At 71.5% G+C, this 57,671-nt stretch carries 46 protein-coding genes (2 of these 46 cut by a window edge); 25 read left to right on the top strand and 21 right to left on the bottom strand.

Translation table 11 applies throughout. The annotated features are described in order from the left end of the window. A protein-coding gene (locus tag ABZ434_RS08065; protein WP_359132974.1) for a hypothetical protein crosses the window boundary here: on the bottom strand, positions 1-378 show its 5' portion. Its footprint begins 408 nt before the window's first position; only the first 378 of its 786 coding nucleotides appear in the window; the start codon lies at positions 376-378; its stop codon lies beyond the left edge, outside the window. A gap of 163 nt (positions 379-541) precedes the next feature. After that, on the bottom strand, positions 542-2,263 hold the full coding sequence (locus ABZ434_RS08070) for a PucR family transcriptional regulator ligand-binding domain-containing protein (RefSeq protein WP_359132976.1): 1,722 nt from the start codon (positions 2,261-2,263) through the stop codon (positions 542-544). A gap of 256 nt (positions 2,264-2,519) precedes the next feature. Between ABZ434_RS08070 and ABZ434_RS08075 the strand changes: the two genes are divergently transcribed. The 6 genes from ABZ434_RS08075 to ABZ434_RS08100 all read left to right on the top strand — a co-directional run bounded on the left by ABZ434_RS08075 (position 2,520) and on the right by ABZ434_RS08100 (position 13,163). Next, entirely contained in the window at positions 2,520-3,410 is an 891-nt protein-coding gene (locus tag ABZ434_RS08075) for a xanthine dehydrogenase family protein subunit M (protein ID WP_359132978.1), read from the top strand. A gap of 2 nt (positions 3,411-3,412) precedes the next feature. Beyond that, positions 3,413-4,006, top strand: a complete 594-nt coding sequence (locus tag ABZ434_RS08080; protein ID WP_359132980.1) for a (2Fe-2S)-binding protein — start codon at positions 3,413-3,415, stop codon at positions 4,004-4,006. A 2-nt stretch (positions 4,007-4,008) separates the two neighbouring features. Continuing rightward, positions 4,009-6,393 carry a molybdopterin cofactor-binding domain-containing protein gene (locus ABZ434_RS08085; RefSeq protein WP_359132982.1) on the top strand — a complete coding sequence of 795 codons (2,385 nt, stop codon included), beginning with the start codon at positions 4,009-4,011 and terminating at the stop codon, positions 6,391-6,393. Between the two features lie 268 nt (positions 6,394-6,661). Continuing rightward, positions 6,662-8,119 (top strand): NCS2 family permease, encoded by a 1,458-nt coding sequence (locus tag ABZ434_RS08090; RefSeq protein WP_359132984.1) that lies wholly within the window; start codon positions 6,662-6,664, stop codon positions 8,117-8,119. Between the two features lie 34 nt (positions 8,120-8,153). Then, positions 8,154-9,305, top strand: coding sequence for an XdhC/CoxI family protein (locus tag ABZ434_RS08095; RefSeq protein ID WP_359132985.1), 1,152 nt, complete (start codon positions 8,154-8,156; stop codon positions 9,303-9,305). A gap of 105 nt (positions 9,306-9,410) precedes the next feature. Beyond that, positions 9,411-13,163 (top strand): S8 family serine peptidase, encoded by a 3,753-nt coding sequence (locus ABZ434_RS08100; RefSeq protein ID WP_359132986.1) that lies wholly within the window; start codon positions 9,411-9,413, stop codon positions 13,161-13,163. A gap of 192 nt (positions 13,164-13,355) precedes the next feature. Here the strand turns inward: ABZ434_RS08100 and ABZ434_RS08105 are convergent, their stop codons facing one another. Together ABZ434_RS08105 and ABZ434_RS08110 are read right to left on the bottom strand one after the other, a co-directional pair. Further along, positions 13,356-14,576, bottom strand: a complete 1,221-nt coding sequence (locus ABZ434_RS08105) for an MFS transporter (protein WP_359133263.1) — start codon at positions 14,574-14,576, stop codon at positions 13,356-13,358. Between the two features lie 220 nt (positions 14,577-14,796). Then, positions 14,797-15,837, bottom strand: coding sequence for a hypothetical protein (locus ABZ434_RS08110; protein WP_359132987.1), 1,041 nt, complete (start codon positions 15,835-15,837; stop codon positions 14,797-14,799). Positions 15,838-16,330: 493 nt separating this feature from the next. Between ABZ434_RS08110 and ABZ434_RS08115 the strand changes: the two genes are divergently transcribed. Then, complete coding sequence (locus tag ABZ434_RS08115) at positions 16,331-16,909, top strand: dihydrofolate reductase family protein (RefSeq protein ID WP_359132988.1); 579 nt, start codon at positions 16,331-16,333, stop codon at positions 16,907-16,909. Positions 16,910-17,092: 183 nt separating this feature from the next. Here ABZ434_RS08115 and ABZ434_RS08120 read toward each other — a convergent pair whose 3' ends face one another. The 3 genes from ABZ434_RS08120 to ABZ434_RS08130 all read right to left on the bottom strand — a co-directional run bounded on the left by ABZ434_RS08120 (position 17,093) and on the right by ABZ434_RS08130 (position 20,093). Then, entirely contained in the window at positions 17,093-18,646 is a 1,554-nt protein-coding gene (locus tag ABZ434_RS08120; RefSeq protein ID WP_359132989.1) for a peptidoglycan-binding protein, read from the bottom strand. A 209-nt stretch (positions 18,647-18,855) separates the two neighbouring features. Then, the gene (locus tag ABZ434_RS08125) at positions 18,856-19,584 is read right to left on the bottom strand and encodes a nitroreductase family protein (protein WP_359132990.1); all 729 of its coding nucleotides are present in this window, start codon (positions 19,582-19,584) and stop codon (positions 18,856-18,858) included. 47 nt (positions 19,585-19,631) lie between these two features. After that, complete coding sequence (locus ABZ434_RS08130) at positions 19,632-20,093, bottom strand: nitroreductase family deazaflavin-dependent oxidoreductase (RefSeq protein WP_359132991.1); 462 nt, start codon at positions 20,091-20,093, stop codon at positions 19,632-19,634. 215 nt (positions 20,094-20,308) lie between these two features. On the opposite strand from ABZ434_RS08130, the gene ABZ434_RS08135 reads away from it, so the two are divergent. From ABZ434_RS08135 to ABZ434_RS08145, 3 genes are read left to right on the top strand one after another with little or no spacing between them, the layout of a single operon-like run. After that, positions 20,309-20,542: an acyl carrier protein gene (locus ABZ434_RS08135; protein WP_359132992.1), complete on the top strand. Its 234-nt coding sequence runs from the start codon at positions 20,309-20,311 to the stop codon at positions 20,540-20,542. Beyond that, entirely contained in the window at positions 20,539-21,786 is a 1,248-nt protein-coding gene (locus ABZ434_RS08140; RefSeq protein WP_359132993.1) for a beta-ketoacyl-[acyl-carrier-protein] synthase family protein, read from the top strand. Before ABZ434_RS08135 ends, ABZ434_RS08140 begins: the two co-directional genes overlap by 4 nt. Positions 21,787-21,815: 29 nt before the next feature. Further along, positions 21,816-22,736 (top strand): alpha/beta fold hydrolase, encoded by a 921-nt coding sequence (locus ABZ434_RS08145; RefSeq protein WP_359132994.1) that lies wholly within the window; start codon positions 21,816-21,818, stop codon positions 22,734-22,736. Positions 22,737-22,758: 22 nt separating this feature from the next. Here ABZ434_RS08145 and ABZ434_RS08150 read toward each other — a convergent pair whose 3' ends face one another. Next, entirely contained in the window at positions 22,759-25,167 is a 2,409-nt protein-coding gene (locus ABZ434_RS08150) for an endonuclease/exonuclease/phosphatase family protein (protein ID WP_359132995.1), read from the bottom strand. Between the two features lie 560 nt (positions 25,168-25,727). Here ABZ434_RS08150 and ABZ434_RS08155 point away from each other — a divergent pair. The 8 genes from ABZ434_RS08155 (at position 25,728) to ABZ434_RS08190 (ending at position 36,865) form a co-directional block, all read left to right on the top strand. Further along, positions 25,728-26,996 (top strand): ROK family transcriptional regulator, encoded by a 1,269-nt coding sequence (locus tag ABZ434_RS08155; protein WP_359132996.1) that lies wholly within the window; start codon positions 25,728-25,730, stop codon positions 26,994-26,996. A gap of 319 nt (positions 26,997-27,315) precedes the next feature. Next, the gene (locus tag ABZ434_RS08160; RefSeq protein WP_359133266.1) at positions 27,316-27,837 is read left to right on the top strand and encodes a flavin reductase family protein; all 522 of its coding nucleotides are present in this window, start codon (positions 27,316-27,318) and stop codon (positions 27,835-27,837) included. Between the two features lie 46 nt (positions 27,838-27,883). Beyond that, the gene (locus ABZ434_RS08165; protein WP_359132998.1) at positions 27,884-28,951 is read left to right on the top strand and encodes an ABC transporter substrate-binding protein; all 1,068 of its coding nucleotides are present in this window, start codon (positions 27,884-27,886) and stop codon (positions 28,949-28,951) included. Then, positions 28,948-29,844, top strand: a complete 897-nt coding sequence (locus ABZ434_RS08170; protein WP_359132999.1) for an ABC transporter permease — start codon at positions 28,948-28,950, stop codon at positions 29,842-29,844. The genes ABZ434_RS08165 and ABZ434_RS08170 overlap by 4 nt, the downstream gene beginning before the upstream one ends. Continuing rightward, the gene (locus tag ABZ434_RS08175) at positions 29,820-30,629 is read left to right on the top strand and encodes an ABC transporter ATP-binding protein (RefSeq protein ID WP_359133001.1); all 810 of its coding nucleotides are present in this window, start codon (positions 29,820-29,822) and stop codon (positions 30,627-30,629) included. Before ABZ434_RS08170 ends, ABZ434_RS08175 begins: the two co-directional genes overlap by 25 nt. Further along, positions 30,613-31,998: an LLM class flavin-dependent oxidoreductase gene (locus tag ABZ434_RS08180; RefSeq protein ID WP_359133003.1), complete on the top strand. Its 1,386-nt coding sequence runs from the start codon at positions 30,613-30,615 to the stop codon at positions 31,996-31,998. The genes ABZ434_RS08175 and ABZ434_RS08180 overlap by 17 nt, the downstream gene beginning before the upstream one ends. Continuing rightward, positions 31,995-35,825, top strand: coding sequence for an ABC transporter ATP-binding protein (locus tag ABZ434_RS08185; RefSeq protein ID WP_359133005.1), 3,831 nt, complete (start codon positions 31,995-31,997; stop codon positions 35,823-35,825). The genes ABZ434_RS08180 and ABZ434_RS08185 overlap by 4 nt, the downstream gene beginning before the upstream one ends. Continuing rightward, positions 35,822-36,865, top strand: a complete 1,044-nt coding sequence (locus ABZ434_RS08190) for an aldo/keto reductase (protein WP_359133007.1) — start codon at positions 35,822-35,824, stop codon at positions 36,863-36,865. The genes ABZ434_RS08185 and ABZ434_RS08190 overlap by 4 nt, the downstream gene beginning before the upstream one ends. A gap of 45 nt (positions 36,866-36,910) precedes the next feature. Here ABZ434_RS08190 and ABZ434_RS08195 read toward each other — a convergent pair whose 3' ends face one another. The 3 genes from ABZ434_RS08195 to ABZ434_RS08205 all read right to left on the bottom strand — a co-directional run bounded on the left by ABZ434_RS08195 (position 36,911) and on the right by ABZ434_RS08205 (position 38,832). Further along, positions 36,911-37,279 (bottom strand): nuclear transport factor 2 family protein, encoded by a 369-nt coding sequence (locus ABZ434_RS08195; protein WP_359133009.1) that lies wholly within the window; start codon positions 37,277-37,279, stop codon positions 36,911-36,913. A gap of 125 nt (positions 37,280-37,404) precedes the next feature. Further along, positions 37,405-38,247: an alpha/beta hydrolase gene (locus ABZ434_RS08200; protein ID WP_359133010.1), complete on the bottom strand. Its 843-nt coding sequence runs from the start codon at positions 38,245-38,247 to the stop codon at positions 37,405-37,407. A gap of 132 nt (positions 38,248-38,379) precedes the next feature. Then, the gene (locus ABZ434_RS08205; RefSeq protein WP_359133012.1) at positions 38,380-38,832 is read right to left on the bottom strand and encodes a DUF5709 domain-containing protein; all 453 of its coding nucleotides are present in this window, start codon (positions 38,830-38,832) and stop codon (positions 38,380-38,382) included. A 264-nt stretch (positions 38,833-39,096) separates the two neighbouring features. Between ABZ434_RS08205 and ABZ434_RS08210 the strand changes: the two genes are divergently transcribed. The 3 genes from ABZ434_RS08210 to ABZ434_RS08220 all read left to right on the top strand — a co-directional run bounded on the left by ABZ434_RS08210 (position 39,097) and on the right by ABZ434_RS08220 (position 41,343). Then, on the top strand, positions 39,097-39,327 hold the full coding sequence (locus ABZ434_RS08210) for a DUF6296 family protein (protein ID WP_359133014.1): 231 nt from the start codon (positions 39,097-39,099) through the stop codon (positions 39,325-39,327). Between the two features lie 64 nt (positions 39,328-39,391). Beyond that, a complete protein-coding gene (locus ABZ434_RS08215; protein ID WP_359133016.1) occupies positions 39,392-40,657 on the top strand; it encodes a CaiB/BaiF CoA-transferase family protein in 1,266 nt (421 codons plus the stop codon). Between the two features lie 101 nt (positions 40,658-40,758). Next, entirely contained in the window at positions 40,759-41,343 is a 585-nt protein-coding gene (locus tag ABZ434_RS08220; RefSeq protein ID WP_359133018.1) for a TerD family protein, read from the top strand. Between the two features lie 62 nt (positions 41,344-41,405). Here the strand turns inward: ABZ434_RS08220 and ABZ434_RS08225 are convergent, their stop codons facing one another. Continuing rightward, a complete protein-coding gene (locus tag ABZ434_RS08225) occupies positions 41,406-42,284 on the bottom strand; it encodes a DMT family transporter (RefSeq protein WP_359133020.1) in 879 nt (292 codons plus the stop codon). Positions 42,285-42,416: 132 nt separating this feature from the next. Here ABZ434_RS08225 and ABZ434_RS08230 point away from each other — a divergent pair, with 132 nt between their 5' ends. Beyond that, positions 42,417-43,568 (top strand): winged helix DNA-binding domain-containing protein, encoded by a 1,152-nt coding sequence (locus tag ABZ434_RS08230; RefSeq protein WP_359133022.1) that lies wholly within the window; start codon positions 42,417-42,419, stop codon positions 43,566-43,568. A gap of 97 nt (positions 43,569-43,665) precedes the next feature. Here the strand turns inward: ABZ434_RS08230 and ABZ434_RS08235 are convergent, their stop codons facing one another. Next, positions 43,666-44,508 carry a LuxR C-terminal-related transcriptional regulator gene (locus ABZ434_RS08235; RefSeq protein ID WP_359133024.1) on the bottom strand — a complete coding sequence of 281 codons (843 nt, stop codon included), beginning with the start codon at positions 44,506-44,508 and terminating at the stop codon, positions 43,666-43,668. Positions 44,509-44,627: 119 nt separating this feature from the next. Here ABZ434_RS08235 and ABZ434_RS08240 point away from each other — a divergent pair, with 119 nt between their 5' ends. Together ABZ434_RS08240 and ABZ434_RS08245 are read left to right on the top strand one after the other, a co-directional pair. Further along, positions 44,628-46,304 carry an AMP-binding protein gene (locus ABZ434_RS08240; protein ID WP_359133026.1) on the top strand — a complete coding sequence of 559 codons (1,677 nt, stop codon included), beginning with the start codon at positions 44,628-44,630 and terminating at the stop codon, positions 46,302-46,304. Continuing rightward, positions 46,301-47,908, top strand: coding sequence for an AMP-binding protein (locus ABZ434_RS08245; protein ID WP_359133028.1), 1,608 nt, complete (start codon positions 46,301-46,303; stop codon positions 47,906-47,908). Before ABZ434_RS08240 ends, ABZ434_RS08245 begins: the two co-directional genes overlap by 4 nt. A 27-nt stretch (positions 47,909-47,935) precedes the next feature. On the opposite strand, the gene ABZ434_RS08250 is transcribed toward ABZ434_RS08245, so the two are convergent. From ABZ434_RS08250 to ABZ434_RS08260, 3 genes are all read right to left on the bottom strand, one after another. Continuing rightward, positions 47,936-48,118, bottom strand: coding sequence for a hypothetical protein (locus tag ABZ434_RS08250; RefSeq protein ID WP_359133268.1), 183 nt, complete (start codon positions 48,116-48,118; stop codon positions 47,936-47,938). A 193-nt stretch (positions 48,119-48,311) separates the two neighbouring features. Continuing rightward, complete coding sequence (locus ABZ434_RS08255; RefSeq protein ID WP_359133030.1) at positions 48,312-48,848, bottom strand: GNAT family N-acetyltransferase; 537 nt, start codon at positions 48,846-48,848, stop codon at positions 48,312-48,314. Between the two features lie 47 nt (positions 48,849-48,895). Then, positions 48,896-49,618, bottom strand: coding sequence for a hypothetical protein (locus tag ABZ434_RS08260; protein ID WP_359133031.1), 723 nt, complete (start codon positions 49,616-49,618; stop codon positions 48,896-48,898). Positions 49,619-49,915: 297 nt separating this feature from the next. On the opposite strand from ABZ434_RS08260, the gene gcl reads away from it, so the two are divergent. Continuing rightward, on the top strand, positions 49,916-51,691 hold the full coding sequence (gene gcl, locus ABZ434_RS08265) for a glyoxylate carboligase (RefSeq protein WP_359133033.1): 1,776 nt from the start codon (positions 49,916-49,918) through the stop codon (positions 51,689-51,691). A gap of 684 nt (positions 51,692-52,375) precedes the next feature. Here gcl and ABZ434_RS08270 read toward each other — a convergent pair. From ABZ434_RS08270 to ABZ434_RS08290, 5 genes are all read right to left on the bottom strand, one after another. Next, a complete protein-coding gene (locus tag ABZ434_RS08270; RefSeq protein WP_359133035.1) occupies positions 52,376-53,833 on the bottom strand; it encodes a catalase in 1,458 nt (485 codons plus the stop codon). Positions 53,834-54,109: 276 nt separating this feature from the next. After that, a complete protein-coding gene (locus ABZ434_RS08275) occupies positions 54,110-55,009 on the bottom strand; it encodes a 2-hydroxy-3-oxopropionate reductase (protein ID WP_359133037.1) in 900 nt (299 codons plus the stop codon). Positions 55,010-55,057: 48 nt separating this feature from the next. Beyond that, positions 55,058-55,897 (bottom strand): TIM barrel protein, encoded by an 840-nt coding sequence (locus ABZ434_RS08280; protein ID WP_359133039.1) that lies wholly within the window; start codon positions 55,895-55,897, stop codon positions 55,058-55,060. A 181-nt stretch (positions 55,898-56,078) separates the two neighbouring features. Then, positions 56,079-57,521, bottom strand: coding sequence for a cellulose binding domain-containing protein (locus ABZ434_RS08285; RefSeq protein ID WP_359133041.1), 1,443 nt, complete (start codon positions 57,519-57,521; stop codon positions 56,079-56,081). Between the two features lie 41 nt (positions 57,522-57,562). Continuing rightward, positions 57,563-57,671, bottom strand: the 3' portion of a protein-coding gene (locus ABZ434_RS08290; protein ID WP_359133043.1) for a beta-N-acetylhexosaminidase. 1,484 nt of this gene lie beyond the right edge of the window; only the last 109 of its 1,593 coding nucleotides appear in the window; the start codon falls outside the window, past its right edge; the stop codon is at positions 57,563-57,565.

The raw sequence follows: 57,671 nt of genomic DNA on the forward strand, positions 1-57,671 counted from the left end.
GCCCGGTGCGGCCGGGGCCAGAAGTGCCGCGGCGCGGCTCAGTGCCACCCGCGCCTCGTCCGCCCGGTCCCGTACGCCGAGCAGGGTGGAGGCATAGGCGAGATAGCCGCGCTCGCAGGCGGCAGCCCCCCGCTCGGAGTCGTCCTGGGCCATCGCTTCGGAGGTGCGCAGCGCGTCCTCCGCGTCGGTCCAGCCCTGCCCGGTGTAGAGACACCGCTCGGTCAGCAGCGCCGTGCGCTGGAGCGCGGCGGCCGGGTCGGTGGCGGCATCGTGTTCGAGCAGTGCCGCGGCGTCCGTCCAGCAGGCGCGTGACCGCAGCCGCCATACCGCTGTCTGGAGCGGCGGATCGTCATCTGCTGTCGTTCCGGAACCAGACATGGCGGTATCCGCCACATTGCCCTCCCCGAGCGCGCCATCGAGCTGTTGAGTCTGGCCGCATCACAGCACGGAATGGCACGCCGGGCCAAGAGGTCGAAGCAATGTCAGGTGAAACTTTTCACAATCGGCGGGACGCCGCGGGGGCCTCCGCGGCCCCCGGACGTCAGCTCATACGCAGGGCGAGGAAGAAATCGAGCTTGTCCTCGAGGCGCGAAAGGTCACGCCCCGTCAACTGCTCGATTCGCCCGACGCGGTAGCGCAGCGTGTTGACGTGGAGGTGCAGCCGGGCCGCGCAACGGGTCCATGAACCGTCGCAGTCCAGGAAGGCCTCCAAGGTCGGGATGAGTTCCGCGCGGTGACGCCGGTCGTAGTCGCGCAACGGGTCGAGCAGCCGTGCGGTGAACGCGCGACGCACGTCGTCGGGGACGAACGGCAGCAGCAGTACGTGCGAGGCCAGCTCGTGGTGGCCGGCCGCGCAGACCCGCCCCGGCCGGGCCGCCGCCACCCGGCGGGCGTGCCGGGCCTCCTCCAGGGCGCCACGCAGCCCTTCGGGGGAGTGAACCGAGGCGCTGACACCCAGTGTCAGCCGCCCGTCGTCGGCGAGGCCCGCGGAGAGCGGCGCGCGCACGGCGGCCAGCAGGGCGTCGGCGTGCAGCGCGGGGTCGTCCACCGGCGCCTCCCCGCCGTCCTCCTCCGCTTCCGGCGGAGCGGCGGCCGGAGCGGGCAGCGGTACGAGCGCGATGGCCTCGTCACCCGTGTGGGCGACCGCGATCCTGTCCGCGGAATCCGGGCCCGTCACGGCCGGATCGACCAGGATCTCCTCCAGCAGCGCCTGGGCGACCGGGCCGCCCGCGATCCCGGAACCGGCACCGCCGGGCGCGTCCGTCTCGTCCCACTCGACCCGGGCCACCACCACCTGCCAGTGCGGCGCGGTGCCGAGGCCCGGCAGCAGGACCGGGGCGGCCACCCGCAGCCTGGCGGCGATCTCGGCGGGCGGGGCGCCCGCCTGGACCAGCTCCAGAACCTCCTGGGCGAGTCTGCGGCGCACCGTACGGGCCGCGTCGCGCCGGTCCCGCTCCACCGCGATCAGCTGGGTGACGCCCTGGAGCAGATCGAGCCTGGCGGCCGGCCAGTCGCTCGCATCGGCCTCGACGGCCAGCAGCCAGTCGGAGAGCACCGACTCCCGCACATCGCGGGAGGCCGGCACGGCGCCCCGGCCGTTGTTGCGGATCGGGAAGAGCGAATACGTCGTCCCGTCGACGGTGCCCCGGTGCGGCGCGCGCCGGCCCGAGCGCACCGCGGCCAGATGCAGTCCGGCCAGCTCCGCGCCGGCCGGTCCGGACAGCGGCGCGCCCGCGCCCGCGATCTGCCGGCCGGTGGGTGAGAGCACCCAGGCGTGCAGGTCGAGGTCGGATCCGAGCAGATCGAGGACCACCTCGGGGCCGCCGCCCGCCGGACCCGAGGTCATCAGCCGACGGTGCCGGTCCACCACCGCCGCCAGGTCGCCGGCCCGCTCGCCGGACACCTGGCGGACCACATACTCGGTGATCGTTGCGAACGCGACGGTCTCATGGACGGCGAAGAGCGGCAGCCGGTGGCGGCGGCACGCCTCGATCAGATCGTCAGGGATGGCGCCGAGCTCCGCCTCGCCCGCCGCGAGCCCGGCGACCCCCGCCCCCGACAGGATCCGTACGAACGGCTCCGAGTCCTTGGCGTCCCGGTGCCAGGCCAGGCCGGTCAGCACCAGCTCGCCCCCCGTGAGGTAGCGGCTGGGGTCCCGCAGGTCGGTGGTCATCACGCCACGGACCGACCGGTCCAGCTCCTCGTCGCCGCCGAGCAGCCGCAGGCCCAGCGCGTCGGTCTCCAGCAGTGCGCGCAGCCGCATCTCGTCGCCGCCGATCTCTTTCGTTGGTGCGGGTGAAAACTGGGTATTGCGGTGAGGTCACCGATCCCCGCCATTCGTTCGAATCTACAAGACGAGAGCGGAGACCAGCCAACTCCTTCATGGTTTCGGTGACTGCACCAGGTGGAGCAGGGCTTGTGTACTGGGCCACACACCGCGTGAACAAGACATGAACAAGTCGAGGGCCGGCCGTCTCCAGCCCCAGCGAACAACCCGATTGAGAAGAAGAGAGCCACTCATGGACTTCCTTCGCCCCGCCAGCTGGGAGGAGGCGCTCGCCGCCAAGGCCGAGCACCCGACGGCTGTGCCCATTGCGGGTGGCACCGATGTGATGGTCGAGATCAACTTCGACCACCGGCGGCCCGAGTACCTCCTGGACCTGAACCGCATCGGTGAGCTGTCCGAGTGGGAGGTGGGCCAGGAGAGCGTGCGGCTCGGCGCCTCGGTCCCGTACAGCCACATCATGGAGCACCTGCGGACCGAGCTGCCGGGTCTGGCGCTCGCCTCGCACACCGTCGCCTCGCCGCAGATCCGCAACCGCGGCGGCGTCGGCGGCAACCTGGGCACCGCGTCGCCCGCCGGTGACGCACACCCGGCGCTGCTCGCCGCGGGCGCCGAGGTGGAGGCCGAGTCCGTCCGCGGAACCAGGCTGATCCCCATCGACGAGTTCTACACCGGCGTCAAGCGCAACGCCCTGGCGCCGGACGAGCTGATCCGGGCGGTCCACATCAAGAAGGCCGACGGGCCGCAGCAGTACTCCAAGGTCGGCACCCGCAACGCCATGGTCATCGCCGTCTGCGCCTTCGGCCTGGCCCTGCACCCGGAGACCCGCACGGTCCGCACCGGCATCGGATCCGCCGCCCCGACACCCGTACGGGCGAAGGAGGCCGAGGACTTCTTGAACGCCGCGCTCGAGGAGGGCGGGTTCTGGGACAGCCGGACCATCATCACGCCCTCCGTCGCCAAGCAGTTCGCCACGCTCGCAGCAGGCGCCTGCAACCCGATCGACGACGTGCGCGGCACCGCGAGCTATCGCCGGCACGCGGTCGGGATCATGGCCCGCCGGACCCTCGGCTGGACCTGGGAGACGTACCGCGGCAACGGCCGCAGCACCGAAGGAGCTGCCTGATCATGCGCGTCAATTTCACGGTCAACGGCCGCCGTCACGAGGCCGACGACGTCTGGGAGGGCGAGTCCCTCCTGTACGTCCTGCGTGAGCGGATGGGCCTGCCCGGCTCCAAGAACGCCTGCGAGCAGGGCGAGTGCGGATCCTGCACGGTCCGCCTGGACGGCGTGCCGGTCTGCTCCTGCCTGGTCGCCGCCGGCCAGGTGGAGGGCCGCGAGGTCGTCACCGTCGAAGGTCTCGCCGACTTCGCCGCCCACCGCTCCGAGGCCCACCCCGGCACCGGATGCGCCCCCGGCGCCTGCGGCACCACGGTCGACAAGGCCCGCCGATGGGAGGCCAAACCGTCCGGCGACGACACCCGTGACACCGGGGAACTCTCCCCGATCCAGCAGGCGTTCATCGACGCCGGAGCCGTCCAGTGCGGCTTCTGCACCCCCGGGCTGCTGGTCGCCGCCGACGAGCTCCTGGAGCGCACTCCGGAGCCGTCCGACGCGGACATCCGCGAGGCGCTCTCCGGCAACCTCTGCCGCTGCACCGGCTACGAGAAGATCCTCGACGCGGTCCGCCTCGCGGCCGCCCGCGCGGAAGAGGCGGTCTAGCCATGGGCGTCACCGGTTCCCCCACCAACATCAACCAGGGCACCCGCACCAAGGGCGGCATCGGCGAGTCCACGCTGCGCCCCGACGGGATCCTGAAGGTCACCGGCGAGTTCGCCTACTCATCGGACATGTGGCACGAGGACATGCTCTGGGGCCACACCCTGCGCTCCACCGTCGCGCACGCCGAGATCGTCTCGATCGACACCTCCGAGGCCCTCGCCACCTCCGGCGTCTACGCGGTGCTCACCTACGACGACCTGCCGACCGCCGTGAAGAACTACGGCCTGGAGATCCAGGACACCCCCGTCCTGGCCCACGGCCGGGTCCGTCACCACGGCGAGCCGGTGGCGCTCGTCGCTGCCGACCACCCGGAGACGGCCCGCCGCGCCGCGGCGAAGATCAGGATCGACTACCGCGAACTGCCGGTCGTCACCGACGAGGCCTCCGCGACCGCCGAGGACGCGCCCCTCATCCACGAGGGCCGCGACGACCACCACATCGGCCACGTACCGCACCCCAACATCGTCCACCGGCAGCCCATCGTCCGCGGCGACGCCGAGGCCGCCAAGGCCCGCGCCGACGTCGTGGTCAGCGGTGAGTACGTCTTCGGCATGCAGGACCAGGCCTTCCTCGGCCCCGAGTCCGGCCTCGCCGTGCCCGCCGAGGACGGCGGCGTCGACCTGTACGTCGCCACCCAGTGGCTGCACTCCGACCTCCGCCAGATCGCCCCCGTCCTCGGCCTGCCCGAGGACAAGGTCCGCATGACGCTCTCCGGCGTCGGAGGCGCCTTCGGCGGCCGCGAGGACCTGTCGATGCAGATCCACGCCTGCCTGCTGGCGCTGCGCACCGGCAAGCCGGTGAAGATCGTCTACAACCGCTTCGAGTCCTTCTTCGGGCACGTCCACCGCCACCCCGCCAAGCTCTGGTACGAGCACGGCGCCACCCGCGACGGCAAGCTCACCCACATGAAGTGCCGCATCGTGCTGGACGGCGGCGCCTACGCCTCCGCCTCCCCGGCCGTCGTCGGCAACGCCTCCTCGCTCGCCGTCGGCCCGTACGTCATCGACGACGTCGACATCGAGGCGATCGCCCTCTACACCAACAACCCGCCGTGCGGTGCGATGCGCGGCTTCGGCGCGGTCCAGGCCTGCTTCGCCTACGAGGCGCAGATGGACAAGGTCGCCGCCGAACTGGGCATGGACCCGGTCGAGTTCAGGCAGCTCAACGCCATGGAGCAGGGCACGCTGCTGCCGACCGGCCAACAGGTCGACTCGCCCGCCCCGGTCGCCGAACTGCTGCGCCGGGTCAAGGCCAGGCCGCTGCCGCCCGAGCGCCAGTGGGAGAGCGCCGGCGAGCACCCGGACGTCCGCGCCCTGCCCGGCGGACTCTCCAACACCACGCACGGCGAAGGCGTCGTACGCGGCATCGGCTACGCCGTCGGTCTGAAGAACGTCGGCTTCTCCGAGGGCTTCGACGACTACTCCACCGCCCGGGTGCGCATGGAGGTCATCGGCGGCGAACCCGTCGCGACCGTGCACACCGCCATGGCGGAGGTCGGGCAGGGCGGCGTCACCGTGCACGCCCAGATCGCCCGTACCGAACTGGGCGTCTCCCAGGTGACCATCCACCCGGCCGACACCCGGGTCGGATCAGCCGGCTCCACGTCGGCGTCCCGTCAGACGTACGTCACCGGCGGCGCCGTGAAGAACTCCTGCGAGGCCGTCCGGGAACAGGTCCTGGAGATCGGCCGCCGCAAGTTCGGTACGTACCACCCCGCCTGGGCCACCGCCGAACTCCTCCTGGAAGGCGGCAAGGTCGTCACCGACGGCGGCGAGGTGCTCGCCGACCTGGCCGATGTACTGGAGGACGAGGCCGTCGACGTCGAGCTGGAGTGGCGCCACCGGCCCACCGAGGCCTTCGACCTGCGGACCGGACAGGGCAACGGCCATGTCCAGTACTCCTTCGCCGCGCACCGCGCGGTCGTCGAGGTCGACACCGAACTCGGCCTGGTCAAGGTCATCGAACTGGCCTGCGCCCAGGACGTCGGCAAGGCGCTCAACCCGCTCTCCGTCCTCGGGCAGATCCAGGGCGGCACCCTCCAGGGCATGGGCATCGCGGTCATGGAGGAGATCATCGTCGACCCGAAGACCGCGAAGGTGCGCAACCCGTCCTTCACGGACTACCTGCTGCCCACCATCCTCGACACCCCGACCATCCCGGTCGATGTGCTCGAACTCGCCGACGAGCACGCCCCGTACGGGCTCCGCGGCATCGGTGAGGCCCCCACCCTCTCGTCGACCCCGGCCGTCCTCGCGGCGATCCGGAACGCGACGGGGCTGGAGCTCAACCGGACCCCGGTCCGCCCGGAGCACCTCACCGGCACCTGACCGGAGCTCCTCCACAGCTCTCCGGGCGGTGCGCGTGCGAAGGGAACGTCACACTTCCTCGGCGCGCGCCGTCCGGAGGAACCAAGTTCCGCACCGCTCGCGGCCCTTGACCCCCCTCACGCAGCATCAGCAGTACGCACCACTCCACCACGCATGAACAGTTCGTCTCGGGCCGTCCCCCGGGTCGTGCAGCCAGAGCATTCATCCCAAATCCCGTATCTCCATTCTTCATCGCGGGTGCCCCTGTGAACCTTGGGAGTCAGGCATCATGACCCAGCAGTCAGTGGAACCGAAGACCGGTGCGGAGGACGCGGGCCCGGGCTCGCGCGTCCCCGCCGGAAGATCGTGGCTCGACCGGTACTTCCACATATCCGAACGCGGATCGACCGTCGCGACCGAAGTGCGCGGCGGCGTCACGACCTTCATGGCCATGGCGTACATCCTGCTGCTCAACCCGCTCATCCTCGGCGGCAAGGACGTCGACGGGAACCTGCTCAGCCAGCCGGGACTGATCACCGCCACCGCACTCGCGGCCGCGGCGACCACCCTGCTGATGGGCTTCGTCGGCAAGGTCCCCCTCGCGCTCGCCGCGGGACTCAGCGTCTCCGGTGTCCTGTCCTCACAGGTCGCCCCGGAGATGACCTGGCCGCAGGCCATGGGCATGTGCGTGATGTACGGGCTGGTGATCTGCCTGCTGGTGGTCACCGGTCTGCGTGAGCTGATCATGAACGCGATCCCGCTTCCGCTGAAGCACGGCATCACCATGGGTATCGGGCTCTTCATCGCCCTGATCGGTCTCTACAAGGCCGGCTTCGTCGGCAAGGGCACCGCGACCCCGGTGACCCTCGGCCCGACCGGCGAACTCGCCGGCTGGCCCGTCCTCGTCTTCGCGGTGACCCTGCTGCTGATCTTCATGCTGCAGGCCCGCAACATCCCCGGTGCGATCCTCATCGGCATCGTGGTCGGCACGGTCGTCGCCGTGGTGATCAACAAGGTCGCCGACGTCGACCCGAAGATCTGGAGCAGCGGCCCGCCCGAGCTCAAGGGCTCCGCCGTCTCGTCACCCGACTTCTCCCTCTTCGGGGACGTCGAGTTCGGCGGCTGGGGCGACGTCGGCGCGATGACCGTCGGGTTCATCGTCTTCACCCTGGTGCTGGCCGGCTTCTTCGACGCGATGGCCACCATCATCGGTGTCGGTACGGAGGCGAAGCTGGCCGACGACAAGGGCCGGATGCCGGGCCTTTCCAAGGCGCTGTTCATCGACGGTGCGGGCGGTGCGATCGGCGGCGTCGCCGGCGGCTCGGGCCAGACGGTCTTCGTCGAGTCGGCGACCGGGGTCGGGGAGGGCGCCCGGACCGGGCTCGCCTCCGTCGTCACCGGTCTCTTCTTCGCCGCCTGCCTGTTCTTCACCCCGCTCACGGCGATCGTGCCGGCCGAGGTGGCGTCCGCCGCGCTGGTCGTCATCGGCGCCATGATGATGCAGAACGCCCGGCACGTGGACTGGAGCGACCGCTCCGTCGCCATCCCGGTCTTCCTGACCGTGGTCCTGATGCCGTTCACGTACACCATCACCACCGGTGTGGCCGCGGGCGTCATCAGTTACGTCGCCATCAAGGCGGCCCAGGGCCGGTCCCGTGAGGTCGGCGCCTTCATGTGGGGGCTGACGGTGATCTTCGTCGTCTACTTCGCCCTGCACCCGATCGAGAGCTGGCTCGGCGTCAGCTGACGCCGCCCGCCACCCATCCGCCAAGGAGACCGAGATGCTGGACATCGCCGAGGAACTCGACCGGTGGGCCGGGCAGGGACGCGACTTCGCCGTCGCCACCGTCGTGGCCGTCAGCGGCAGCGCGCCCCGCCGGCCGGGGGCCGCCCTGGCCGTCGACCGGGACGGCACGGCGATCGGCTCGGTCTCCGGCGGGTGTGTGGAGGGCGCGGTGTACGAGCTGTGCCGGCAGGCCCTCGACGACGGCACGACCGTACGGGAGCGGTTCGGCTACAGCGACGAGACCGCCTTCGCGGCCGGCCTGACCTGCGGTGGCGTCATCGACATCCTGGTGACACCGGTCCGGGCGGACGATCCCGCCCGTCCGGTGTTCGCCGCCGCTCTCGCCGCCGCCTCACGGGGGGAGGCGGCGGCGCTGGCCCGGATCACCGACGGGCCCGCCGAACTGCTCGGCCGGCCCCTGCTGGTCCATCCCGACGGCGGTCACGAGGGCCGGCTCGGCGGACATCCGGCACTGGACCGCACCGTGGTCGCGGAGACCCGGGCGATGCTGGACGCGGGCCGCACCGGCACCCTCTCCATCGGCGCGGACGGCTCGCAGTGCGGGCAGCCGCTCACCCTGCTCGTCGAGTCCAGTGTCCCGCCGCCCCGGATGATCGTGTTCGGCGCCATCGACTTCGCCTCCGCACTGGTGCGGGCCGGGAAGTTCCTCGGCTACCACGTCACGGTGTGCGACGCCCGGCCCGTCTTCGCCACGAAGGCACGTTTCCCGGATGCCGACGACCTGGTCGTCGACTGGCCGCACCGCTATCTGGCGACCACGGACGTCGACGCCCGTACGGTCCTGTGCGTCCTGACCCACGACGCAAAGTTCGACGTCCCGCTCCTGGAGGCCGCCCTGAAGCTGCCGGTCGCCTACGTGGGCGCGATGGGCTCGCGCCGCACCCATCTGGAGCGCAACGACCGGCTGCGCGAGGCCGGTGTCACCGAACTCGAACTCGCCAGGCTCCACTCACCGATCGGCCTCGATCTCGGCGCCCGTACGCCCGAGGAGACGGCCCTGTCGATCGCCGCCGAGATCGTCGCCGACCGGCGCGGCGGCACCGGGGTCCCGCTGACCGGAGCCCACACCCCGATCCATCACCACGGCTCGCCGGCACCGGCCGCGCGCATCGATTCCGTGGCCTGAACCACGCCCGCGGGCGCCGTCCTGGAACGGCGGTAAGCCGCCGCGGCGGCTTTCCGCCAGCCTTGGGCCATGACGAACCGGCGGTTTTACCGGTAGATCAGCTGCATGACATCCACACCCTCCACCGCCGGCGACCGGGCGAGACCCGCTCGCGCGCGGCGCAGAGCCCTCCTCATAGCGACCTCCGTCGCCCTGGTGAGCGGCGCGCTGCTGCCCGTCACGGGCTCCGCGTCCGCCGCGGCCGGACCCGCACCGGCCACCGACCGGAGCGCCCCGATCCACGAGTACGACATCACGCTGGTCACCGGCGACGTCGTCCACTACGCCGACGGTGCCGGCAAGCAGGACACCGTCACCGTGGACCGTCCCGAGGGCGCCGTGGGAGGGGTCCACGTCCAGCAGGCGGGGGACGACCTCTACGTGCTGCCCGACGAGGCCGGCAGCCTGATCGCCGCCGGCAAGCTGGACCGCCGCCTCTTCAACGTCACCGCCCTCGCGAAGATGGGCTACGACGACAAGAAGACCGGCGGCATCCCGCTGATCGCCACCTACCCGGCGAGCAAGGCCCGTTCGCTGCCCGCCGCCCCGCGCGGCAGCAAGGCCGTCCGGGCGCTGGAGTCCATCCACGGCGCGGCGCTCAAGGCCGAAAAGGACACCGCGCGCGCCTTCTGGGACGACATCGCGCGCACCTCCACGGCCCGTTCCCTGGACAACGGCATCGCGAAGCTGTGGCTCGACGGCCGCGTCGAGGCGGCACTCAAGGACTCCGTCCCGCAGATCAACGCCCCGCAGGCGTGGGCCGAGGGGTACGACGGCAAGGGCATCAAGGTCGCCGTCCTGGACACCGGCATCGACACCGACCACCCGGACGTCAAGGACCGCATCCTGGAGACCAGGAGCTTCGTCCCGGGCGAGGAGGTCGACGACAAGAACGGCCACGGCACGCACGTCGCGTCCACCATCGCCGGTTCCGGCGCCGCCTCCGACGGCGTCAACAAGGGCGTCGCCCCGGCGGCCGGCCTGCTCGTCGGCAAGGTGCTGAGCGACGGGGGCTCGGGCGCCGACTCCGGCATCATCGAGGCGATGGAGTGGGCGAAGGCGGAGGGCGCCGACGTCGTCTCCATGAGCCTCGGCTCCAGCATCCCCGACGACGGCAGCGACCCCATGTCCCAGGCCGTCAACGCCCTGTCGGCCGACGGCGGTCCGCTGTACGTGATCGCTGCGGGCAACGCCTACGGCGCCGGCACCATCGGTTCGCCCGGCTCCGCCGACAAGGCGCTCACCATCGCCGCCGTCGACAAGCAGGACAACCGCGCGGACTTCTCCTCCATGGGTCCGCTGACACGCTCCTACGGCCTCAAGCCGGACCTCTCCGCACCGGGCGTCGACATCAACGCGGCCGCGTCGCAGTCGGTCCCCGGCATGGAGGGCATGTACCAGTCGATGTCCGGTACGTCGATGGCGACCCCGCACGTCGCCGGCGCCGCCGCCATCGTGAAGGAGCGCCACCCCGACTGGACCGGCCAGCGCATCAAGGAAGCGCTGATGAGCTCGTCGAAGGTGCTGCCCGCCTACACCCCGTACGAGCAGGGCACCGGCCGGCTCGACGTGAAGGCCGCCGTCGACACGAAGATCGAGGCCACCGGATCCGTCGAGGTCGCGTCCTACGACTGGCCGCACAGCCCGTCCGACCCGGTCGCCGAGCGCACGATCACCTACCGCAACAGCGGCACGGAGGACGTGACCCTCGACCTGGCGACGGACAGCGACGCGGACGCGTACACGCTGTCGGTGAAGCAGCTGACCGTCCCGGCCGGTGCGACCGCCCAGGCCGTCCTCTCGCTCGACCCGTCGAAGGTCGTGAACAACACGACGTTCTCCGGTCAGGTCCTCGCGAAGGACGCCTCCGGCGCCGTCGTCGCGCACACCGGATTCGCGCTGAACAAGGAGCAGGAGCTCTACGACCTGACGCTGGAGCTGCGTGACCGCTCAGGCGGGCCGATGGACGGCATCGTCGTCCTCGCCGCCCTGGGCGACCCGAACCTGACTCCCGTCCAGGTGTCCGGGACGACCACGCTGCGGATGCCCCCGGGCAACTACACCGCCTGGTCCGCCGCCGACATCAAGGGTGACACCGCCGACTCGCAGGCCCTCGCCTTCCTGGCCGCCCCCGAGATCATCCTGGACAAGTCCACCACCGTCACCCTCGACGCCTCCAAGGCCCACAAGGTCGCCGTGAAGACGCCGAAGGAGACGGAGACCCGGCAGCTGCGCTACGACATGGCGCGCACCGCGCCGGACGGCACCGTCCAGCGTGACGCCTACCAGATCCCGCTGACGTACGACCAACTGTGGGCGAGCCCGACCGAGAAGGTCACCCAGGGCAGCTTCTCCTTCCTCACGCGCTGGCGCCGGGGCGAGAAGCAGATCGACCTGACGGCCCACGGGCGCGACGTCCCGGTGACCGCGCAGGGCGGTTCGGCCGTCGCCGAGGACAGCGACCGGCGCTACGGGAGCGTCTTCGCGGGCAACGGCGCCCCCGCCGACTACGAGGGCCTGGATGCCGAGGGCAAGGCCGTCGTGATCCGCAGCAGCGACGCGGTGGCCCCCGCCGACCGTGCCGCGGCCGCGATCGCCGCCGGTGCGAAGGCACTGTTCGTCGTCAATTCGGGCGACGGCGTGCTGATGGAGTCGTACGCCGACTACGGCACCACCCTGGCCGTCCCGGTCGCCTCCGTCCAGCGCCTCGCGGGAGAGGGCCTCGTGAAGGCCGCCCTGCGTGGCGAGACGGTGACCGTCGACCAGCGGAAGTACACGAGCTACGTGTACGACCTGGTCGACCGTCACGACGGCACGATCCCGGACCGCTCGCTCGCATTCGCCCCGTCCACCCGGCAGCTCGCGAAGGTGGAGAACACCTTCTACGGTCACCGGGACGCCGTCGGCGCGGGCTACCGCTACGACATCCCCGACTACGGCTACGGCATCGGCTTCCCCGAGTACGAGAAGTACCCCGCCACCCGCACCGAGTGGGTCAACCCACTGCCGGGCGACTCGTTCTGGTACGAAGACCACTCGGTGCTCAACGAGACGGGCACGGACACCTCGCTGGAGGAGCGCAGCACCGACCTGGACTACACGGCGGGCCGCACCTACCCCGCCGACTGGTTCGCACCGGTCGCCCGGCCGCGCCTGGGCACCGGCTACTGGGGCCCGTTCCGCACCACGTACGGCGACATGCAGTACAACATCACGCCGTGGACGGACGGGGGCGCCGGTCACTCGGGCGCCATGCCGGACAAGGAGTACGACACCGGAACGGCCGCTCTGTACCAGGGCGACACGCTGCTCGACCAGGTGCCGGGCCGCGCCGGGTACGCCGGGAACCTCGCCCCCGAGGAGCTGCCCTACCGCCTGGTGGTCGACGCCGCGCGCGACGCCGACGCCTGGAAGACGTCCGTCCGCACGCACACGGAATGGGGGTTCCTCTCGCGCGCACTCGACCCCGAGGGCCCGTACCAGGCGGACATCCCGCTGCTTCAGCTGGACTACGACGTCGACACGGACCTGGCCGGTGACGTGAAGGCCGGCGGGTGGACCGAGATCGGCCTGTCGTCCACCACGCAGGAGTGGCTGGAGGGCGCCGTGAAGGCGACGAAGGCCTCGCTGTCGGTCAGCTACGACGACGGGAAGACCTGGAACGCGGTGCAGCTGAAGAAGGACTCGGCCGGTTCCTGGACCGCCCGGTTCAAGACCCCGAAGAAGGGCGCCACCGCCGTCTCGCTCAAGGCGCACGCCGAGGGCGGCAGCGGTCTCGCGGTGGACCAGGAGATCATCCGGGCGTTCGGCCTGAAGTGATGTGCTGAGAGCCTTCCTGGAGGCGGCCACGCACCCGTTCGCAGGGTGCGTGGCCGCCTCCTTGGCATTCCCGGGACGCCTCCGCCGCTGAGGAGGCGCGCCGCACACGGACCTCGCCCCCGTCATCCCGTTGCTGGCGAGCGACGACGCCCGTGACATCACCGGCCACCTCGTTGGCGGCGGACGGCGCGATCAAGCTCCGCCGACGGCCTTCGGGGCCCCCGTCCCCGCCGTCCGGCGGCCGCGGGCCCCGGCGTGCGCGACCACCGCCGCGCACACCACCGCCGGGGCCGCCGCCAGCACGAAGCACAGGGCGAGCGGCAGCCGGTCCACGAGCAGGCCGATCACGGCCGTACCGCCCGAGGACCCGGCGTTGAACGCCGTATTGACCCAGGCGCCCGCCTGGGTGCGCCGGGCGGCGTCGACCGATTCATCGGCGATCAGGTACGCGGTCGTGAGCGCGGGGGCGACGAAGAGCCCGGCCACCGCTGCGACGGCGACCAGTACATACAGGTGCGGCGACACTCCGGCCACCATCAGTGCCGCGCCGAGCGCGGCGGCCGCGAGCGGCAGCCGCACCCGGCTCGGCGACCTCCACCGGACCGCCCCGTAGGCGAGGCCGCCGACGGCACTCCCGGCGGACAGGGCCGCCAGTACCCAGGACACCGCCGCCGGTTCCTGGAGGCGGTCGGTGAACGCCACCACCAGCAGATCGAGCGCCCCGAGACAGAGCCCCACGGCTGCCGTCAGCACGACCGCGTGCCGCAGCGCGACGATGCCGTACAACCGCGGCCGGCACGCGGCGGCCGCGTCGGCCGGGAGCGCGTGCGCGCCGTCCCGTACCCGGGGGACCGCGGGCGACGACACCAGCGCCAGTGCCCCCGTGGACACGAGCACCGCCCCGGCCAGGACACCGGCGGCCGGTTCGGCGACCGTCACCACGATCCCCACCAGCAACGGGCCCGTCACATAGAGCAGTTCCTCGGCGACGCCGTCCAGGCTGTAGGCGCGCTGCAGCAGCTCCCGGTCGGGAACGAGGCTGCTCCACAGCGTCCGCATGACCGGCCCCAGCGGCGGCGTGGCGGCACCCGCCGTCACGGCCAGCGCGCCCAGGACGAGAGGCGGGGCGCCCGGGTCCCAGGTGGCCGCGGCGAGCACGGCGAGCAGCGCCGCGTACAGCCCCGCCATGGGAGGCAGGGCCCGGCGCGGACCGTGCCGGTCGATCAACGCCGCACGGGCGGGGGAGAGAAGGACGCTCGCGGCCCCGAACAGGGCCATCGCGCCACCGGCCATGGCGTACGAGCCGGTGGCGTCCTTGATCGCCAGCAGGAGGGAGAGGGGGACGATTCCGTAGGAGAGCCGTCCCAGCAGAGCGGCACCGAAGGTGCGTGCGGCATGCGGGGTACGGAGCACGGTGGCGTACGAAGGCGCGCGCGAGGGCGCGGAAGAAGGCGTGAGCACGATGACGTTCCTCGTGAAGGCGGCGCGGGGACGCGGCGCTGCGGGCGTGCGGGGACACCGGAGTGCCGCACCCGGGACAGCGGGTGCGGTCGGCATGGGGCCCTACGCACGAGGAACGAACATGTGGGCAAATTAGCAGAGCGAGCGACGCGACGGCAGAGGGCCTCGCGTCCTACCCGGTGGTGTCCGGGTTGGACGCCAGCACGGCCTCCGTGGCCACGCCCAGCCGGGGCAGGAACCCGAGGACCTCGTCGCGCCGGTCCAGCAGGTCGGCGGTACACGTGATCCCGGTGAGTTCCGCCACGGCCGCCTCGAACGCGGGCAGCCGCGCGATGTGCAGCGCCGGGGCGTCCACGGCCAGCACCGCGTGGCAGCGGGCGAGCGTCGCGACGATCCAGAACACCGCCTCACGGTGCTCGCCCCGGTCGAGCAGTTCCAGGCTGCCGTCGACGGCGATGGGGCGCGCCTGCTCGGTGAGATCGCTGCTGAAGAAGAACGGGGTGCGCGCCACGGGGACCGTGGCGTCGAACGTCCGCGTCAGTTCGGCCACATGGTGCCGCACCTGCCGCTCGGAGACATCGGCGCAGCCGAGAAGTTCCAGCAGCTCGCGATAGAGGCCCGGCTGCCCGTAGGCGGTGAGTACGTCGCGCACGGCCCGGTAGCGCAGACGCACGGTGGGATTGCGCAGTGCGGCGACCAGCAGGACGTGGGTGGTGACCCCGGTGGGGAACATCCAGGCCGGCACCTGCTCGTGAAAGGGCGCGGAGACGTCGAGTGCGGCCAGACGGCCCGCGACACGCTGACGGGCGTCCAGGCACCGGCGGCGCACCCAGCCCCGCTCGGCGAAGCGGGGCGAGACGGCCGCGTGCAGCGCGCGCAGTCCGCCGGTGGGATCGTCGATGACCGTGTCACGACGGAAACTGCCTGCCAGGTGGTACGAGGAGAGCACCGCCTCCGGGTCGCGCAGCTCGGCCCACGGCACGTAGGTGATCTCCAACAGAGCTCCCTCGTGACGGAGTTTGCCGGGCTTGGCGGGGGGCTCGTCCTCCTCCGTGACGACCACGACGTCGACGTCGGACGAAGCCGGCAGCTCGGCGTCGTCGGGCCGGCCGACCGTCGAGCCGCTGAAGTACGCCCCTCGGTAGCCGGGGGCGGGACGGGCGTGGGCGGCCACCCAGCGGACCGCGGCGGTGCGTGCCGCACCGACTCTCACGCCGCCGGCCCGGGAGCTTGGGGGAGGGGCCACGCCCCTGCCGGGGTGCGCGGGGCGGCCTCGCCCGATGACGCGCCGGCAGAGGGTTCCACCGTGCCGGAAGAGATGCCGGGGGGCTCGGCGGTCTCTGGGTCCGTCAGTGCGGAGAGGACCGGGGGTTGCGCGGCGTCGTCCGCATCGAGTACCAGCACCAGGAGCTCCTCGCCGCCGGCTGTGCGTACCGTTTTGCAGGAATGGTAGGCGGCCGGGCCCGCACGGTGCAGCCCGTCCGCCCGCGCCGCCGTTCCCGTCCCGTTGTCCGTTGCCGTGCCCCCGTGCCGGCGCGGGGGAGCCGGGTGACCGCTCCTGTCCGCCCCCGGGCCCGGGAGGTTCGGAGATCCGACCCCCGGCGTGGATCACGCGGGGTGTTCCGGATACCGCTCGCGCGAACGCCTGCCGGGTATGGTCGAAATCGTCTCCGCAGGCCCGCCCCCATGCCGCCGTGAGGTTCGCAATGAGGAAGATCATCTACTCGATGTCCATGTCCCTCGACGGATTCATGGAGGGACCGGACCGGGACATCAGCTGGCACCGGGTCGACGAGGAACTGCACCGCTACTTCAACGAGCGGATCGCGGAGATGGGCGGATTCCTCGAAGGGCGGGTCGTCCATGAGCTGATGGCGGACTTCTGGCCCACCGCCGACCAGGATCCCGCCAACGCGGGGCCCATGGCCGAGTTCGCCGTCATCTGGCGGAACATGCCGAAGTACGTCTACTCCCGGACCCTGCAGAGGGCGGACTGGAACTCCACGGTCGTCCACGACGTCGTGCCCGAAGAGGTCATGGCGCTGAAGGCGCAGCCCGGCGGCGATCTGTCCCTCGGCGGCGCCGACCTCGCCGCGTCCTTCGCGGCGCTCGGACTGATCGACGAGTACTGGGTCTACGTCCATCCGGTCCTCATCGGCCGGGGGAAGCCCCTGTTCCCGTCGGCGGACACCATGACCGCGCTCCGGCTCGCGGGGACCCGGACCTTCGGCAACGGGGTCGTGGAACTGCGCTACGAGCGGGCCGGAACGCCATCGCGGGGCTGACCGCACCCGGGGTACGGCCCTCCTCCAGCGGGAGCGTGCCGGTGTGCACCTCCTCCACCGGCACGCTCCCGCCCGCCACCGGTCCAGGAACCGGCGGATGTCCCGACGCGGCACCGCGTCACCCATGTGCGAGTCCAGCAGCGACTTGCCCTCGCCGCGAAGGCCGGCGCCGGGGCCTCGGTGTCAGCGGCCCGCCTGGAGTGCCGTCCAGGTGCCCGGCCCCACGATCCCGTCCGCCGTCAGTCCCCGGCTCGTCTGGTAGCTCCGCACCGCCGTCGCCGTCCCCGGACCGAAGAGCCCGTCGACGCCGACCGTCGAGCCGAGCGCCGCGGTCAGGGAGCGCTGGAGCCGCTTCACTCCGTCGCCCGAGGCGCCCTCGGCGAGCGTGGACGTGGCGCCGGCGGAGAGCAGCGCGGTCCAGGTCCTGGCTCCCACCACGCCGTCGGCGTCCAGCCCGCGAGCCGACTGGAACGCCGTCACCGCGCTCTGTGTGGCCGGGCCGAAGCTGCCGTCCGCCTCGCCGGCCGGGTAGCCCTGCGCGTTCAACAGCGTCTGTGCGGCCTTGACCTGGGCGCCCGTCGATCCGCTGCGCTGTGTCGCGTACGCCGTGAAGCTCAGCCCGTCGGCGCCGGTGCCGCCGTCGTTGCTGCCGCCGACCAGTTCCATGTAGCGGTTCCAGTCCCAGTACGGTCCGGGGTCGGTGTGGTCGTTGCCCGGCACCTCGACGTGCCCCAGGATGTGGGCGCGGTCCTTCGGGATGCCGTACCTGTCGCACAGGTGCGCGCTCAGGGCGGCCGAGGAGCGGTACATCGAGTCCGTGAACCAGGACGGGTCGTCGATGAAGCCCTCGTGTTCGATGCCGAGCGCCGAGGCGTTGGCGCTCCGCGCGTGGTACGCGGTGTCGCTGTCGCGCACCATCTGGGTGATCTGGCCGTCCGACGAGCGCACCACGTAGTGGGCGCTCACCTCGGACACCGGGTCCTGGAACCAGCTGATCGAGCCGGCGTACGAGCCCTGCGTGACGTGGATGACCACCTTGTCGATCGCCGCCGAGCGGCCCGTGGCGAAGTTGTTCGGATCGGCCGGCACCCACAGCGCGGACGGGTAGTCGGCGCTCCGGGTGCTCGCGTCCGCGGTGGTGAGTGAACCTTTCTGCGGTGACACCGGGCGGCCCGTCACGGAGATGCGCTCGCCCTCGGGGGTGACGGCGTCGAGCCCGTCCGCCAGGAAGGTGTAGACCGTGTCGGCGTAGAGGGCTGCGGCCGGCCCCTCGGTGCCGCTGTACCGGGCGACGGCCGGGTACCAGGCGCCGAGGTCGTCGCGGTCCCGCGCGTCGAGCCCGAGCTTGTCCGCGTACCCGCGCAGCACGGCGGCGCCGCCCAGGATGTTTGCCGTGGTGTCGGTGCGGAGCTCGGACAGGGGCTTCCCGGTGAGACCGGCGGCCCGTTCCAGGGTCCGGCTCGCGGGGTTGCTGACCAGGTGCATGACGCCGTAGCCGTTCGCCTGGCTGGGGCGGCCGGAGTGGCCGTCGAGCCGGGTCTCGCCGTAACCGACGGCGGCGAGCAGATCGCGGGGTACGTCGAAGGTCTCGGCGGCCCGCTCGAACGCCCGGTTCATCGGGTGCCCGGTGTCCGTCGCGGCGAGGGCCGGGGTGCCGGTCGCGGCCAGGACGGTGGCGGTGAGGGCCGCCAGCAAGGAGGCGCGGGCCTTGGTGTGGGCGGCGGCGCGAGTGGGCATACCTGCTCCTGCTCTGTGGGGGAGAAGAACGGCCCCCGGGCCCGGGTGGGGTGGGCAGGGAGGCCGCGAAGCCCGCCCAGGCTATCGATCTGTTCAGGGCATGACAATCACTCCCCGCGTGTTCAACTCCCTTTCACTCCAATGGAGTTGTGGGCGGTGCCCTGCTGTCCGGGCCGCGCCAGGGGTGACGCGGTCCGAACGGCGGAGTCCTACCAGCGGTCGCGGTGGATGACGTCGGCCACCGGGCGGCGCCGGACGGGGCCGAAGTTGCCCATCGGCCATCCGACGGGAATCGCCGCGAAGGTCTCCATGTCGTCGGGGATGCCGAGAGCTGCCTTCCACTCCTGCTCCAGCATCAGGTGCCAGATGGTGACGTTCGCCGCGAGCCCCAGGGCCCGGGCGGCGAGCAGGACGTTCTGGACCCCCGGGTACACGCAGGAGCCCTCGGCGAGCGCCTGGAAACGAGTCTGTGTGGACATCATGTGCTCGACTCCGGCCGGACCGAGCGCCTCGGCGTACGCGGCCAGGCCCTCCGCCTCCATGCGCGGCTCCGGGAACCGGTAGCAGGGGATGATCAGCGCAGGTGTGTCGGCGAAGTGGTCGCGCTGGTACTCGATCGCCGCGACCATCCGGCCGTACGCCGCGTCGTCCATGCCCTTCGGCGCGTACTTCCCGGTCGTCGCCAGATACGCGTCCACGCACCGCTTCCACAGCGGCGCCAGACGTGCCATCACCTCACGGTCCGTCACCACGACGTACTCGTAACACTGCATGTTGCCGCCGCTGGGGCCCCAGACGGCGGCCTGTATGAGCTGCTCGATCGTCTCGTCCGGCACGGGCTCCGGCTTGAGGCGGCGCATCGCGCGCATCGTGGACATGGTGGAGAACAGGGCCTCGGCCTCGGCCGTCGCGGCTGCCTGACTGGTTTCGATCTTCATGATCGCGGAGTTTACGGGCGAAGCCCCGCCATGAGGAGGCCCGTTGGTCAGTCCGCGGCCGGAGCGGTCCTGCGCAGCCGGACCACCGGGATCTCGCGGTCGGTGCCGCGCCGGTACTGCGCGTACCGGGGGAACAGCTCCACCAGATGGGGCCAGACCCGTTCCCTCTCTTCGGCGGACAGCGTCTCGGCGACGGCCGGGAACCGCTCGGGGCCCACCCGGAGGTCGACGGCCGGGTTCGCCAGGAGGTTCAGGTACCAGAGCGGATGGCGGTCCGAACCGCCGTTCGACCCCACGATCAGGTAGTCGTCGCCGTCGCGTCCATACATCAGCACCGTGCGCCGCAGGGCGCCGCTGCGCCGCCCGACGTAGTCGAGCAGCAGGCAGGGGACACCGAGCTGCGTCGTGCCCTTGGTGCCGCCCGAGGACTCGTACAGCTCGGCCTGCCTCGCCACCCAGTTGGTCGGGCTGACCTGTGCGGGCGCCTCGTTGCCGTTCTCCACTGCCATGCCCGTCCTCCCTCTCGCCAGTATCGCAACCCCATCGTCGCACCCCGGCGGATTCGCACACCTGGACAGCCACCCTCCGCACGGGGGAACGCGGACCGGACCGGCCGCCCGCAGGGCGTATAAAAGATTGCTCCGGACCAGCCGGCGTCCCCCGACGGCACTCACACCTTCACGCGGCAAGGCGTCACCGCGTACGACAGCGGAGGAGTGCCCCCATGAGCACGGCAGACGAGATCAGCACCTTGCTGGTGGCGAACTTCGGAACCGACCCGGTGGCGATCCGCCCCGAGGCCTCGCTCCGTCAGCTCAGGCTGGATTCGCTGGCCCTGGAGGAACTGCGGCTCCTCATCGAGGACCGGATGGGCGTCGATCTCGACGACGTCCAGCTGACCTCGCGCGACACCGTCGGCCAACTGGTCGACGCCGTACACCGCAAGGCCGCGGCATGACGGCCCCCTACCGTCCCGCGCCCTTCGCCGCCGCCGTCACCGGTATCGGCCTGGTCACCGCGGCCGGCGTCGGTGCCGCCGCCGCCTGGCGCGGGGTGTCCGAGGCCGCCGACGCGCCATCGGTCCTGCACCGGCCCGAACTGCACGACCTGCCCTGCGACTTCATGTACACCATCACCGGTCTCGACACGAGGGCCGTGCTCGGGGTCGCGACCCAGCGGCTCATGGACCGCTTCTCGCAGCTCGCCGTCATCGCCGCCCGTGAGGCCGTCGCGGACGCCGGACTCGACCCCTCGGTCTGGGACAGCGGCCGTGTCGCCGTCGTCATCGGCTCCGCCCACGGCGGACTGCCCTTCTACGACGAGCAGCACACCGCTCTCACCGAGCGGGGCGCCCGCCGGGTCTCGCCCAAACTGGCCCCTCTCACCGTCGTCAACGGCGCCGCCAGCAGTGTCGCCACCGACCTCGGCGCACACGGGCCGAGCCAGGCGGTCTCCACCGCCTGCTCCTCCGGCACCGTCGCCATCGGTACCGCCCACCAGATGCTGCGCACCGGCGCCTGCGACATCGTCGTGGCGGGCGGCGCGGAGTCCGTCTGCTCCCGGCTGCTGATCGCCAGCGCCTGCCGGCTGAAGGCCGTCTCCACGCGGCGCGAGGACCCCGAGGCGGCCTGCCGGCCCTTCGACAGCCACCGCGACGGCTTCGTCGTCGGCGAGGGCGCCGGCCTCCTCGTCCTGGAGCGCCCCGAACACGCGGCCGCCCGGGGCGCCACCGTCCGCGCCCACGTCGCCGGCTACGGGGCGTCCAGCGACGCGTACTCCGCCGTCGCCCCCGACCCCGACGGGCGCGGCATCGAACGGGCCCTGCGCACCGCCCTCGCGGACGCCGGGGTGGCCGCCGCCGACATCGGGCACGTCAACGCCCACGGCACCTCGACCGTGGCGAACGACCTGATCGAGGCGACGATGCTGCGCCGCGTCCTGGGCGACCACCCCCTCGTCACGTCCACGAAGGCGATGACCGGCCACACCCTGGGCGCCGCGGGCGGCATCGAGACCGCCCTGACCGTGCTCGCCCTCCAGCACCAACTGGTGCCTCCCACCGTCAATCTCGACGCCCCCGACCCGGACATCCCGATCGAGGTGGTGAGCAAGGAGGCCAGGGCGGGTGCCTTCGACGCCGCCGTCAAGACCTCGCTCGGCTTCGGCGGGCACAACGCCGCCCTGGTCCTCACCAGGGCCTGACCACGCACCGGACGTAAGGACCGATGACCATGCCCGACGAGATCATCCGGAACCTGTCGGTGCACGGGCTGCGCTACAGCTACCGCGTCCTGGCGCAGCCCTCGCCCCGCACGGAACCGGTCGTCGTCCTCGGCGGCGCGCTCCAGGGGATGTACGGCTGGCCGCAGATGGACGAGCATCTGGGCCCGCACGCCACCGTCGTCACCGCCGACCTGCCCGGCATGGGCAGCGCCGATCCGCTGCCGCCCGGCACCGGCGACGACCTCCTGCACACCGCCGTCACCGGCATCATCGACGATCTGGGTGTGGCCCGGGTCAACCTCTTCGGGTTCTCCTACGGCACGTCGATCGCGTTCGGCTGCGCCCGGCAGGATCCCGGCCGGATCGCGCGCCTGGTCCTCGGCGGCGTACCGGCGCACATCAGCGACGCCCAGCGGAGCCAGTGGAGCCGGGCGGTCGACCGGCTGGGAGAAGGTGACACGGAGGGGCTCGCCACCCTGACCGCCGAGGCGCTGATGTGCCTGGACCCGGAGCGCCGGGTCCACCGCAGGGAACTCGCGCGGCGCTATGTCCGGCGGTCGTTCGTGCACGCGCTCGCCGATTCCCCGCACGCGGCGCAGTCGCTGCGCAGGGCTCTGGGGCACCGGCCGGACTTCTCCGGCGGCTTGAGCGGGGTGCCCGCACTGGTCTTCGCGGGCGAGCACGACACCGTGACCTCCCCCGAACGCCAGCGCGCCTTCGCGGCGACGATCGAGGGCAGCCGCTTCCTGACGATCGGTGACTCCGACCACTGGGTCGTCCTGGAACGGCCCGACGACGTGGCGGACCTGGTCGCCCGCTTCTTCACCGACCGCCCGCTGGAGGCCGCGCCCGCCCTGCGGCCGCTCGCCTCGCTGCCGCGCCCGCGTGCGGGCGCGGCAGGTCCGGTCCTGCCGCGGCCGGGCGGATGAGCCGCCCGGCCGGGCCGCCGGATCAGCGCCGGCCGTCGACCTTGATCCGTACGATCTGGGGGTCGTGGTCGCTCGCCTGGTCGGCGAACTCCGCGTTGATGTGCACCACGTCGTAGTCGAACCGCCGGATGCCGGGGCTCGTCAGGATGTGGTCCAGCGTCTGCGAATTGCCCTCGTACACGTAGCTGTACTGCTCGTTCGCCGGCAGTGTGGTGATGAGTGGGTTGAGCGCCTTGCCGGCGGTCAGCGCTGACATCGTGGGTGAGAACGCGAAGTCGTTCAGGTCCCCGAGCGTGACGACCCGCGCCGACTTGTCGGCCGCCAGCAGGGACTTCACGAACGTGTTGACCTCCGCCGCCTGCTGGACCCGCTTCGTCTCCGAACTGCGCGACGGTTCCTGATAGCGGCCGTGCAGCGGCTGGTCGCCGCCCTTGGAGGCGAAGTGGTTGCCGATGACGAACACGGGCTTCCCGTGGAAGCGGAACTCGCCGACCAGCGGCTTGCGGCTGTCGTCCCATGCCGCGCTCGCCGGGTTGATCCGGCCGGGCGACACCGACAGGGTGACGCCCTTCCTCGTCCGCACCGCCGCCACCGCGGTCGTCGCGTCGCCGCCCGCCCGGTCCACGAAGGACACCCGGTGCGGGTTGAAGAGGAAGACGTTGCGGATGTTGCCGCCCGGCTCGCCGCCGTCCTGGCCGTCCTGCGGGGCGACGTAGCGCCAGGAGTAGCGCGGGCCGCCCGCCGCGACGATCGCGTCGGTGAAGCGCTTCAGCGTCGCCTCGGAGCCGACCGTGCCGTCGCTGACCGCGCCGTTGTCGTCCTGGATCTCCTCCAGCGAGACGATGTCGGGGGAGGAGAGGTTGACCGCGACGCCCTCGGCGAGTGTGTCGAACTTGGCCTGCTCGTCCAGCGCGTCCAGGTTCTCCACGTTGTACGTGGCGACGGCGAGTTCGCCGCCCTTCTGCCCGCGCGTGACCTCGCGCCGCAGGTGGTGGTCGGTGAGGGTGCCGAGCTCGGTCGCCTGGAGGTTGTAGCCGCCGAACGACGCGTAGTCGATCACGCCGGTGGTGGTGCCGGCCAGCACGTCGCCGACGTTTCCGACCGGGAAGGGGCGTGTGGTGTCGAGCGACATCACCTTGATCCGGCCGGTGTTCTGGTCGGTGTACGAGGAGTACAGCGTGCCGCCGCGCCGGGTCGGGTTCTGCTTCGGCTCGACGGTCACCCAGATCTCGTCGTACGCGGTCGTGGCGCCCGTGACCCGGGTGTCGGCGATCTGTACGCGGGTGCCCTCCAGCGACTCGTAGAGGTCGAGGGCGTACGTCGACGGCTCCAGCGGCAGCGCGTCGATCGAGCCGCCGCCCGCCGAGGGCACGTAAGCGGCGGGCACCGCGGCCGCGTCGAGTACCACCGGCGCCGGCAGCGCGTTGCCGGACGAGAGGACGGTGGTCCGGGGGGAGGTGATCTCGGTGATGGACTGCGTGGTGGCCGACGGGTAGTACTCGTCCACGGTGCCGCTGACCAGTACGGAGTCGCCCACCGCGACCGCCGGGGCGGTGGAGCCGGTGTAGACGAAGACGCCCTCGCCGGTGCGCGGGTCCGCGTCCGGCGCGGTGTCCTGGATCCAGAAGCCGCGGGAGCCCGTGGTGCGTACCGCCGTGACGACGCCGGGGACGCCGGTCACGGCCTTGCCGTCGAACGGGGAGACCCGGGTGGTGCCCTGGATGTCGTGCACGCGCACGGTGCCGGGCTCGGTCGGGTTGCCCGGGTCGCCGGGGCCCTCGCCGCCGCCCGCCGTCTCGCCTGCCGCGTTGACCGGGGTGGGGGCCGCGGCGGTCAGGTCCGCGGCGTTGTCGTCGGTGTCGGCGAGCGAGGCGGCGCGCGCCACGGAGGCGGTGGCGGAGGCGCCCGCCGCCGGGCCGCTTCCTTCCCGGACGACCGCGGAGCCGTAACCCACCAGGTCGACGACGCGGGTGTCGGCGGCACAGTCGGACGCCGTCTTGCAGGTCAGCGGCGTGGTGCCGGAGACCAGCGCGACGGTGCCGCTGGCGGCCGACATGGCGACGGTGCCGGTGACGTCCGGGGCGGGCAGGGCGACGGTGCCACCGGTGCCCGCGGCCTGGGCCACCAGATAGCGGCCGCCGGGTGCGACGGAACCCGTCAGCGCCGAGACCTGCCACGACGAGCCCGCGGACGGGGCGCCGGGCAGGTACTGGACGCTGAACCCGGACAGGTCGTACGCGGCGGAGCCGGAGTTGGCCAGCTCGACGAAATCACGGGTGAGCGTCGCGCCCGAGTTACCGCCGCCGCCGTACACCTCGGAGATCACGGCGGTCGAGGACGGTGCCGCGAAAGCGGCGGGCAGCGCGGTCGCCGAGAGGGTCACGGCGACCGCGCCGGCCAGCAGGACGGAACGGGATCTGGATATGCGCACGGAGACTGCCCCTCAGAGTGTGGTGAGGGAGCACAAGCTATGCGCGTAGAACCGGCGATGACAAGGCATCAGAGGTTAATTCCAGAAATCGTTCCCCCGCCCGGCCGGGTGCCTGCCGCCGGGCCCGTCCGACGCCATCGCCCTGCCCGCCTCCGGACCGGTTGTTCACGCGCCTGCCGTACGCCCGCCATGCCGTGGCAACGCGGGGGCAACAGCCGCCCTGCGCACGGGTGTCCAGGATGCGGCGAGGGTTTGACCGGGTTGAGCCGGTCCGGCTACGTTGCGCGGCATGCAGCGATCCGCACACCTGACGACGCGAGGTCACATCGACCTGAAGCGCGTGTGCTCCGCCGTGTGTCACCGCGTCTGAGAGCGCCACGCCCGCGCCGAGCCCGGCCGCAGGGGCCGCAACCCGCCCCGCACCACCGGCCCGGCCCCTCGCAGGGTGTCTCTCCGCGGGACAGGCCGCGCCGCTCCGGACCCGGAGGCGGCCCGTCCTTGAGCTCCGTACCGGAGTACGCACCGTGCCAACCGCTGCCACCGAGGACCTGGAAGACACTGTGAAGAGTCTGTCTGCGCCCGTCCGCCGCCCTCACGAGAACCGCCCCGCCCCGCTGCGCCGCTCCGACATACCCGCCGCCGTCCCCGGCCGCCGGCTCACCGGCACCGGCTCCGTCCTCGGGGCGATCCTCGACCACGGCCCGGTCGCCCGCTCCACCGTCGCCCGCGTCACCGGCCTCTCGCCCGCCTCCGTCAGCGGGCACGTCGGCCGGCTGCTCGCCCGCGGACTGGTCCGGGAGAGTGCGGAGACCGCAGGTCCGAGGGGGCTCGGCCGGCCGCACGTTCCCGTCGAGATCGACACCGGCGGCTATCTGGTGGCCGGGGTGCACATCGCCGTTGCCCACTCCACCGTCTCACTGATGGATCTGCGCGGCCGGATCGTCGCCGAGGACCGGCAGCCGCACCGCACCACCGAACCCCGCGGCATGCTCACCGGGCTCGCGGCCCGGCTGCCCCGGCTGGTGGCCGCGCACGCCGGTGGGCGCACCGTGCTCGCCCTGGGCCTGGCCACCGGTCATCGGGTCGACCCCGTGACCGGTGTGATCGTGGAGCATCCCCAGCTGGGCTGGCACGATGTGCCGGCCCGCGACATCCTCCACGCCGCGACCGGGCTGCCGGTCCACGTGGACAGCCACTCCCGGGCCCTGGCCCGGGCGGAGCAGATGTTCGGCGAGGAGTCGACCCGGAACAGCACCGTCCTGCTGTTCGTCGGAGCTGTCGTGGACGCGGCCTTCGCGACCGAGGGCGCCATGCACCGGGGCCCTCGCTCGGGGGCCGGCAGCGTGGCCCACCTGCCGCTCGGCGCCGGAGGCACGGGTGGCGCGGAACCGTGCTCCTGCGGACGGACCGGCTGCCTCCAGTCGGAGGTCTCGGAGCGCGCCATGGTGCGGCGCGCGGCCGGTCAGGGGCTGGTCGTCGGATCGTTCCCGGAACTGCTGGAACAGGCACTGGCCGGTGATGCCCGCGCGATGGCGCTGTTCCGCCGTCGGGCGCGGCTGGTCGGCAGGGCCGCGGCCCTGCTGCTGGACATGTTCGACCCCGAGGTGCTCGTCGTCGTCGAGCCGGGGGCGGGCCGGATCCCGGAGTGTCTGGCCGACCTGCGGGCTGAGGTCGCGGAACGCTCCTGGGTCTGCGACGACCCGGAGCGGTCCGTGGTGCCGTCCAGTTTCACCGGCTCCGTGCTGGCCACCGCGGGGGGCGCGGTGGCGCTCGGTGCGCTGTACGTGGACCCCCTCGGCCCCTGGCCGGCGCTGCCCGCGGTCTCCTGACGCCCCCTCGTTCCGTACTCGACTTAATTCAGACAGTTGCATTGTTGACCGTGCGCAAAGCCGAACGGGATGATGGAGTCATGACCAGCCGACAGCGGAATTCAGGAGACGTGTCCTCGACGACGCGTTCCTTCCGCTCGGCCGCGCCGGCCCGCATGTCGGCCCCGCGCCTGTGTTGTCGCCTCTGTCCGGGGCCCCGATAACCGTCACCCGCTGAATTACGGCGAGAGTTCCGCACCGCCGTGCGCCTCGCCCTGCGCTTCTGTGCTCCTTTCGCGTTTTCCTGCCTCCATTCCGACTTTCCACCATGGGAGAGACGTTGACCGTCACCGTGCCCTCATACCTGGCGCCGGCCGCGCCCGCCGCGAAGGGGATCGCCCCGGACCGGTTCAAGCAGGCCTTCCGCCGCTACCCAGCCGGAGTCGTCGTCGTCACCGCAGACGCGGGCCACGGCCCGATCGGCTTCACCGCGACCTCGCTCACCTCCCTGTCGCTCGACCCGCCGCTGGTGTCGTTCGGCATCGGGACCGGCACCTCGTCCTGGCCCCACATCGAACGGGCCGGCACCGCCGTCGTGAACTTCCTCGGCGCCGAACAGCAGGGGCTGGCCACCACCTTCGCCACCAGCGGCATCGACCGATTCGCCGCCCCCACCCGCTGGCGCCGCCTGCCGGAGGGGGAGCCGGTGCTCGACGGAGTGAGCGGCTGGCTGCGACTGGAGATCGAGCAGATCGTCCCGGCCGGCGACCACCGCATCGTCATCGCCCGGGTGGTGGACGCCCGGCTCGACGAGGGACGAAGCCCCCTGCTCTTCCACGACGGCGCCTACCACTCCCTCTGAGCTCCGGCGCCGTCCCCTCCCCATGACTACGGATCAGGAACCCACCATGGCACCCCAGGACATCCACCGAACCGTCGGCCGCAGGTCCTTTCTCGCCCTCGCCGGCGGAACGCTCATCGGTACGCTCGCCGCCTGCTCACCCCAGGCAAAAACCGCGGCGAGCGCCGAGCCCACCGGAAAGCTCCCCTCGGGGGCGCCGCCGCCGGGTACGAAACTCTCCATAGCTGTCCGCACCACACGACTCCAGCTGAAACCCGCAGGACTGGAGAAGGATCTTTCCTTCGACGTTTCGCAATGGCCCAATCTGAATGCGGGTCCCGATATCATCCAGGGATTCCGGGCCCATTCCATCGATCTTGCGGTCAATGCCGGAATACCGCCGATCCAGGCCCACGCCATCGGCGTCGGAGCGAAGATCGTCGCGGTGCAGGTGCGGAACCATCCCTCGTACGTCTTCGCCACCGCACCCGGCTCCGACATCACGTCAGTGGCCGACTTCCGCGGCAAGAAGATCGGCTTCTCCCAGGGGCAGGCGCAGGGCGTCGTCGTGCTGCGCGCCCTGAAGCAGGCCGGCCTCGCCAACGACGACGTCGAACTGGTCGCCCTGCCCAGCACCCAGTTCCTTACCGCCCTGCAGTCCAAGCAGGTGGACGTGGCGCCGCTGGGCGAACCGACCGTCACCAAGTACCTCGCTCAGTACGGGAAGGACGGGGCGCGCGGGTTGAAGACCGACGTCGTGGATCTGCTCACGGTCCTCTGGGCGCCCAACGAGGTACTGAACGACCCGGCCAAGGCCGCCGCCGTCCGCGGTTTCATCCCGCTGTGGGCCCGCGGTCTGACGTGGGCCTGGGAGAACAGCGACGAGTGGATCGACACGTACTACGTCAAGGACCAGGGCGTCTCCGTGGAGGACGGCAAGCGCATCGTCGCCTCGCTCCACAAGCCGCAGTTCCCGACCAACTGGGACAAGGCGATCGCGTGGGAGCAGGAGACCGCCGACCTGATGGCCGAGGGCGGTTTCGTGCCGAAGCAGGACGTCGCCGAACTGTTCGACCGCCGATTCGAGGGGCTCGCCGCGGAGGCCGTGGCCGCTCAGTACCGGGAGACGTCATGACCGAGCTGCTCACGAACACCCGCCCGCCGGGCCGGCTGAAGACGGTGCTGGTGCCCGAGGAGAGCGGGAAACCGGCGCACGGTGCGGCCCCGAAGCCCGGCGCATCCCGCACCACCCGCAGGCGCCTGGGGCCCGGCCGCGCCGTTCCCTTCGGGCGGCTGATCGGCCCGGTGCTGGTCATCGCCCTGTGGTGGTTCGCCTCGGCCATCGGGTACCTGGACCCCCGGATCCTCTCCGGACCCGGCACGGTCCTCTCCACCGCCTCGGACCTCGTCTCCAGCGGCCGGCTCCAGGACAACGTACTCATCTCGCTGCAACGCGCCGGACTCGGCCTGCTCTTCGGAGTGAGCGCCGGAGTCCTCCTCGCCGTCGCCGCCGGACTCAGCCGCACCGGCGAGTACCTCCTGGACGGGCCGCTCCAGATCAAGCGCGCCATCCCGTCCCTGGCCATGCTCCCGCTGCTGATCCTCTGGCTCGGCATCGGCGAACAGATGAAGGTCACCGTGATCGCGCTCGGCGTCGCGGTGAACATGTACATCAACACGTACGCCTCGCTGACCGGCATCGACAGCAGGTACGTCGAGCTCGCCGAGGGCCTCGACCTGAGCCGCGCGCAGTTCGTCCGCAAGGTCGTCGTGCCCGGCTCGCTGCCCGGCTTCTTCGTCGGACTGCGCCTCGGCGTCACCGCGTCCTGGCTCGGGCTGATCGTCGTCGAGCAGATCAACGCCACCAGCGGCATCGGCTACATGATGTTCCAGGCCCAGCAGTACGCCCAGTCCGACGTGATCATCGTGGGCCTGGTGGCCTACGGGATCTTCGGCTTCGCATCGGACGCGGCGGTCCGCGCCGTCGAGAGGAAGGTCCTGTCATGGCGACGCACTCTGGCGGGCTGACCGCCCCCCGCGAGGAGACCGCCGCGACCGCGGTCGCGGAACACCCCGCCATCCGCACGAGGAAACTGGTCCGCAGGTTCGGTGACCGGGACATCCTCAAGGAACTCGATCTCACCGTCGCGCCGGGCGAGTTCACCGCCCTGCTGGGCCGCAGTGGCTCCGGCAAGTCCACCCTGCTGCGGGCCGTCGCACGGCTCGACCACACGGTCGAGGGCTCCGGCGAACTCACCGTACCCGACCGGGTCTCGCTCTCCTTCCAGGACTCCCGGCTGCTGCCCTGGCTCCGGGTGATCGACAACGTGATCCTCGGGCTGCGCGGCCCAGGGGCGCGTGAACGCGGCCTCACCGCCCTGGCCGAGGTCGGCCTGGACGGCCGTGGCCGGTCCTGGCCGCACGAGCTGTCCGGCGGCGAGCAGCAGCGCGCCGCCCTGGCCCGCGCCCTCGTCCGCGACCCCGAACTCCTGCTGGCGGACGAGCCGTTCGGCGCGCTGGACGCTCTGACCCGGATCAAGATGCACGGCCTGCTGCGCGAACTCTACGAACGCCACCGCCCCGCGGTACTGCTCGTCACCCACGACGTCGACGAGGCCGTCGAACTCGCCGACCGGGTGCTGGTCCTGGAGGAGGGACGGATCTCCGTGGATCTCACCATCGATCTGCCCAGCCCGCGCTCCCGCCGCGACACCCGGTTCCAGGAGTACCGCGACACGCTGCTCACCGCCCTCGGCGTGACCCAGTCCCAGCCCCTTTCCGAAGCGAAGGAAACCCATGCCCAGGACGCCTGACCGCAAGCAGCTCCATCTCAACGCGTTCCTCATGTCGACCGGTCACCACGAGGCGTCCTGGCGACTTCCCGAGAGCCCTGCCGAGGCCAATTCCGACATCGAGCACTACAAGAACCTCGCCAGGATCGCCGAACGCGGCCGGCTGGACTCGCTGTTCCTCGCCGACAGCCCCGTCCTGATGGGTGACCCCGGGCGACGGCCCGCCGCCAAACTGGAGCCGACCGTCCTGCTCACAGCGCTCGCCGGGGCCACGGACCACATCGGGCTGATCGCCACGGCATCGACGAGCTACAACGAGCCGTTCAACCTGGCCCGCCGCTTCGCCTCCCTGGACCACGTCTCCGCCGGCCGGGCCGGCTGGAACATCGTCACCACCGCGGGCGCCGACGCGGCCCGCAACTTCGGCCTGGACGACACCCCGCTGCACCGTGACCGCTACCGGCGGGCCGGGGAGTTCGTCGAGGTGTCCACCAAGCTCTGGGACAGCTGGGCGGATGACGCCGTGATCGCCGACAAGGAGCGCGGTGTCCACGCCCTGGCGGACCGGGTGCGGAAGATCGGGCACAAGGGCGAGTTCTTCCGCGTCGACGGCCCGCTCAACGTGCAACGTCCGCCGCAGGGATACCCGTTGCTCGTGCAGGCCGGGTCGAGTGAGAACGGCAAGGACTTCGCGGCCCGGTACGCGGAGGCGGTGTTCACCGCCCAGCAGACCCTGGAGGAGGGCATCGCCTTCTACAAGGACGTCAAGCAGCGCACCGAGGCCATCGGCCGCAACCCGGACGGCATCAAGATCCTGCCCGGCATCGTGCCCGTCATCGGCGACACCGAGGCCGAGGCGCTGGCGCTCGATGCCGAGCTCGACAACCTCATCGTCCCCGAGTACGCCAAGCGACAGCTCGCCCGGACGCTGAAGATCGCCCCCGACGACCTGGACCTCGACGCCGAACTCCCCGACGGCATCCCCACCGAGGAGGAGATCGAGGGCGCCAAGAGCCGCTACACCCTCATCGTGGAGCTCGCCAGGCGAGAAAAACTGACCGTACGCCAGCTCATTGGGAGGCTCGGCGGTGGACGCGGCCACCGCACCTTCGCCGGCACCGCCGAGCAGGTCGCCGACACCATCGAGCACTGGTACGACAGCGGGGCCGCCGACGGCTTCAACATCATGCCCGCCGTCCTCCCCTCGGGCCTCGAAATCTTCGTCGACCGGGTCGTGCCGATCCTTCAGGAACGCGGCCTGTTCCGTACCGAGTACACCGCGAAGACCCTGCGCGGGCACTACGGGCTGCCGCGCCCCGCCAACCGGCTCTTCGAGACCGTCGACCGCAGCGAGGGCCACTTCGGCATCGGTCTGGCGGAGGCCCGGTGACGGACTGTCCGCACCCGGAAACCGGTACGCACCGGCAGCCGCCGCCAGGCTGGGCGCGGCGGCTGCTGGGCTACTGCCTGCGGCACCGCAGCGACATGCTCATGGCCTTCGGCGCCGCCGTGACCGCCGCGGTCGCCACCGCCACCCTGCCCCTCGTGCTGCGGCACGTCGTGGACGGGGTGGCGGCCGGCGGTACCGCCTCGCTCGCCCCCTGGACCGCCCTGCTCGTCGCACTCGGCGCTGTGCGCTTCGGCGCCGCTTTCACCCGCCGCTACCGCTCGGGACGGCTCTCCCTCGGAGTCCAGTACGACCTGCGCAACGACGCGTTCGCCGCCCTGCTCCGGCTGGGCGGCGCCCAGCAGGACGATCTGCGCACCGGACAGGTGGTGAGCCGGTCCATCTCCGACATCACCCTCATCCAGACCCTGCTGCAGTTCCTGCCCAACCTCACCGGCAACGCGCTGATGTTCCTCTTCTCGCTGGTCTTCATGGCCGTCCTGTCGCCGCTGCTGACCGTGGTGGCGCTGGTCGTCGGTCCGCTGCTCTGGCTGATCGCGATGCGCAGCCGCCGCGACCTGTTCCCCGCCAACTGGCACGCCCAGCAGGAGGCCGCCGAGGTGGCCTCCACGGTCGAGGCCACCGTCACGGGCGTCCGGGTGGTGAAGGGGTTCGGCCAGGAGCAGCGCGAGCTCGCCGGTCTTGAACAGCGCGCCCAGCACCTGTTCGCCTCCCGGCTGCGCGTCGTCCGCTTCACCAGCCGCTACAACCCGGCACTCCAGGCCGTCCCCGCGCTCGGCCAGGTCGCCGTGCTCGCGCTCGGCGGCTGGATGGCCCTGCACGGCCGGATCTCGCTCGGCACCTTCCTCGCCTTCACCACCTACCTCGGTTCCTTCGTCACCCCCGTACGCCAGGTGGCCACCCTGCTCACCGTCTGGCAGCAGGCACGGGCGGGCACTGAACGCGTCATGGAAGTCGTGGACGAGGTCCCGGTGATCACCGACGCACCCCAGGCCCGCGAACTGCCCGACGGCCCCCCGGCCATCGCCTGGCAGGACGTCACCTTCGGATACGGCGACCACGCCCCGCTCCTGGACGGGTTCACCCTGGACATCCGACCCGGCGAGACCCTCGCCCTCGTCGGCCCGGCCGGCTCCGGCAAGTCCACCGCCGCAGCCCTGCTGCCCCGGTTCTACGACGTACCGTCCGGATCGGTGCGGGTGGGCGGCCACGACGTCCGCGATCTCGCCCTCGCCTCGCTCCGTTCCCGGATCGGCTACGTCTTCGAGGAGAGCCTCCTGCTCTCCGACACCGTGCGCGCCAACATCGCCTACGGCGTGCCGGGCGCCACCGACGCGCAGATCCGCGCGGCGGCCCGGATCGCCTGCGCCGACGAGTTCATCGAGCGGCTACCCCAGGGGTACGACACCGTCGTCGGTGAACAGGGCCTCACCCTCTCCGGCGGCCAGCGCCAGCGCCTGGCCCTGGCGCGCGCCCTCACCGGCGACCCGGCCGTCCTCGTCCTTGACGACGCCACCTCGGCCATCGACGCCCGGGTGGAGGCGGAGATCCACCACCGGCTGCGCCAGGACGACCGGCACCGCACCACACTGATCGTCGCGCACCGCAGATCGACGCTGGAGCTCGCCGACCGTGTCGCGATCCTCGACGGCGGCCGCATCACGGACACCGGCACACCGGACGAGCTCCTCCGCGGGTCCGCCCTGTTCCGCGAACTGCTCTTGACGGACGGCAGTCCCGACGACATCGCGTCGCCGGATGCCGGCACCGAAGCCACCGAGTGCCCCACCCCGCACCTTTGGCTGCGCCCCGAAGCAAGCGACGACGAGCAGCCGGAGGGGACCGCGGTGCGGGCCGCCCGTGCGCTCGCCGAGGCAGCGGCGACCTCGGGGCCCGGACGCGCGGGCCCCGGCGGCGGGGTGCTCGGCTCGGCCCCGCCGAGCGCCGAACTCATCGCCGGGCTGGCCAGACTCCCGTTGCCCGCAGCCGACCCCGGGGTGCCCACCGACCGTGCCGTGGCCGCCGAGGCGGACTTCGGGCTCGGCGCCCTGCTGCGGCCCTTCCGGCGGCCGCTCCTCCTCGGCCTGCTGCTCGTCGCGCTCGACGCAGCCGCTCAGATCGCCGTGCCGGTTCTCGTCCGGCACGGCGTCGACCAGGGAGTGGCCCACCACGCCGGGCACGTCCTGCTCGCCGCGGCGGCGGCCGCCGCACTCGTGGTGGCCGCGAACTGGCTGATCGGCGTGGCCCAGGTGCGCACCACCGGACGCACCGGCGAACGGCTCCTCTACACGTTGCGGGTGAAGACCTTCGCCCAGCTCCAGCGTCTCGGCCTCGACTACTACGAGCGCGAGCTCGGCGGCCGGATCATGACCCGGATGACCACCGACGTCGACGCCCTGTCGAACTTCCTCCAGACCGGTCTGATCACCGCTGTGGTGAGCCTGCTGACCGTCCTCGGCGTCCTGGTCAGCCTGCTGGTGATCGACGCGCGACTGGCCGTCGTCCTGCTGGCCGCACTGCCGCTGCTGATCGCGGCCACCGCCGTCTTCCGCCATTACTCCGTCCCCGCCTACCGTGAGGCCCGGGAGCGGATCAGCGCGGTCAACGCCTGCCTGCAGGAGAACGTCACGGCGATCCGGGTCACCCAGGCCTTCCGCCGCGAGCAGCGCAACGCCGCCGACTTCGCCGCACTCGCCCGGTCCTTCCGGGACTCCCGGCTGCGGGCCCAGCGCTACATGGGCACGTTCTTCCCGTTCGTCGAGTTCCTCGGCACGCTCTCCTCCGCGGCCGTGCTCACCGTGGGCGCCGGCCAGGTCCGCTCGGGCGAGCTGAGCGCGGGCACGCTCATCGCCTTCCTGCTCTACGTGGAGCTGTTCTTCTCGCCGATCCAGCAGCTCTCGCAGGTCTTCGACGGCTATCAGCAGGCCGTCGTCGGACTCGGGCGGCTCCGTACCCTGATGAACACCCCCACCGGAACCCCGCCGGCGAAGGACGCCAGGCCGGTCCCTTCCCTGCGTGGCGAGGTCGAGTTCGACTCGGTCTCCTTCGGCTACGCGGGCGGCGGCGGCCAGGAGGTCCTGCACGGTGTCTCCCTGCGTATCGCACCGGGTGAGACCGTCGCGCTCGTCGGCGCCACGGGAGCAGGCAAGTCGACCGTCGTGAAGCTCCTCGCCCGCTTCTACGACCCCTCCGCCGGTGCGGTCCGGGTGGACGGTCATGACCTGCGCGAACTCGACCTGCCCGGATTCCGCCGTCGGCTCGGTATGGTCCCGCAGGAGGCCCACCTGTTCAGCGGCACCGTCCGCGATGCCATCGCCTACGGGCGCCCCGACGCCACCGACAGCGAGGTGGAGCAGGCGGCCCGGGCGGTCGGGGCGCACCAGATGGTCGCCGGGCTGCGGCTCGGCTACCTCCAGCCGGTGGGTGAGAGGGGTCGCGGCCTCTCGGCCGGACAGCGTCAGCTCCTCGCCCTGGCCCGCGCCGAACTCGTCGATCCGGATGTCCTGTTGCTCGACGAGGCGACCGCGTCACTGGACCTCGCCACCGAGCGCAGAGTGGCCGCGGCGACCGAGGTGCTGGCCCGTCGTCGTACCACGGTCGTCGTCGCCCACCGGCTCACCACGGCCGTCCGTGCCGACCGGGTGGTGGTCCTCGATGCCGGAACCGTCGTCGAGACCGGCACCCACACCGAACTGCTCGCCGCCCAGGGCCCGTACCGGCGGCTGTGGGACGCCTTCCGGGAGACCGGTCACGCAACGCCGGTCGACCACCTGAATGCCAGTGAACTCGTCAAGGAGAACGCAGGATGACGCAGTACCGCGATTTCGGCCGCACGGGTGTCAAGGTCAGCCCGCTCTGTCTCGGCACCATGATGTTCGGTGCCCGGGGCAACCCGGACCACGACGACAGCATCCGGATCATCCACCACGCCCTCGATTCCGGCATCAACTTCGTCGACACCGCCGACGTCTACTCCGCGGGCGAGTCCGAGACCATCGTCGGCAAGGCGCTGGCAGGCGGCCGCCGCGACAACGTCGTGCTCGCCACCAAGTTCCACGGCAGCCTGGGCGCCGACCCCAACGAGCAGGGTAACTCCCGCCGTTGGATCATCAGGGAGGTGGAGAACAGCCTGCGGCGGCTCGGCACCGACTGGATCGACCTCTACCAGGTGCACCGCCCGGAGCCCGGCACCGACTTCGACGAGACCCTGGGCGCTCTCTCCGACTTGGTCCACCAGGGCAAGATCCGCTATATCGGTACGTCGACGTTCGAGCCGTCCGCCATCGTGGAGGGCCAGTGGACCGCGGAGCGCCGCGGTCGCGAACGCGTCGTCGCCGAGCAGCCCCCGTACTCGATCCTCGCCCGCGGCATCGAACGCGAAGTGCTGCCCACCGCCCGCCGCCACGGCCTGGCGGTCCTGTCCTGGAGTCCGCTGGCCGGCGGGTGGCTCTCCGGCCGCTACCGCAAGGGGGCCGGCCAGCCCGCCTCCAGCCGTGCCGAGCGGCAGGCCGAACGGTTCGACATCGCCTCGCCGGAGAACACCGCCAAGCTCGACGCCGCCGAAGCGCTCGCCCAGCTGGCCGACGAGGCCGGGCTGACCCTCGTCCAACTGGCGCTGGCCTTCGTGCTGGAGCACCCGGCGGTCACGTCCGCGATCATCGGCCCCCGTACCTTCGAGCAGCTGACCAGCCAGCTCGGCGCGGACCGGGTGCGGCTGAGTCAGGACGTGCTCGACCGGATCGACAAGATCGTCCCCCCGGGCACCAACCTTTCCCCCCGGGACGCCGGTTACCACCCGGCCGACCTCACCGACCCGGCGCTGCGCCGCCGTTCGCACCCGGCGGTCTAGGCCGGCTGCTCCGCGGCAGGCTCCCTGGATGCCTGCCGGTCCGGCTCAGGCGGCCGGCACACGGTCCAGGAAGCCGCTGACGGAGCTGATCCGCCCGTCGTCGGCCAGGGTGATCACGTCCGAACCGGCGACGGGCGCCGAGCCGTCGGCCGCGGCGACCAGTTCCCAGCTGAAGCGGGCGAGGGCGTGGTGCCCGTCCACCGCCCCGGCCGGCCGGAAGGCGAACCCGGGGAACTGCTGCTGGGCGCCGCTGATCGCGGCGGCCAGAGCCTCGTGGCCCCGTACGTCGGCCAGCGGGTCGGTGTACGTGGCGTTCTCGGTGAACGCCGCGGCGACGGCCTTCTCCAGCTCTTCGGGGGTGGCGGCGTTCCAGGCGGCGAAGTAGCGCTGGACGGCCTCGTCGTAAGCGGTCATCGTGCGGTCCTCTCCCTCGGCCCCGGCCGTCGGGCCGGGAGCGCTGTGCTCGTGAGGAACACGATGTCCGACGGGGGCGGAAAGCGTCGATTACCTCCGGGGTAAGCGCGGTCGGGCCACACCGGTCAGCGCCGGTGCTCGTCCAGGAAGCCCATGAGCGCGGTGTTGACCGCCTCGGCGTGGGTCCAGCCGATGTTGTGCGGGCCGCCCGCGATCTCCACGAGGCGGCTGTCGCGGATGAGTTCCGGCAGCCTGCGCCCCGTCGCGTCGATCGGCAGGATGCGGTCCTGGTCGCCCTGCACGATGAGCGTGGGTACGTCGTTCTTCGGCAGGTCGTCACGGAAGTCGGTGAGCCAGGCCGGGACGCACGCGAGGGTGGCGTGGGCCGCCGCGCCCGCGGCGACCGTCCACTGGGAGCGCAGTGCCTGGTCGCTGATGCGTGTGCCGCCGAGTACGTCGGTGTTGTTGAACGCGTCGAGGAAGTCCGTCAGATAGGCCGGGCGGTCCGCCGCGATGGCGCTCATGATCCCGTCGAAGACGCCCTGGTCGACCCCCTCGGGGTTGTCGTCCGTCTTCAGCAGGAAGGGCGGGATCGGCGCCACCAGCACCGCCAGACCGACCCGGCGCGAGCCGTTGTTGCCGAGGTAGCGGGTGACCTCGCCGGTCCCCATGGAGAAGCCGACGAGAACGGCGTCCTGGAGGTCGAGCTTCTCCATCACCGCGTTCAGGTCCGCAGCGAAGGTGTCGTAGTCGTAGCCGTCCGTGGGCCGGTCGGACCGGCCGAACCCGCGCCGGTCGTAGGTGATGACCCGGTATCCGGCCCCGAGCAGGACAGGCAGCTGCTTCTCCCACGACGCGCCGTTCAGCGGGAATCCGTGGATGAGGACGACGGGCCTGCCCGTCCCGTGGTCCTCGTAGTACAGCTCGATCCCGGCGGAGTTCTCCTGGCCGACGGTGATGAACGGCATGTGTCTCTCCCTGCGGTGGGTGTGGTGGTCCGGCGGTGGGTCGTGGCCTGCGGTGGGTGTGGTGGTCCCGCGGTGGGTCGTGGCCGGGCAGTCAGCGCCCGCCCCGCGTGCCCCGCGGAGCTTCTCCCGCGCCTACGCCTGGGCGTCCGGAATGACGTGCATGGCCGCCTCTTCGGCGGACGCCGCCGCCCCGTCGATGCCGACGTCCTCGCCGGCCATGCTGTCCGGCTCGTTCAGGTCCAGCTCCCGGGTGAGCCGTCCGGCGCGTGCGTCCCCGACCTCCGAGTCCCAGGGCTCGCCGTCCCCGTCGGACACGTCGCCGACGTCGTCGCCGGCCGGACCGGGGGCGTCCGGCAGCTCCCGGGCCAGTCGGCCGTCGAGGGTCTCCCCGGCGACCTGCTCGGACCCGGTGGTGCCCCGGTCCTCCACGGCCCACGGCCGCTCGGGAGGCGAGTAGCCCTCGTCCAGGACGTCGGCGAGCTGCCGGTTGTCGAGCGTGTCCGCCCGGTCGAGCTGCTCGACGGGGTCGGAGGCCTCCGGCTGCTGGGGCTGGTACACATCGTCGCCCCGATCGGCACCTTCCATGATGATTCCCTTCCCGGTGTCGGGGATCCCGGGTCATGCCTGCCGTACGACGCGGGAGCAACGGGTCGTTTCGGCCCCATTGCCTTCGAACTTCCCATACCCCTTCAGGATAGGCAGCCCGGGCCGGGGCCCGCACCGTGCGGCCGTGCACGCGCGGGGACGGCAGGTCTGAGAGACGATGGAGGTGCGGGCTGCCGTACAGGCGCGCCCCGCCGCACAGGACGGTCCGCACAGCCCGCCGAAGGCCGTCGTGGGGAGGTCGTCATGGATTACCCGGAGCGTTACCAGCTGGTGTTTCAGACGTCCGCCGTGGAGGACGACACAGTGATCGTCCGGCGGACCGCCCAGTCCGGAGCGGGCGGATACCCGGTCTACGAGGACGAGACCGGCATCGTCCGTGCGGAGATCAGCGAACGCGGAGAGGTGCGCATGCTCGCCAGCGGCGGGCACCAGCTCCTCGGGACGCCGCTGGTCGTGCCGGAGCCGACCGCCTGAGCCACCGGCACGCATCGGGCACGTACGCACGCGACTGCACGCGGCTGCCCGCAATCATGTGCGCATGACCGAACCGCTTCCGCTCCCGCTCGCGGGCATCACCGTCGTCAGCCTGGAACAGGCTGTGGCGGCTCCCTTCGCCACCCGCCAACTGGCCGACCTCGGCGCCCGCGTCATCAAGGTCGAGCGCCCCGGCGGCGGCGACTTCGCCCGCCGCTACGACACCACCGTGCACGGTCAGGCCAGCTATTTCGTCTGGCTCAACCGCTCCAAGGAGTCCCTGACCCTGGACCTCAAGGCGCCCGAAGGGCGCGAGATCCTCGACGAACTCATCGCCGGAGCCGATGTGTTCGTACAGAACCTCGCTCCCGGCGCGGCGGACCGGATGGGCCTGGGCAGCGCCGCCCTCCAGGCCCGGCACCCCTCGCTCATCACCTGCACGGTCAGCGGCTACGGCACGAGCGGATCGTGGTCCGGCCGCAAGGCGTACGACCTCCTGGTGCAGTGCCAGACCGGACTGCTCTCGATCACCGGCTCGCCCGACGAACCCGCTCGCTCGGGCATCTCCGTCGCGGACATCGCCGGCGGCATGTACGCCTACAGCGGCATCCTGTCCGCCCTGTTCACCCGGGCCACCACCGGCCGGGCCCCCACCGTCGAGGTGTCCCTCTTCGACGCGCTCGCCGAGTGGATGAGCCAGCCCGCGTACTACACGCGATACGGCGGTACCCAGCCGCCGCGGATCGGCGCGCAGCACGCCACGATCGCGCCCTACGGCCCCTTCACCGCCGCGGACGGCAAGGACGTGATGCTGTCCATCCAGAACGAGCGCGAATGGGACGCCCTGTGCGTCACCGTCCTCGGCCTGCCGGGCCTCGTCGACGACCCCCGGTTCGCCACCGGCCCGGACCGGGTCGCCCACCGCGAGGAGCTCAACGCGATCGTCGCCGCGCGGTTCGCGGACATCGGCAGCCAGGAGGCGATGGAGCTGCTGGACCGGGCGGCGATCGCCAACGCCGGGGTGAACTCCGTCGCGGAGTTCCTCGACCACCCCGCGCTCACCGAGCGTGACCGCTGGCGTGAAGTCTCCGTGCCCGGCGCCCCCGGACCCGTCCACGCGCTCCTGCCGCCGGTGGACCTCGGCGGGGTCGACCCGAGGATGGATCCGGTGCCGGCGGCGGGCCGGCACACCGAGCGGATCCTCGCCGGCCTGGGCCGCAGCGCCCGGGACATCGAGCGGCTGTGCGCCCGCGGCGTCGTGGAGGTCGCGGGCCCTTATCACGCCGGACCGTCTGCCGACATCGTGCCGACGCAGGACAATTCGTCCTGAGCCGTCCAACACTTGGTCGAAATTTTGCCCCTGATGGGATGCATCCGGGGGACACCAGGCACACTCGACCTGTAGGAATCTCGCCACGAAGAGGATCACGCATGATCACGTTGAAGAAGGAAGACGGCCCGGCGGATCTGGACGGGGTGACCCACCTGTCCATCGGGGTGTCCTGGGACCCCACCGTCGGCGCCAGTGGCGGGCTGATGGGGAAGCTGCGTCAGAAGAAGGGCACCGACCTCGACCTGATCGCCATCGCGATGCAGGGCGCGGAGCCCGTACGTCTGGCGGGCCTCGACTCCCTGGACCCGCTGGGCAACCGCTCGCTGGTGCACAGCGGCGACAACCAGACCGGCCATGGCGACGGCGACGACGAGACGGTGACCGTCGACTTCGCCGGCGTGCCGGCCAACATCACGTCCATCGTCTTCATCGCTGCCGCGTACAAGAAGCACAGTTCCTTCCAGAGCGCGCGCAACATCAGCTTCAAGGTCTACGACGCGACGGGCGGCTCCACCCAGCAGGTGGCCGACATCTGGCCGAGCCTGCTCAGCAACGACAACGGCTGCGCCGTGGCCAAGGCCATGCGGGTCGGCGGGAGCTGGAAGCTCGAGGTGATCAACGAGACCGGGAAGATCAAGCAGGGCGACGAGCAGGCCCTGATGCGCTTCGCGGTCAGCAAGTAGGCACTGGCCTCCGGCAGGCGCCCGGCGTGAGCGCCCCGGCCCCGGGCCGTACGCGGCGCGTCTCAGTCGACCCGCCGCGTACGGGCCGGGGCCGCCGCGTTCCCGGAGGCCAGGGGCGAACGCGCCAGTTCCACACAGCCCGCGGCGATCAGCCCGAGCGCCAGCAGCTCCGGCAGCAGCCACCAGCCGGTGCGCAGGTCCTCGCCGAACAGGGTCACCCCGTACACGATGCTGATCAGGGCGTCGCCCAGGGTCAGACACGGCTGGACCGCGACCAGCGTGCCCGCCTGCAGGGCGTTCTGCAGGAGGAACAGCGCGCCGACGCCCGCCACGGCCGTCGCGTAGAGCTGCCAGGCCGTGAAGAGCGCCGCCACCCCGCCTTCGTCGAGCCGGGCCATGGCGTCCTTCATCAGGGCCGCGGTGAGCGCGTAGGCACAGGCCGCGGCCAGGCCCAGCAGCGCCGCCCGGGGGTTGCCGCGGGTGGTCATGGCCCCGGCGATCAGGGCCGCCTCGAACAGGCCCGTCACGATCAGCGCGGGCACCCACGCGGCCCCGTGCACCGTGGCACTGCCCCCGCCCGGAGCGGCCGAGGCCATGCCGAGGGCCAGACCGCACGTCACGGCGGCCACCCCGGACCACACCGGCCGGGGCAGTCGCACCCGCATCACGAAGCCGGCCATCAGGAGCGTCGCCGGCAACTCGATCACGAAGATCGGCTGCACCACGGCGATCGGACCGGTGGCCAGCGCGACCGCCTGGCAGACGGCCGCGACGATCACCAGGCCGATGCCGGCCAGCCACACCCTCTGGCGCAGGAGATGGCCGATCAGCGACAGCCGCATCGCCTCGCTGTCGGGGACGGTGCTCGCGGCGCGGCGCTGGAGGACGGAGGCCGCGCCGTTGCTGAGCGCGGTCAGGACGGCGAACAGGACGCTGATCACCGGTCCATGATGGGGGTGCCCGGCACCCGATCCGGGATCCTGCCGACAGCGGCATGGCGGGAGGACGCGTCCGCCCGGGAAGTCGCGCCAACAGGACCGGATCCGACCGCATGGCCGCGTAGCGTGCCGACCATGGCTGTGAAGAAGAAGACCTCCGCCGCCCCGGCCGCCGTGCTCTCACCCCGGGCGCTGGGGCGCGCGACACTGGAGCGCCAACTCCTGCTCCGCCGTGCGGCGATGAGCGTCGAGGACGCCGTCCGTCATCTCGTCGGACTCCAGGCGCAGAACACCAGGCCGCCGTACTTCCAGCTGTTCGCCCGGCTGGAGGGCTTCGAGCCGGCCCGCCTCGCCGCACTGATGGAAGCGCGCGAGGTCGTCCGTATCGTCACCCTGCGCTCCACCATCCACACCCACACCGCCGACGACGCCCTGACTCTGCGTCCCCTCGTCCAGGAGGCCCGCGACCGCGAGCTGCGGATCTTCCGGAAGGGGCTCGTGGGCGTGGACCTGGACCGGCTGAGGGACCTCAGCAGGGCGTACGTCGAGGAGGCGCCCCGCACCCCGAAGGAGATCCGCGAGAAGCTGCTCACCGAGTGGCCCGACGCGGACCCGCAGGCGCTGAGCACGGCCGCACGCTGCCTGCTGCCCCTCGTCCAGGTCACCCCGCGCGGGGTCTGGGGAGAGAGCGGCCAGGTCGCGCTGACCACCGCGGAGCACTGGCTCGGCAGGCCCTCCGCACCGGTCCCCGCGCCCGACGGCACCGTGCTGCGCTACCTCGCAGCCTTCGGGCCCGCTTCGGTCAAGGACATGCAGTCCTGGGCCGGGCTGACCCGGCTGCGCGAGGTGTTCGACCGGCTCCGCCCGCAGCTGGTCACCTTCCGGGACGAGAACGGCGTCGAACTCTTCGACCTGCCCGACGCCCCGCGTCCCGACGAGGACACCCCCGCCCCTCCGCGCTTCCTGCCCGAATTCGACAACGTCCTGCTCGGCCACGCGGACCGGACCCGCGTGATCCCGCCGTCGCTCAAGGGACGCAACGGGGTGGGGAACCAGGCGTACGGCAGCGTGCTGGCCGACGGATTCCTCGCGGCGATCTGGCGGCTGGACACCGTGGGCGGCGCGCCGGCGACGGTGACCGTGCAGGAGCTGCGCCCGTTCACCGCCGCCGAGCGCGACGCGGTCACGAACGAGGCCCTGGGCCTGCTCACCGTGATGACGAAGGCGACGACCGACGGCAACGGGCACGACGTCCGCTTCGCTCCGTTCGTCGACTTCGACCGCTGAGCGGGCGCGGGCCGGCGGAGCCCGGTTTCGACCGCTGACCGGGCGCTCGGGCCGGCGGTGCTCGGCCCGCGCGGCCCGTCACCGCCTCGCCACCGGACTACGGCAGCAGCCCCGCCCGCCGGGCCGCGACGACCGCCTCCAGCCGGGTGTGCGCGCCCAGCTTCCGCATCGCGGCGCGCAGATAGCCCTTCACCGTCTCCGGCCGCAGCCCGAGCCGGTCCGCAGCCACCGCGTTCGTCGCACCCGAGGCGACACAGGCGAGGACATCGACCTCGCGCGGCGCCAGCCGGCACCCGCGCGCCCTGGGCACCCGGGCCCCGGCCGCCGCGGCGAGCCGCCCGCACACCGCGAGCAACTCGTCGCGCAGTGCGGGGTCGACGACCTTCGGGGCGAGGGCGCGCAGCTCGCGGTGCGCGTCCCGGACGTCCTCCCACGCGCCGGGGACGGCCCTGGGGTCGGCGATCTCCTCCCGCGTCACCGCGAGCAGTTGCTGCACCTCGTCCCGCACGACCAGCGCCTGCTCCACGTCACGGGCCGCCGAGACGGCAGCGTCGAACGTACGGTCCCCCAGCGTGAGGGGCTCGCGCAGCGCCCCGTACAGCACCCCCCGCACCTTGCGTCGTACGATGACGGGCACGGCGACCACCGAACGCAGACCCTCCGCGGCCACGGCCATGTCGTACTCGTGGCTGATGTGGCGCGAGGAGTGGTAGTCCGTCACCGCGCACGGCCGCGACAGCGCGATCGACTTCCCGCCGAGACCGCTGCCGGCCGAGATCACGAGTCCGCGCAGGGCCGTGGTCTGCGCCCCGTTCAGCTCGGCGATCCTGGCGTGGCGGGTGTCGGAGAGCAGCCCGCCGAAGGCCACCGGCAGCCCGCTCGTCCGGCGCAGCCGCAGCAGCGCCGCTTGCATCTCGACCGCATCGACCGATTCCGGCACGCTGACGCCTCTCCACCCGGCTCCGGGGAACGGCGGCACCCCCGTTCGGGGGTGGTGAGACCCGGGTCACTGTTTGCATGATGTTAAGGGACCGGTCCGGTCCGCAATGAGGAGGGCACATGTCGGCATCCAGTGCGACGGAGACGTTCCGGGCCGCCCGGGACTTTCTGCTTCGGCACCGCGAGGACTACACCGCCGCCTACGAAGGCTTCCGGTGGCCCCGGAGCGACCACTTCAACTGGGCGCTCGACTGGTTCGACGTCATCGCCCGGGACAACGACCGCACGGCCCTGCACATCGTGGAGGAGGACGGCGGCCGCACCGAGATGTCCTTCGCCCGGATGTCCGCCCGCTCCAACCAGGCCGCGAACTGGCTGCGCGCACAGGGCGTACGGGAGGGCGACCGCATCCTCGTCATGCTCGGCAACCAGGCCGAGCTCTGGGAGACAGCGCTCGCCGCGATGAAGCTGCGCGCCGTCGTCATCCCCGCGACGCCGCTGCTGGGCCCCGTCGACCTGCGCGACCGCGTCGAGCGCGGCCGGGTCCGGCACGTCCTGGTCCGGGACGCCGACACCGCGAAGTTCGACGAGGTGCCCGGCGACTACACCCGCATCTCCGTCGGCGTCGACACCGAGGGCTGGGTGTCCTACACCGGGGCCGACGAGCAGCCGGAGACGTTCACGCCGGACCGCGAGACCGATGCCGACGAACCGCTGATGCTCTACTTCACCTCGGGCACCACCGCCAGTCCCAAGCTCGTCGAGCACACCCATGTCTCCTACCCCGTGGGTCATCTGTCGACGATGTACTGGATCGGGCTCAAGCCCGGCGACGTCCATCTCAACATCTCCTCGCCCGGCTGGGCCAAGCACGCCTGGTCCAACCTCTTCGCCCCGTGGAGCGCCGAGGCGACCGTCTTCATCTTCAACTACACCCGTTTCGACGCCGGCCGGCTGATGGCCGAGATGGACCGCTCGGGCATCACCAGCTTCTGTGCCCCGCCCACCGTCTGGCGCATGCTCATCCAGGCCGACCTCTCCCAGCTGAAGACCCCGCCGCGTGAGGTCGTCGCGGCGGGCGAACCGCTGAACCCCGAAGTCATCGAGAGGGTCCGGAGCGCCTGGGGTGTCACCATCCGCGACGGCTTCGGCCAGACGGAGACCGCCGTCCAGGTCGCCAACACCCCCGGCCAGGTCCTCAAGGCCGGTTCGATGGGCCGTCCCAGCCCGGGCTTCGAGGTCGTCCTCCTCGACCCGGTCAGCGGCGAGCCCGGCGCCGTCGAGGGCGAGATCTCGCTCGACCTGTCGGACCATCCGGTCGGGCTGATGACCGGATACCACGGTGACCCGGACCGCACCGCCGAGGCCATGGCGGGCGGCTACTACCGCACCGGCGACATCGGCTCCCGCGACGCCGACGGCTACATCACCTACGTCGGCCGTGCCGACGACGTCTTCAAGGCCTCCGACTACAAGATCTCCCCGTTCGAGCTGGAGAGCGCCCTGCTGGAGCACGAGGCCGTCGCCGAGGCCGCCGTCGTGCCCGCCCCCGACCCGGTGCGGCTCTCCGTCCCGAAGGCGTACATCGTGCTCGCCGAGGGCTGGGTGCCCGGTCCCGAGACCGCCAAGGTGCTGTTCGCCCACTCCCGGGCCGTGCTCGCCCCGTACAAGCGGGTCCGTCGGCTGGAGTTCGCCGACCTGCCCAAGACCGTCTCCGGGAAGATCCGCCGCATCGAGCTGCGCGAGCGCACCGCGCAGGGCACCGGAACCGAGTACAGCGAGGGGGACCTGACATGACCGAACCGTCGTACGCCCACGGCACCGGCACGACGCCCCTGCTCGGCGACACCATCGGCCGCAATCTCGACCGGGCGGTCCAGGCGTACCCGGACCGGGAGGCGCTCGTCGACGTGCCGTCCGGGCGTCGCTGGACGTACGCCGAGTTCGGCGTGGCGGTCAATGAACTGGCCCGTGCGCTCATGGCCTCGGGCGTGGGCCAGGGGGACCGGGTCGGGATCTGGGCGGTCAACTGCCCGGAGTGGGTGCTCGTCCAGTACGCGACCGCCCGCATCGGCGCCGTCATGGTCAACATCAACCCGGCCTACCGTGCGCACGAACTCGAGTACGTGCTGAACCAGGCCGGGATCTCCCTGCTGGTCGCCACGCTCGCACACCGCACCAGCGACTACCGGGCCCTGGTCGACGAGGTCCGGGCGAACTGCCCCGCCCTGCGTGCCGTGCACTACATCGGCGACCGCTCCTGGGACGAACTGCTCGCCGTCGCGGGATCGGTCACCACGGAACAGCTCGCCGCCCGCGAGGACGGGTTGTCCTGTGACGACCCCATCAACATCCAGTACACCTCCGGCACCACCGGTTTCCCCAAGGGGGCCACCCTCTCCCATCACAACATCCTCAACAACGGCTACTTCGTGGGAGAGTTGGTCGCCTACACCGAACAGGACCGGGTCTGTCTGCCGGTGCCGTTCTACCACTGCTTCGGCATGGTGATGGGCAACCTCGGTGTCACCTCGCACGGCGCCTGCATCGTGATCCCCGCCCCGGCCTTCGAAGCGGCCGCCGTGCTCGCCGCCGTCGAGCAGGAGCGCTGCACCTCGCTGTACGGCGTCCCCACGATGTTCATCGCGGAGCTGAACCTCCCCGGTTTCGCCTCGTACGACCTCTCCTCGCTGCGCACCGGCATCATGGCCGGATCACCCTGCCCGGTCGAGGTGATGAAGCGGGTCGTGGCAGAGATGCACATGGACGAGGTGTCCATCTGCTACGGCATGACGGAGACCTCCCCGGTGTCCACCCAGACCCGCCGCGACGACGACCTGGAGCGGCGCACCGGTACGGTCGGCCGCGTGATGCCGCACATCGAGGTCAAGGTCGTCGACCCGGCGACGGGCGTCACGCTGGAGCGCGGTGCGTCCGGTGAACTGTGCACCCGCGGCTACAGCGTGATGCTCGGATACTGGGAGCAGCCCGAGCGGACCGCCGAGGCGATCGACGCGGGGCGCTGGATGCACACGGGGGATCTCGCGGTGATGCGTGAGGACGGCTACGTACAGATCGTCGGCCGGATCAAGGACATGATCATCCGGGGTGGCGAGAACGTCTATCCGCGCGAGATCGAGGAGTTCCTCTACCGGCACCCGAAGATCGCCGACGTCCAGGTGGTGGGCGTGGCGGACGAGCGGTTCGGCGAGGAGATCCTGGCCTGCGTCATCCCCGCGGACCCGGCGCAGCCGCCGAGCCTGGAGGAGGTCGCGGCCTTCTGCCGAGGGCAGTTGGCGCACTACAAGATCCCGCGCCTGCTCCGGATCATGGATGCCTTCCCGATGACGGTCAGCGGGAAGGTCAGGAAGATCGAGCTGCGGGAGAACCACGGCCGGTAGCCGGCGCGGGCCTCCTGCGGGGCGCTGTCAGGCGGCTTCGATGATGTCGCCGGCGGTGCCCTGGGTGGCGGCTGCCCATTCGATCAGGAGCACCTCGTAGGCAGCGGACTCCACGGGGGACCAGTCCTGGCCGGCACGCGCGTCCACGAGCGCGCGGATCGCCTCGTTCGCCTCTACGGCGGCGGGGTGGGCCGGCTGTGCGGGAAAGATGCTGTGCGAGGAGGCGGCTGTCGCGGGTGAGACGGGTGCTGCGGGTGTGACGGGTGTTGCGGACGTGACGGGTGTCGCGGATCTCGCGGGTGGAGAAAGCCGTGGAGTTAAGACCATGCGCCCCACTCTAGGGCCCGTCACCGACAACGGACCGAACATCTGTGGCCCCTGGCTCGAACGTGACCGATAGCACTCACTGTGGCCGGACGGTTTCTGTGAGGTGCGGCACGTCGCGCCGCATGCAGACCCGCGGCCGGCGGTCGAGGCCGTGTTCCGCCTCGGCGGCGCGAATCCTGCGCAGCCCGTCGGTGAGGCCGGATTCCGTCAGTACGCGGAAACCGAGCCGGGCGTAGTACGGCGCGTTCCACGGCACGTGGGAGAACGTCGTCAGGGTCAGCGCGGTCAGCCCCTCGGGCACGGCCCAGGACGCGACGTGGTCGATGAGGGCGCTGCCCAGGCCGCACCGGGCGGCCGACGGATGGACGGAGACCTGCTCGATGTGGGCGGCGCCGTCGACCGGGTCGGCGATCAGGTAGCCGAGGGGCCGGTCGTCGGGGCCCGCGCTCACCCAGGCCCGGCCGGCCGCGCGATAGCCGTCCAGCAGGTCCAGGGGTGGTGGATCGTCGTCGGCCACCCAGGACATGCCGAGGGCGCGAAAGGGTTCGCCCGCGGCGCGCTCGATGTCCTGGAGCAGCGGGAGATCCGAGCGGCGGGCGGGACGGATGCGCATGGCTCAGTATGGCGGGTGACGCCCGCACGGGCCGTGGTCCGCCGGGCTCAGGCGCCGGTGCTGAGGAGTTCGTCCGCCGGGCTGTTCACCGGCCGCGGGGTCCCGGTGAGGTCCATGACGAACAGCGGGATGCCGAGCCCGTCCGCCCGCTCCCGGGCGTCCGGCGCGTACCCCGCGAGCGAGAAGAACACGCTCGACACCGAGGTGCTGAGGGCGTTGAGCCACAGGCATTCGACGTCGCGCAGGGTGGTCGGCCGGGTGGTGGAGTCGACCTGCGCGATCAGCCCGGCCGCCCGCAGATCGATCCGGGACGCGGGGCGTTCGGCGGGCTGGACGACATCGCGGTAGCCCAGCCACTTCAGATACAGCGCGGCGGCGCCGACCGCGTCGTGCTCGGTGCGGATCGTCATCGGCCGGAAGACCGGCCTGGGGGCCGGGGCGGTACGCGGCAGCGGTATGTGCGACGGCCGTGCGGGCCCGGGGGGCGAGCTCGCAGCGCGGCCGGGCGCGGCCACCGGACGGACCGGGATCCGCAGTACGGCCCCGCACGGGCAGCAGAGCTCCGGCTGCGGCCACTGGTCGTGCCGGCCGCAGCCACGACAGCGCACGGTCACCCAGTCGTCGTTCCAGGTGCGGTGGGTGATCGGCGTGACGGGGGCGCCCCGCAGCAGGGGCGGGGCGGTCGGTGCGCCGCACGGGCACGGATAGACGGGCGTCATGTACGCGTGGTCGCGGCGGCATGCCGGGCACCGTACCGGCACTGATTCCACCCTCGGACTCCTCCCCGCCGACGACCGAGCGGCACGCCGCCCGGATTCCGGGCGGCTCCGCTCCGTACCCCCATGCTCCACCAGGATCGAGGCCCTCGGGAGGGACTTGGGGTACTTCGCGGGCCCCGCCCGTGCGTGGGGCACCTCGATCCGCCTCTCTTGACGGCTGTCCGGGCGCGCCTTAGATTTGCTTCCGTATAGCAGAATCAAACTTCCGTAATACGGAATTGGTGCTCTCAGGTGGCGCGACAGAGCCCGACTCCACCCAGGTCCGAGCAGGAGCACTCAATGCCTCGAATGACCGCTGCCCGAGCGGCAGTTGAGATCCTCAAGCGCGAAGGCGTCAGCAACGCGTTCGGTGTGCCGGGCGCGGCGATCAACCCCTTCTACGCGGCCCTCAAGGCCTCCGGCGGGGTTCATCACACGCTTGCCCGCCACGTCGAGGGCGCCTCCCACATGGCCGAGGGCTACACCCGGGCCCGCCCGGGGAACATCGGCGTCTGCATCGGGACGTCGGGGCCGGCCGGCACCGACATGATCACCGGCCTCTACTCCGCCATCGCGGACTCGATCCCGATCCTGTGCATCACCGGTCAGGCCCCCACGGCGGTGCTCCACAAGGAGGACTTCCAGGCCGTCGACATCGCGTCGATCGCCGCGCCGGTCACCAAGGCCGCCACCACCGTCCTGGAGGCCGCGCAGGTCCCCGGCGTCTTCCAGCAGGCCTTCCACCTGATGCGCACCGGCCGGCCCGGTCCGGTCCTCATCGACCTGCCGATCGATGTGCAGCTCACCGAGATCGAGTTCGACCCCGATCTGTACGAGCCGCTGCCCGTGCACAAGCCGGCGGCGACTCGCAAGCAGATCGAGCGCGCACTGGAGATGCTGACCGCCTCCGAGCGGCCGCTCCTCGTCGCGGGCGGCGGCATCATCAACGCCGATGCCTGCGAACTCCTGGTGGAGTTCGCCGAACTGACCGGCGTCCCGGTCGTCCCGACGCTGATGGGCTGGGGCATCATCGCGGACGACCACGAGCTCAACGCGGGCATGGTCGGCCTCCAGACCTCGCACCGCTACGGCAACGCGAACTTCCTGGAGTCCGACTTCGTCCTCGGCATCGGCAACCGCTGGGCCAACCGCCACACCGGCAAGCTGGACGTCTACACCAAGGGCCGGACGTTCGTGCACGTCGACATCGAGCCCACCCAGCTGGGCAAGATCTTCGCCCCCGACCTCGGCATCGCCTCCGACGCCAAGGCCGCGCTCGCCCTGTTCGTCGAGGTGGCGCGCGAACTGAAGGCGGCCGGCAAGCTGAAGGACCGCTCGCAGTGGGCGTCCTCCACACAGGAGCGCAGGGCGCAGCTGCAGCGGCGCACGCACTTCGACAACGTGCCGCTGAAGCCGCAGCGGGTGTACGAGGAGATGAACCGGGCGTTTGGTCCCGAGACCCGGTACGTCACCACGATCGGCCTCTCCCAGATCGCCGGCGCGCAGATGCTGCACGTCTACCGGCCGCGCCACTGGATCAACTGCGGCCAGGCGGGTCCGCTCGGCTGGACCATCCCGGCCGCGCTGGGCGTCGCGACGGCCGACCCCGAGGGCTCCGTCGTCGCGCTCTCCGGCGACTACGACTTCCAGTTCATGCTGGAGGAACTCGCGGTCGGCGCGCAGCACCGCATCCCGTACGTGCACGTCCTGGTGAACAACTCCTACCTGGGGCTGATCCGCCAGGCACAGCGCAACTTCGACATCGACTTCCAGGTCAACCTGGAGTTCGAGAACCTCAACTCCCCGGAGCTGGGTGTCTACGGCGTGGACCACGTCAAGGTCGTCGAGGGGCTGGGCTGCAAGGCGATCCGGGTCACCGAGCCGGACCAGCTGCTGCCGGCCTTCGAGGAGGCGAAGAAGCTGGCGGCGGAGTTCCGGGTGCCGGTGGTCGTCGAGGCGATCCTGGAGCGGGTCACGAACATCGCGATGAGCGGTACGGATATCGCGTCGGTCAACGAGTTCGAGGACGTGGCGTCGGAGCCGGGCCACGCGCCGACGGCGATCCGCCCGTTCGCGAAGGCCTGACCCGTCGGGCCTGCGGCCCCCGCGCTTCCCGTTGAACGGGGAGGCGGGGGCCGCATCGTTGTGTCCGGTCGCCGGACGGGCCGAATGCTGTCCTCGAATGCCGGACGGACCGAAGGTTGTCCTCGAACGCCGGACGGGCTGAAGGTTGTCCTCAAACGCCGGACGGGCTGAAGGTTGTCCTCAATCGCCGGACGGGCTGAAATGACGTCCTCAATCGCCGGACGGGCTTGATTGGCCGGGCGTCCGCTGCGATGACGCGTGCGTCCTGGTGATGTCACACGCTCGCAGTGATTCAGGGCGTCAACTACGCAGTCCGGTCCGTCAGGCGTTGCGAACCCAGCCCGTCCGGCGTTCGAGGGCGGGAGCGATCACCCCAGGGGCCGCGCACGCGAAAGGGCGTGGAGTACGGGACCGTATCCGTACTCCACGCCCTGGTTCAGGGAAGAACAGGGGCCGCGGCGGGGTGCGAACGGGTGAAGGGGCCGGCCCCCTTCAGGTCAGGGGTCCGGACCGCCACCCACACCACCGCACTGGCATCGCGCCACCGCCGCGGCCCCGGGGCTGTCCGGCGGATCCGCCGCGGCGTCCGCGGGCATCCGCCAGACATCCCCGTCCTGTCCGCGCCCCGCGCAACCCCTCATCCGGGCGGGCGCGACGACGCGGGCAGGGCTTGCGGGCGCGAGGTCAGTCCTCGCGCAGGGCGCGGACGGCCTCCTCCACGCGCTTGCCGTAATCGGTGTCCGCGGCGTGGAAGTGGGCAAGGTTCTTCTCGATCACGTCGTCACGCGTGACCTGCGAAAGGCCCCCCGCGATGTTGGCGATCAGCCGGCCCTTCTCGTCGTCCGACATCAGCCGGTACAGCTCACCCGCCTGGAAGAAGTCGTCGTCCTTGGTGTGGGCGGGTGCCTCGTGCGTGCCGGTCCAGCCCTGGACGGCCAGCGGGGCGGAGTACGCCGCGTCCGTCTGGGCGGGGCCCGCGTGCGAGTTGGGCTCGTAGTTCTTGTCGTGCCGCGCGCCGTAGCGCGTGGCGTGCAGCCCGTCGCGGCCGTAGTTGTCGACCGTCGCGGTGCGCGGCGCGTTCACCGGCAGCTGGGTGTGGTTGATACCCAGCCGGTAACGCTGCGCGTCCGCATAGGCGAAGAGCCGGCCCTGAAGCATCTTGTCCGGGGACGGGCCGATGCCGGGCACGAAGTTGTTCGGGGAGAACGCTGCCTGCTCGACCTCCGCGAAGACGTTGTCCGGGTTGCGGTCCAGCACCAGTCGGCCCACCCGCTGGAGGGGGTAGTCCGCGTGCGGCCACACCTTGGTCACGTCGAACGGGTTGAACCGGTAGTCCGCGGCCTCGGCGGCGGGCATGACCTGGACGTACAGCGTCCAGGACGGGTTCATCCCGCGCTCGATGGCCTGGAGCAGGTCGGTCTGGTGGGAGTTGGCGTCCTTGCCGACGAGTTCGGCGCCCTGGTCGGCGGAGAGGGAACGCACACCCTGGTTCGTCTTGAAGTGGTACTTGACGAAGAAGGCCTCGCCCGCGGCGTTCGTCCACTGGTAGGTGTGCGAACCGAACCCGTTCATGTGGCGGTAGGAGGCGGGGATGCCCCGGTCGCCCATCAGCCAGGTGATCTGGTGTGTCGCCTCGGGGGAGTTCGCCCAGAAGTCCCAGACGTTGTCCGCTTCCTGACGGCCCGTGAACGGGTCACGCTTCTGGGAGTGGATGAAGTCGGGGAACTTGATCGGGTCCTTGATGAAGAACACCGGGGTGTTGTTGCCGACGAGGTCGTAATTGCCCTCGTTCGTGTAGAACTTGAGGGCAAAGCCGCGCGGGTCGCGCACCGCGTCCGCGCCGCCGAGCGAGTCGGCGACCGTCGAGAACCGGATGAACGTCTCGGTGCGGCGGCCGACCTCGGAGAGGAAGTCCGCGCGGGTGAAGCCGGTGACGTCGTCGGTCACCTCGAAGTAGCCGTACGCGCCGGAGCCCCGGGCATGCACCACGCGCTCCGGGATGCGCTCCCGGTTGAAGCGGGCGAGCTTCTCCAGGAGGTGACCGTCCTGGAGGAGGATCGGGCCGCCGGCGCCGGCGGTGGCGGAGTTCTGGTTGTCGGCGACCGGGGCGCCGGACTCGGTCGTAAGCACGCGCTGCGTCATGGTGTCGGGGCGACCTTCCGTACGGGAGCTGCTGAACTGCGACGGCCTGGGGGCTCCAGGAGCGTAAGTACGCGCCGAACCTGACGTCAACAGTTTGTTGAAATTCATGAGGGGGAGGGGAGCGAGAGGTGTTCCGGACGGCGCCGACGCCTGGGCGCGACAGGACAGGTGTCAGCGCCGACGCCGTCCGGAAGTCTGTGGGGCCGGGGGGGTACGCACCCGGCGGGGTGGTGCCGGCCGGGCCCGCTCGGGGCCCGGCCGCAGGCAGGGGCCGGATCAGCTCTTGACGGGCTGACCCGACAGACGCTCGACAGAGCGCAGCAGGGCCGAGTGGTCCAGGCCGCCGTCGCCCTGTGCGCGCAGCGAGGCGACGAGCTGGGCGACCACGCCGCCGACCGGCAGTGCGGCACCGACGTTGCGGGCCGCGTCCGTGACGATGCCCATGTCCTTGTGGTGCAGGTCGATCCGGAAGCCCGGAGCGAAGTCCCGGTTCAGGAAGTTGTCCTTCTTGCGGGTCAGCACGGTCGAGCCGGCCAGTCCGCCGTTGAGGACGTCGAGCGCGGCGGCGAGGTCGACCCCGGACTTCTCCAGGAAGACGACGGCCTCGGCGCAGGCCTGGATGTTGACCGCGACGATCAGCTGGTTGGCCGCCTTCACCGTCTGCCCGGAGCCGTGCGGGCCGCAGAGGACGATGGTCTTGCCCAGCGCGTCGAGCACCGGCTTCGCGGCGTCGAAGTCGGCCTGCTCGCCGCCCACCATGATGGACAGCACGGCCTCGATGGCACCGGCCTCGCCACCCGAGACGGGGGCGTCCAGGACCCGGATGCCCTTCTCGGCGGCGTTCTTCGCCAGGTCCACCGAGGTCTGCGGGGTGATCGAGGACATGTCGACCAGCAGCGCGCCGCGCTTCGCGTTCTCCAGGATGCCCTCGGGGCCGTAGGCGATCGCCTCGACCTGCGGGGAGGCGGGCACCATCGTGATGACCACGTCCGCGTCCCTGACCGCCTCGGCGATCGAGGAGGCGCCGGTGCCGCCGGCCGCTGCCAGCCGGTCGACCTTGTCCTGCTCCAGGGTGTAGCCGGTGACGTCGTAACCGGCCTTGATCAGGTTCTCGGACATGGGCGAACCCATGATCCCGAGCCCGATCCACGCAACCTTGGGGAGGTTGTTGCTCATGAGGGTGCCTTCCGATTCAGCGTGTGTACGAGGGGGAGTCCGCGGCCCTCAGCGGGCGGCCCGCGCGGTGGCCGGGAGCCACTCGAAGGACTCGGCGCTCGGCCGGTCGCCCGGCTTGTACTCCAGGCCGACCCAGCCGTCGTAACCGGCCTTCGTCAGCTCGTCGAGGAGCTGCTCCAGCGGGAGCGAGCCGGTGCCGGGCGCACCGCGGCCCGGGTTGTCCGCGATCTGGACGTGACCGGTCCGGTCGGCGTACGCCGCGATGACCTGGCTGAGGTCCTCGCCGTTCATCGACAGGTGGTACAGGTCCAGGAGGAACTTTGCGTTGCCGAGGCCCGTCGCCGCGTTGACGCGGTCCACGACCTCGATCGCGGCCGGTGCGCTGACCAGCGGGTAGCGCGGTGACTCCGGCTTGTTCAGGGCCTCGATCAGCAGGACCGCCCCGATCCGGTCTGCCGCGCGGGCGGCGCCGACCAGGTTCTCCAGGGCGAGTTCGTCCTGCGCGGCGGGGTCGACGCCGTCGGCCCGGTTGCCGTAGAGCGCGTTGAGCGCCTTGCATCCGACCGAGGAGGCGAAGTCCGCCGCCACCTCGACATTGGCCCGGAAGCGGTCCGACTCCGTACCGGGCACGGAGAGCGCGCCGCGGTCGGGGCCGGGCAGCTGTCCGGCGTAGAAGTTCAGCCCCACCAGTTGGGTGCCCGCCTCGTCGAGCGCCTTCTTCAGCGCGTCGAGTTCGGCCTGCGGAGGGGTGGGGGTCTCGATCCATGGCCACCACAGCTCGACCGCCGTGAAGCCCGCCGCGGCGGCTGCCGCGGGTCGCTCCAGGAGCGGGAGTTCCGTGAAGAGGATCGAAAGGTTCACATCGAAGCGCTGGTCCGGGTAGCCCATGAGGGTTTCGGCGCTCCTTCCGTATTGCGGAAGTTAGTTTCTGCTTAACGGAAGATTGCCTGGAGGGTGAGGGCGGTGTCAAGGGGTGCCCGGAAATTCGGCCGGGCAGGGCCGTTCCGGACACGCGAGAGCGGGGCGGCGGCCCATGGCCGTCCGCCCCGCCCCTGCCTTCCGGAAGCCGTTATCCGGCCGGCACCGTGTCCTGGAACGCGGTCCCCGCCGAGCGGTAGGCGCTCACCCTGGCGTTGACCTGGGCCGGTGTGAGGACCTGGTCCTTCACGTGCAGGACGTAGTCCACCTGCTGGTCGTACGAGCGGGGCGTCGTGCTGGTCTGCCCGGCCAGATCGATCAGCCACTGGTTGAAGTTGATCGACATCCCGCGCTCCGGCAGGTACGCCGCGCCGTGGGTGCCGAACAGCTGCCCGTCGACGTAGTAGGTGATCGCGCTGTTGTCGATGGTCACGACCAGGTCGTGCCAGCCGGCATAGCTCTGCCTGGCCTCACTGTGTGCGTTGACCGCCTCCCACGGGTCCGGGCGGTACGTCTCCCACGAGGTCGTGTAGAGAATGTTGCCGCTCTCGCCCCAGCCGCCGTTCGGCAGGTACTCGAAGTCGTACTCCGCGTAGTCGTCCGCCATCGGCGCCTTGAGGTCGTTGATGGTGAAGAACGTCTGGACGAGATGGTCGCCGTCCGGACCGGACACGGGAGCGTCGTTGAACTTCACCCGGGCCGCATAGGTGCCGTTGCGGAACTTCATCGACTGGGTCAGGATCTCGGTCTGCTTCGTCGACTCACCGCTCCCGGCCGTCGATGTCGCCAGATTCATCACCGAGTTGCCGCTCTGGGAGGCGAACGTGACGTTCTCCGGCGCCCAGGTGGCGCCGGGCACGCCCGGTCCACCGGAGTTCGAGCGGACGCTCCAGCCGTGCGCGGCGATCTTCGGATCGGTGTGGGAGCTGTAGTTGAAGTCGTCGAACAGCGTGGGCGCACCCTCCGGCGGATCGGTCGGGTCCGTGGGATCGGTCGGATCCGTAGGGTCGGTCGGGCCGTTCCCCCCGGGGGCCTCGCCCCAGACCGTGGCGCCGCCGAGCTGCGCGGTCACCTTCGACCAGTCGCCGTACGCGGTCCGGCCCGCGTCGAAGGAGTAGTCGTCGCTCTGCAGCAAGGGCTGCCAGCTCGACCGGTAGAAGCGCAGCTGCATGTCGCCGGTGTCGGCGCCGGGGGCGAGCGATCCCGCGCCGGCGGTGAAGCCGATCTCCAGATAGCGGTCGGCGGTGGCGGTCGGGGAGGCGAGCGTGCCGAACGTGCCGGTGATGTTGGCGCAGCCCTTCACCGCCCAGGAGCAGGCGAACCGGTAGGCGTCGCCCGCCGCCTCGCCCTTGAAGTAGTAGCGGACCTTGACGGTGCTGAGCTGTACGGCCGCACTGCCGGTGTTGCGTACCTTCAGCCAGGGTTCGCTCTGGTCGGCCGTGCTGCCGGTCGCGCTGGTGCGGTACTGCACGGCCAGCGGACCACCGGCCGCGCTCGCCGACGACGGGACGACGGCCAGCGCCGTACAGCCCAGTGCCAGTGTGGCGGCGGCTGCCGCCGCCGCACGGATGCGGGTTTTCGCGAGTGACTTCATGAAACCTGTTCCTCTCCGGAACGGTCGTGGGGGAGTGGTTCCTACCGAGGTGGCGCTGTTCCTGGGGAAGTGGTCTGGAGCGACCGGGAGTTCAGGGGGCGGTAGCGGACGCCGAGGGCGTCCAGCCGTGCCGTGTGCCGGCCCAGCCGT

It is taken from the genome of Streptomyces sp. NPDC005761 (assembly GCF_040630635.1).
Classification (GTDB): domain Bacteria; phylum Actinomycetota; class Actinomycetes; order Streptomycetales; family Streptomycetaceae; genus Streptomyces.

Excerpts from the sequence above, each read along its gene's own strand:
- ABZ434_RS08210 (WP_359133014.1), top strand. The coding sequence starts at position 39,097 with ATGGATTACCCGGAGCGTTACCAGCTGGTGTTTCAGACGTCCGCCGTG.
- ABZ434_RS08140 (WP_359132993.1), top strand. The coding sequence starts at position 20,539 with ATGACGGCCCCCTACCGTCCCGCGCCCTTCGCCGCCGCCGTCACCGGT.
- ABZ434_RS08145 (WP_359132994.1), top strand. The coding sequence starts at position 21,816 with ATGCCCGACGAGATCATCCGGAACCTGTCGGTGCACGGGCTGCGCTAC.
- ABZ434_RS08090 (WP_359132984.1), top strand. The coding sequence starts at position 6,662 with ATGACCCAGCAGTCAGTGGAACCGAAGACCGGTGCGGAGGACGCGGGC.
- ABZ434_RS08075 (WP_359132978.1), top strand. The coding sequence starts at position 2,520 with ATGGACTTCCTTCGCCCCGCCAGCTGGGAGGAGGCGCTCGCCGCCAAG.
- ABZ434_RS08195 (WP_359133009.1), bottom strand. The coding sequence starts at position 37,279 with ATGACCGCTTACGACGAGGCCGTCCAGCGCTACTTCGCCGCCTGGAAC.
- ABZ434_RS08280 (WP_359133039.1), bottom strand. The coding sequence starts at position 55,897 with ATGGGCTACCCGGACCAGCGCTTCGATGTGAACCTTTCGATCCTCTTC.
- ABZ434_RS08095 (WP_359132985.1), top strand. The coding sequence starts at position 8,154 with ATGCTGGACATCGCCGAGGAACTCGACCGGTGGGCCGGGCAGGGACGC.
- ABZ434_RS08255 (WP_359133030.1), bottom strand. The coding sequence starts at position 48,848 with ATGCGCATCCGTCCCGCCCGCCGCTCGGATCTCCCGCTGCTCCAGGAC.
- ABZ434_RS08190 (WP_359133007.1), top strand. The coding sequence starts at position 35,822 with ATGACGCAGTACCGCGATTTCGGCCGCACGGGTGTCAAGGTCAGCCCG.
- ABZ434_RS08165 (WP_359132998.1), top strand. The coding sequence starts at position 27,884 with ATGGCACCCCAGGACATCCACCGAACCGTCGGCCGCAGGTCCTTTCTC.
- ABZ434_RS08270 (WP_359133035.1), bottom strand. The coding sequence starts at position 53,833 with ATGACGCAGCGCGTGCTTACGACCGAGTCCGGCGCCCCGGTCGCCGAC.
- ABZ434_RS08205 (WP_359133012.1), bottom strand. The coding sequence starts at position 38,832 with ATGGAAGGTGCCGATCGGGGCGACGATGTGTACCAGCCCCAGCAGCCG.
- ABZ434_RS08170 (WP_359132999.1), top strand. The coding sequence starts at position 28,948 with ATGACCGAGCTGCTCACGAACACCCGCCCGCCGGGCCGGCTGAAGACG.
- ABZ434_RS08135 (WP_359132992.1), top strand. The coding sequence starts at position 20,309 with ATGAGCACGGCAGACGAGATCAGCACCTTGCTGGTGGCGAACTTCGGA.
- ABZ434_RS08175 (WP_359133001.1), top strand. The coding sequence starts at position 29,820 with ATGGCGACGCACTCTGGCGGGCTGACCGCCCCCCGCGAGGAGACCGCC.
- ABZ434_RS08115 (WP_359132988.1), top strand. The coding sequence starts at position 16,331 with ATGAGGAAGATCATCTACTCGATGTCCATGTCCCTCGACGGATTCATG.
- gcl (WP_359133033.1), top strand. The coding sequence starts at position 49,916 with ATGACCGCTGCCCGAGCGGCAGTTGAGATCCTCAAGCGCGAAGGCGTC.
- ABZ434_RS08120 (WP_359132989.1), bottom strand. The coding sequence starts at position 18,646 with ATGCCCACTCGCGCCGCCGCCCACACCAAGGCCCGCGCCTCCTTGCTG.
- ABZ434_RS08125 (WP_359132990.1), bottom strand. The coding sequence starts at position 19,584 with ATGAAGATCGAAACCAGTCAGGCAGCCGCGACGGCCGAGGCCGAGGCC.
- ABZ434_RS08085 (WP_359132982.1), top strand. The coding sequence starts at position 4,009 with ATGGGCGTCACCGGTTCCCCCACCAACATCAACCAGGGCACCCGCACC.
- ABZ434_RS08100 (WP_359132986.1), top strand. The coding sequence starts at position 9,411 with ATGACATCCACACCCTCCACCGCCGGCGACCGGGCGAGACCCGCTCGC.
- ABZ434_RS08215 (WP_359133016.1), top strand. The coding sequence starts at position 39,392 with ATGACCGAACCGCTTCCGCTCCCGCTCGCGGGCATCACCGTCGTCAGC.
- ABZ434_RS08285 (WP_359133041.1), bottom strand. The coding sequence starts at position 57,521 with ATGAAGTCACTCGCGAAAACCCGCATCCGTGCGGCGGCGGCAGCCGCC.
- ABZ434_RS08200 (WP_359133010.1), bottom strand. The coding sequence starts at position 38,247 with ATGCCGTTCATCACCGTCGGCCAGGAGAACTCCGCCGGGATCGAGCTG.
- ABZ434_RS08245 (WP_359133028.1), top strand. The coding sequence starts at position 46,301 with ATGACCGAACCGTCGTACGCCCACGGCACCGGCACGACGCCCCTGCTC.
- ABZ434_RS08220 (WP_359133018.1), top strand. The coding sequence starts at position 40,759 with ATGATCACGTTGAAGAAGGAAGACGGCCCGGCGGATCTGGACGGGGTG.
- ABZ434_RS08240 (WP_359133026.1), top strand. The coding sequence starts at position 44,628 with ATGTCGGCATCCAGTGCGACGGAGACGTTCCGGGCCGCCCGGGACTTT.
- ABZ434_RS08130 (WP_359132991.1), bottom strand. The coding sequence starts at position 20,093 with ATGGCAGTGGAGAACGGCAACGAGGCGCCCGCACAGGTCAGCCCGACC.
- ABZ434_RS08080 (WP_359132980.1), top strand. The coding sequence starts at position 3,413 with ATGCGCGTCAATTTCACGGTCAACGGCCGCCGTCACGAGGCCGACGAC.
- ABZ434_RS08070 (WP_359132976.1), bottom strand. The coding sequence starts at position 2,263 with ATGCGGCTGCGCGCACTGCTGGAGACCGACGCGCTGGGCCTGCGGCTG.
- ABZ434_RS08275 (WP_359133037.1), bottom strand. The coding sequence starts at position 55,009 with ATGAGCAACAACCTCCCCAAGGTTGCGTGGATCGGGCTCGGGATCATG.
- ABZ434_RS08180 (WP_359133003.1), top strand. The coding sequence starts at position 30,613 with ATGCCCAGGACGCCTGACCGCAAGCAGCTCCATCTCAACGCGTTCCTC.
- ABZ434_RS08230 (WP_359133022.1), top strand. The coding sequence starts at position 42,417 with ATGGCTGTGAAGAAGAAGACCTCCGCCGCCCCGGCCGCCGTGCTCTCA.